Source organism: Cedecea neteri NBRC 105707 = ATCC 33855 (assembly GCF_001571265.1).
Lineage (GTDB): Bacteria > Pseudomonadota > Gammaproteobacteria > Enterobacterales > Enterobacteriaceae > Cedecea > Cedecea neteri.
In genome coordinates, this window is sequence record NZ_BCTL01000041.1 from 1 (window position 1) to 57,671 (window position 57,671).

General features: G+C 54.4%; 44 protein-coding genes and 1 other annotated feature (1 of these 45 running past the window's edge). Of the genes, 26 read left to right on the plus strand and 18 right to left on the minus strand.

Translation table 11 applies throughout. The features are described from left to right. Together CNE01S_RS17335 and CNE01S_RS17340 are read left to right on the plus strand one after the other, a co-directional pair. Positions 1 to 1,169: sensor domain-containing diguanylate cyclase (locus CNE01S_RS17335; protein ID WP_061277513.1), on the plus strand; the 1,169-nt coding region annotated here is incomplete at its 5' end. Positions 1,170 to 1,196: 27 nt separating this feature from the next. Then, complete coding sequence (locus CNE01S_RS17340; RefSeq protein ID WP_061277514.1) at positions 1,197 to 1,961, plus strand: EAL domain-containing protein; 765 nt, start codon at positions 1,197 to 1,199, stop codon at positions 1,959 to 1,961. Between the two features lie 43 nt (positions 1,962 to 2,004). Here CNE01S_RS17340 and CNE01S_RS17345 read toward each other — a convergent pair whose 3' ends face one another. After that, complete coding sequence (locus CNE01S_RS17345) at positions 2,005 to 2,301, minus strand: YciI family protein (RefSeq protein ID WP_061277515.1); 297 nt, start codon at positions 2,299 to 2,301, stop codon at positions 2,005 to 2,007. A gap of 224 nt (positions 2,302 to 2,525) precedes the next feature. On the opposite strand from CNE01S_RS17345, the gene tonB reads away from it, so the two are divergent. The 4 genes from tonB to CNE01S_RS17365 all read left to right on the plus strand — a co-directional run bounded on the left by tonB (position 2,526) and on the right by CNE01S_RS17365 (position 19,305). Beyond that, the gene (gene tonB, locus CNE01S_RS17350; RefSeq protein ID WP_072279171.1) at positions 2,526 to 3,251 is read left to right on the plus strand and encodes a TonB system transport protein TonB; all 726 of its coding nucleotides are present in this window, start codon (positions 2,526 to 2,528) and stop codon (positions 3,249 to 3,251) included. A 284-nt stretch (positions 3,252 to 3,535) separates the two neighbouring features. Next, on the plus strand, positions 3,536 to 5,197 hold the full coding sequence (locus CNE01S_RS17355; RefSeq protein WP_061277517.1) for a ShlB/FhaC/HecB family hemolysin secretion/activation protein: 1,662 nt from the start codon (positions 3,536 to 3,538) through the stop codon (positions 5,195 to 5,197). A gap of 9 nt (positions 5,198 to 5,206) precedes the next feature. Continuing rightward, on the plus strand, positions 5,207 to 19,057 hold the full coding sequence (locus tag CNE01S_RS25045; RefSeq protein ID WP_061277518.1) for a hemagglutinin repeat-containing protein: 13,851 nt from the start codon (positions 5,207 to 5,209) through the stop codon (positions 19,055 to 19,057). Then, a complete protein-coding gene (locus tag CNE01S_RS17365; RefSeq protein WP_061277519.1) occupies positions 19,054 to 19,305 on the plus strand; it encodes a hypothetical protein in 252 nt (83 codons plus the stop codon). Before CNE01S_RS25045 ends, CNE01S_RS17365 begins: the two co-directional genes overlap by 4 nt. 49 nt (positions 19,306 to 19,354) lie before the next feature. On the opposite strand, the gene CNE01S_RS24610 is transcribed toward CNE01S_RS17365, so the two are convergent. The 4 genes from CNE01S_RS24610 to CNE01S_RS17385 form a co-directional block, all read right to left on the minus strand. Further along, entirely contained in the window at positions 19,355 to 19,795 is a 441-nt protein-coding gene (locus tag CNE01S_RS24610) for a SymE family type I addiction module toxin (RefSeq protein ID WP_072279170.1), read from the minus strand. Positions 19,796 to 20,128: 333 nt separating this feature from the next. Then, positions 20,129 to 20,524 (minus strand): acyl-CoA thioester hydrolase YciA, encoded by a 396-nt coding sequence (gene yciA, locus CNE01S_RS17375; protein ID WP_039294112.1) that lies wholly within the window; start codon positions 20,522 to 20,524, stop codon positions 20,129 to 20,131. Further along, positions 20,524 to 21,060 (minus strand): septation protein A, encoded by a 537-nt coding sequence (locus CNE01S_RS17380; RefSeq protein WP_039294111.1) that lies wholly within the window; start codon positions 21,058 to 21,060, stop codon positions 20,524 to 20,526. The genes yciA and CNE01S_RS17380 overlap by 1 nt, the downstream gene beginning before the upstream one ends. Before the next feature lie 59 nt (positions 21,061 to 21,119). Further along, positions 21,120 to 21,863 (minus strand): YciC family protein, encoded by a 744-nt coding sequence (locus CNE01S_RS17385; protein ID WP_039303684.1) that lies wholly within the window; start codon positions 21,861 to 21,863, stop codon positions 21,120 to 21,122. 366 nt (positions 21,864 to 22,229) lie between these two features. Between CNE01S_RS17385 and ompW the strand changes: the two genes are divergently transcribed. Continuing rightward, positions 22,230 to 22,823 carry an outer membrane protein OmpW gene (gene ompW, locus CNE01S_RS17390; protein WP_439645712.1) on the plus strand — a complete coding sequence of 198 codons (594 nt, stop codon included), beginning with the start codon at positions 22,230 to 22,232 and terminating at the stop codon, positions 22,821 to 22,823. Positions 22,824 to 22,857: 34 nt separating this feature from the next. Here the strand turns inward: ompW and trpA are convergent, their stop codons facing one another. Genes trpA through CNE01S_RS17415 form a run of 5 tightly spaced genes read right to left on the minus strand, consistent with a single transcriptional unit; the run spans position 22,858 to position 29,390 of the window. Beyond that, entirely contained in the window at positions 22,858 to 23,664 is an 807-nt protein-coding gene (gene trpA / locus CNE01S_RS17395) for a tryptophan synthase subunit alpha (RefSeq protein ID WP_061277520.1), read from the minus strand. Next, positions 23,664 to 24,854, minus strand: coding sequence for a tryptophan synthase subunit beta (gene trpB, locus CNE01S_RS17400; RefSeq protein ID WP_061277521.1), 1,191 nt, complete (start codon positions 24,852 to 24,854; stop codon positions 23,664 to 23,666). Before trpB ends, trpA begins: the two co-directional genes overlap by 1 nt. A gap of 12 nt (positions 24,855 to 24,866) precedes the next feature. Further along, the gene (trpCF, locus tag CNE01S_RS17405) at positions 24,867 to 26,228 is read right to left on the minus strand and encodes a bifunctional indole-3-glycerol-phosphate synthase TrpC/phosphoribosylanthranilate isomerase TrpF (RefSeq protein ID WP_061277522.1); all 1,362 of its coding nucleotides are present in this window, start codon (positions 26,226 to 26,228) and stop codon (positions 24,867 to 24,869) included. Positions 26,229 to 26,232: 4 nt separating this feature from the next. Beyond that, entirely contained in the window at positions 26,233 to 27,828 is a 1,596-nt protein-coding gene (trpD, locus tag CNE01S_RS17410; protein ID WP_061277523.1) for a bifunctional anthranilate synthase glutamate amidotransferase component TrpG/anthranilate phosphoribosyltransferase TrpD, read from the minus strand. Beyond that, complete coding sequence (locus tag CNE01S_RS17415) at positions 27,828 to 29,390, minus strand: anthranilate synthase component 1 (RefSeq protein ID WP_061277524.1); 1,563 nt, start codon at positions 29,388 to 29,390, stop codon at positions 27,828 to 27,830. The genes trpD and CNE01S_RS17415 overlap by 1 nt, the downstream gene beginning before the upstream one ends. Positions 29,391 to 29,411: 21 nt before the next feature. Next, positions 29,412 to 29,509: a sequence feature (Trp leader region), on the minus strand. A 156-nt stretch (positions 29,510 to 29,665) separates the two neighbouring features. Here CNE01S_RS17415 and rnm point away from each other — a divergent pair. The 7 genes from rnm to CNE01S_RS17450 all read left to right on the plus strand — a co-directional run bounded on the left by rnm (position 29,666) and on the right by CNE01S_RS17450 (position 37,948). Further along, positions 29,666 to 30,547 (plus strand): RNase RNM, encoded by an 882-nt coding sequence (gene rnm / locus CNE01S_RS17420; RefSeq protein WP_061277525.1) that lies wholly within the window; start codon positions 29,666 to 29,668, stop codon positions 30,545 to 30,547. Beyond that, positions 30,544 to 31,164 (plus strand): L-threonylcarbamoyladenylate synthase, encoded by a 621-nt coding sequence (locus CNE01S_RS17425; RefSeq protein WP_061277526.1) that lies wholly within the window; start codon positions 30,544 to 30,546, stop codon positions 31,162 to 31,164. The genes rnm and CNE01S_RS17425 overlap by 4 nt, the downstream gene beginning before the upstream one ends. Positions 31,165 to 31,174: 10 nt before the next feature. Then, positions 31,175 to 31,993, plus strand: a complete 819-nt coding sequence (locus tag CNE01S_RS17430; protein ID WP_061277527.1) for a MerR family transcriptional regulator — start codon at positions 31,175 to 31,177, stop codon at positions 31,991 to 31,993. 197 nt (positions 31,994 to 32,190) lie between these two features. Further along, positions 32,191 to 33,066 (plus strand): 23S rRNA pseudouridine(2605) synthase RluB, encoded by an 876-nt coding sequence (rluB, locus tag CNE01S_RS17435; protein WP_061277528.1) that lies wholly within the window; start codon positions 32,191 to 32,193, stop codon positions 33,064 to 33,066. A 178-nt stretch (positions 33,067 to 33,244) separates the two neighbouring features. Beyond that, on the plus strand, positions 33,245 to 34,603 hold the full coding sequence (locus CNE01S_RS17440; protein ID WP_061277529.1) for an MFS transporter: 1,359 nt from the start codon (positions 33,245 to 33,247) through the stop codon (positions 34,601 to 34,603). An 18-nt stretch (positions 34,604 to 34,621) separates the two neighbouring features. Further along, positions 34,622 to 36,970: a beta-glucosidase gene (locus CNE01S_RS17445; protein ID WP_061277530.1), complete on the plus strand. Its 2,349-nt coding sequence runs from the start codon at positions 34,622 to 34,624 to the stop codon at positions 36,968 to 36,970. A 24-nt stretch (positions 36,971 to 36,994) separates the two neighbouring features. Continuing rightward, positions 36,995 to 37,948, plus strand: coding sequence for a helix-turn-helix transcriptional regulator (locus tag CNE01S_RS17450; RefSeq protein ID WP_061277531.1), 954 nt, complete (start codon positions 36,995 to 36,997; stop codon positions 37,946 to 37,948). On the opposite strand, the gene cobO is transcribed toward CNE01S_RS17450, so the two are convergent. Both cobO and CNE01S_RS17460 read right to left on the minus strand, forming a co-directional pair. Then, the gene (gene cobO / locus CNE01S_RS17455; protein ID WP_061277532.1) at positions 37,942 to 38,532 is read right to left on the minus strand and encodes a cob(I)yrinic acid a,c-diamide adenosyltransferase; all 591 of its coding nucleotides are present in this window, start codon (positions 38,530 to 38,532) and stop codon (positions 37,942 to 37,944) included. The two genes, CNE01S_RS17450 and cobO, sit on opposite strands and share 7 nt — an antisense overlap. Further along, positions 38,529 to 39,290 (minus strand): YciK family oxidoreductase, encoded by a 762-nt coding sequence (locus tag CNE01S_RS17460; RefSeq protein ID WP_061277533.1) that lies wholly within the window; start codon positions 39,288 to 39,290, stop codon positions 38,529 to 38,531. Before CNE01S_RS17460 ends, cobO begins: the two co-directional genes overlap by 4 nt. 257 nt (positions 39,291 to 39,547) lie before the next feature. On the opposite strand from CNE01S_RS17460, the gene sohB reads away from it, so the two are divergent. Beyond that, the gene (gene sohB / locus CNE01S_RS17465) at positions 39,548 to 40,597 is read left to right on the plus strand and encodes a protease SohB (protein WP_061277534.1); all 1,050 of its coding nucleotides are present in this window, start codon (positions 39,548 to 39,550) and stop codon (positions 40,595 to 40,597) included. A gap of 52 nt (positions 40,598 to 40,649) precedes the next feature. Here the strand turns inward: sohB and CNE01S_RS17470 are convergent, their stop codons facing one another. Further along, a complete protein-coding gene (locus CNE01S_RS17470; RefSeq protein ID WP_039294075.1) occupies positions 40,650 to 40,901 on the minus strand; it encodes a YciN family protein in 252 nt (83 codons plus the stop codon). A 400-nt stretch (positions 40,902 to 41,301) separates the two neighbouring features. On the opposite strand from CNE01S_RS17470, the gene topA reads away from it, so the two are divergent. The 6 genes from topA to acnA all read left to right on the plus strand — a co-directional run bounded on the left by topA (position 41,302) and on the right by acnA (position 48,881). Continuing rightward, positions 41,302 to 43,899: a type I DNA topoisomerase gene (gene topA, locus CNE01S_RS17475; RefSeq protein ID WP_061277535.1), complete on the plus strand. Its 2,598-nt coding sequence runs from the start codon at positions 41,302 to 41,304 to the stop codon at positions 43,897 to 43,899. 198 nt (positions 43,900 to 44,097) lie between these two features. Beyond that, on the plus strand, positions 44,098 to 45,072 hold the full coding sequence (gene cysB, locus CNE01S_RS17480; RefSeq protein ID WP_008461319.1) for an HTH-type transcriptional regulator CysB: 975 nt from the start codon (positions 44,098 to 44,100) through the stop codon (positions 45,070 to 45,072). Between the two features lie 314 nt (positions 45,073 to 45,386). Continuing rightward, complete coding sequence (locus CNE01S_RS24615) at positions 45,387 to 45,545, plus strand: YmiA family putative membrane protein (RefSeq protein WP_500784344.1); 159 nt, start codon at positions 45,387 to 45,389, stop codon at positions 45,543 to 45,545. A gap of 2 nt (positions 45,546 to 45,547) precedes the next feature. After that, positions 45,548 to 45,718, plus strand: a complete 171-nt coding sequence (locus CNE01S_RS25350; RefSeq protein WP_156479837.1) for a YciX family protein — start codon at positions 45,548 to 45,550, stop codon at positions 45,716 to 45,718. 158 nt (positions 45,719 to 45,876) lie between these two features. Further along, positions 45,877 to 45,975: a small membrane protein YmiC gene (gene ymiC / locus CNE01S_RS25805; protein WP_245874430.1), complete on the plus strand. Its 99-nt coding sequence runs from the start codon at positions 45,877 to 45,879 to the stop codon at positions 45,973 to 45,975. A gap of 230 nt (positions 45,976 to 46,205) precedes the next feature. Continuing rightward, positions 46,206 to 48,881, plus strand: a complete 2,676-nt coding sequence (gene acnA, locus CNE01S_RS17485; RefSeq protein WP_061277536.1) for an aconitate hydratase AcnA — start codon at positions 46,206 to 46,208, stop codon at positions 48,879 to 48,881. 46 nt (positions 48,882 to 48,927) lie between these two features. Here the strand turns inward: acnA and ribA are convergent, their stop codons facing one another. After that, on the minus strand, positions 48,928 to 49,518 hold the full coding sequence (gene ribA / locus CNE01S_RS17490) for a GTP cyclohydrolase II (protein ID WP_039294068.1): 591 nt from the start codon (positions 49,516 to 49,518) through the stop codon (positions 48,928 to 48,930). 205 nt (positions 49,519 to 49,723) lie between these two features. Here ribA and pgpB point away from each other — a divergent pair, with 205 nt between their 5' ends. The 5 genes from pgpB (at position 49,724) to yciH (ending at position 53,368) form a co-directional block, all read left to right on the plus strand. Further along, entirely contained in the window at positions 49,724 to 50,488 is a 765-nt protein-coding gene (gene pgpB, locus CNE01S_RS17495) for a phosphatidylglycerophosphatase B (protein WP_061277537.1), read from the plus strand. Positions 50,489 to 50,628: 140 nt separating this feature from the next. Next, positions 50,629 to 50,934 carry a LapA family protein gene (locus CNE01S_RS17500; protein ID WP_061277538.1) on the plus strand — a complete coding sequence of 102 codons (306 nt, stop codon included), beginning with the start codon at positions 50,629 to 50,631 and terminating at the stop codon, positions 50,932 to 50,934. 6 nt (positions 50,935 to 50,940) lie between these two features. Further along, positions 50,941 to 52,110, plus strand: coding sequence for a lipopolysaccharide assembly protein LapB (gene lapB, locus CNE01S_RS17505; RefSeq protein ID WP_061277539.1), 1,170 nt, complete (start codon positions 50,941 to 50,943; stop codon positions 52,108 to 52,110). Positions 52,111 to 52,304: 194 nt separating this feature from the next. Then, positions 52,305 to 53,042 (plus strand): orotidine-5'-phosphate decarboxylase, encoded by a 738-nt coding sequence (pyrF, locus tag CNE01S_RS17510; RefSeq protein ID WP_061277540.1) that lies wholly within the window; start codon positions 52,305 to 52,307, stop codon positions 53,040 to 53,042. Continuing rightward, positions 53,042 to 53,368 carry a stress response translation initiation inhibitor YciH gene (yciH, locus tag CNE01S_RS17515; protein ID WP_061277541.1) on the plus strand — a complete coding sequence of 109 codons (327 nt, stop codon included), beginning with the start codon at positions 53,042 to 53,044 and terminating at the stop codon, positions 53,366 to 53,368. The genes pyrF and yciH overlap by 1 nt, the downstream gene beginning before the upstream one ends. Positions 53,369 to 53,496: 128 nt before the next feature. On the opposite strand, the gene osmB is transcribed toward yciH, so the two are convergent. The 4 genes from osmB to CNE01S_RS17535 form a co-directional block, all read right to left on the minus strand. After that, entirely contained in the window at positions 53,497 to 53,715 is a 219-nt protein-coding gene (osmB, locus tag CNE01S_RS17520) for an osmotically-inducible lipoprotein OsmB (protein WP_008461331.1), read from the minus strand. Positions 53,716 to 53,973: 258 nt separating this feature from the next. After that, entirely contained in the window at positions 53,974 to 54,732 is a 759-nt protein-coding gene (gene yciT, locus CNE01S_RS17525) for a DNA-binding transcriptional regulator YciT (protein ID WP_061277542.1), read from the minus strand. A gap of 44 nt (positions 54,733 to 54,776) precedes the next feature. After that, on the minus strand, positions 54,777 to 57,209 hold the full coding sequence (locus CNE01S_RS17530; protein ID WP_061277543.1) for a formate C-acetyltransferase/glycerol dehydratase family glycyl radical enzyme: 2,433 nt from the start codon (positions 57,207 to 57,209) through the stop codon (positions 54,777 to 54,779). Positions 57,210 to 57,214: 5 nt separating this feature from the next. Next, positions 57,215 to 57,671: the 3' portion of a glycyl-radical enzyme activating protein gene (locus CNE01S_RS17535; RefSeq protein WP_061277544.1), read on the minus strand. Its footprint extends 443 nt past the window's final position; only the last 457 of its 900 coding nucleotides appear in the window; the start codon falls outside the window, past its right edge — the gene reads right to left on this strand; its stop codon occupies positions 57,215 to 57,217.

The window sequence follows — 57,671 nt, forward strand, 5'->3', positions numbered from 1 at the left end:
GATATAACAGCATTCCTAAATCCTATATTGATGGTAATTACATTCTTGCAGGCCGCTCCTGGTACGAACGTCTCAGCGTGAAGAGCGCTTTTGTTAATTACTCTGAAATTTATGCCAATGCGGTTGATGGCTTACCCGTCGTGACGATAGCCAAACTACTGCATGACGACAAAGGTGAGCGCTACGGTGTGTTTGCCATGGATCTGAATCTGAGCAATCTGAGCCATGTGCTGCGCCAGCTGGAAAGCCCGAGTGAAGGGCACTTATCGATTGTCGATCGCAAGGGGCGAGCCATACTGGATGCCGACAGCGACACGATTGGCACTCCGGTTGTCCCTCTGGCGGCAATTCATCGCATGACTAACGGGCTTGGCTCATTTCACGATAAAGTGACCAGCAAACATTACTACTATTATTCTTTCTCTAATCCAGACTGGTTTGTCGTGTTCACTGTTAAGGACAAAGTAATAGATGAATACACATTCTATTATGTCTGGATTATTTTGATAGCCTTCGCTTCCTGCCTGACGATTTATTTGTTGTTGTGGTTGTTTATGCGTCAGTCGATTAAGGCAATGATTGTAGATATTGTTTCGATGATGCGTTTTGGCCGTATTGAACTAAAAGATGGGGTTGATAAGGGAATTTTAAGTGAGATTGGCGAAAGTAGCCGGCAAATAAAGAATGCAAAAAGTGCTTCGCTAACGGATGGCCTGACCGGACTGCTTAATCGCCGAAGCTTTGACAACGATGTTAATTATCTATTAACACGTGAGGCCCCATTCAGTCTGGGTGTTATCGATATTGATAACTTTAAAAAAATAAATGATGGTTATGGACATCTTGTCGGTGATACGGTTTTAAAAGTCATTGCCGATATGGGCATGGGGTTATTGGACGATCATGCTAAGCTCTATCGCTATGGCGGGGAAGAAATTGCATTTATTTATTTCTCCGATAACCAGGTTAAAGCCATGGACATTATGGAAAGCTGGCGTAAGCGGGTTGAAAATAAAACCTGGCGTGAGCAAGGATTGGCCGTCACCTTCAGCGGAGGTCTTTGCCCGTGGCGCGGAGAGAACTACGAAAGGCTGATTGAGAAAGCCGACAAGCTGCTCTACAAAGCAAAATCCAACGGTAAAAATAAAGTGGTTATCTCAACCAGCTAAGAAAAGCCTGCACTAAGGAGTGATTACATGGAGAAAAGCGCAGAATTCATCGTTAACCGCGTGATGAAGAATAACTTTAGCCTGGCTTTTGAATCGTTGCTGCAGCCAATTTTTGACACTTCAAGTTTTAAATGTGTCGGGACCGAAATGTTGATTCGGGGCGTGCATCGTCGGGCACTCGTTGCCCCGGACGTGTTCATTAACCGGCTGGAAGAGAATGGCGGCATTGTTTCGCTGGGCAAACACATTATCGCCACGGCTTTTAGTTACATGGCCGATGTCGTCGTGCCGCACAACAGCAGTTATTTATTGCATTTGAATCTTTCCCCTGTGCAGCTGAATGACGTCGGGTTTGCCGCACGGGTGATTGACCTTGCTGAACGGCGGGCGGTTCCCGAGCAGCGAATCGTGTTTGAGATAACGGATAACAGCATCATGTTGGATGACATCGGGCGTGAAAATGCCGCTCGCCTTCGCGAGGTGGGTTTTTTACTGGCCTGGGATGATATTCATAGCGTGGAGCAACTGCAGGACAGACTGGCGCAGGTAGAGACAAACTTTATTAAGCTTGATCGTAGCTGTTTCAAGGCGACCTGCAGCGAGGAAATGCTGCGTATTGTCCGCTGCGCTCAGGAAAGAGAAGTGGATGTTATTGCCGAAGGGGTGGAAACCTTTTCGCAAATGCAGATGCTGTTCAATAACAATGTCAGGCTGGCGCAGGGCTATCTCTTCTCGCGGCCTCTGAGTCGGGACAGCTTCCGACAAAAGCACTTACAGGCGACGGAAAACTAACTGGCTATTGAGCCTGCTAACCGCAGGCTCGCAGATCGGCAAATCAGAACACTTTCTTAAACGGTTTTACTTCAACCTTAGCGTACACGCCTGCGGCGATATACGGGTCTGCATCAGCCCAGGCCTTCGCCTCTTCCAGAGAAGCAAACTCGGCAATCACCGTTGAGCCGGTAAATCCGGCGCTGCCGGGATCGTTGCTATCAACCGCCGGCATCGGGCCTGCGGTCAGCAGGCGACCTTCGTCGCGCAACATCTGAAGACGAGCCAGGTGGGCAGGGCGAACGGACAGGCGCTTTTCCAGCGAATCAGCAATATCTTCGGCATAAATGACGTACAGCACGGGCACTCTTCCTTCTTGATGTTGGGTTGTAAACCACGTTAAGTGAACCGCGGGCAGACTGCAATTGAAAGATAAACAGGATGTTAAATCCTTGAGAAAATAGCGGGAAACTCGTGCAGACAGCAGGAAAAAGTGCGCCTTTGGACAATGCGTTGTTGAATATGATTGTTATTTGCATTTAAAATTGTCGTCTCTTGAAAGACACTGAAACCATTATGACGTCAATGACCCTGGAATTACCTCGCCGCTTTCCGTGGCCGACTCTTCTCTCCGTCGGGATTCATGGTGCCGTTGTGGCCGGGTTGCTCTACACCTCGGTACATCAGGTTATTGAGTCCCCAGCACCTTCGCAGCCGATCAGCGTCACGATGGTTGCGCCCGCTGACCTTGAGCCTCCTCAGCCCCAGGTTGTTCAGCCTCCGCCACAGCCGGTTGCGGAACCTGAACCGGAGCCAGAACCGATACCCGAGCCGCCGAAAGAGGCGCCCGTTGTGATTCACAAGCCGGAACCTAAGCCAAAACCGAAGCCAAAGCCGGTGAAAAAGGTTGAGCAGCCGAAGCGTGAAGTTAAGCCGGTTGAGCCTCGCCAGGCTTCTCCGTTTGAAAACAATGCGCCCGTGCAGCCTGCGCCAACGCCGGCAGTAAAACCGGCCCCGGCAGCGCCAGCACCGTCGGTGAATACCGGGCCGCGCGTTATCAGCCGCGACAGGCCGCAGTATCCAACGCGAGCTTTTGCATTACGTATGGACGGTAACGTTCGCGTGAAGTTTGATGTCGATGCCGATGGTCGGGTGAATAACGTCGAGATCCTCTCCGCCCAGCCGGCCAACATGTTCGAACGTGAAGTGAAGCAGGCGATGAAAAAGTGGCGCTATGAGAGCGGTAAGCCTGGTCAGGGCATTACGGTTAACATCAAATTCCGCATTAGCGGCGGCGCAAGTATGGATTAACTATCATCCGTTTTTAAAAGGCCACGTATGAGAGTACGCGGCCTTTTTTATTTTATGGCCTGATTCGCTTACCGTCCATGGTCATTATTTATTCAATTATTGTTTGCGCTGACTATTCCTGATAAAACAATATATTAGTTATTTTCCTCGCCTTATCCTAAATTAAATAATCAAACTTAATGCAAATTAACTACCAATAATAATAGGGTGTTTATTTAAGACTTTTCTTATTTATCGGTGTGCTGGCATACTGAAAAGAAATGACATAAATAGACTCTTATTTTATGCGCCATTATTATAAGGCCGCCTTTCTGTGCGCGCTGTTTTACTCTCATCTAAGCTATGCCGCGCCGCTGACGCCTGCTGACCGGGACACTATCCAGCAGCAGCAGCAGGATTTGCTATTGCAGAACCGGCAGCAGCGAGAGGAGATCCAGCGTAGCCTCCAGCCGCGACTGGCAAGCCCTGTGGTCCCATCTGACCAAGGTCCCTGCTTCACCATTCACCATATTGATATTGATAATGCCACGCTGCTTTCCGATCCGGCCCGGAACCGCTTAATTACGCCCTATATTAATCAGTGCCTCGGCATGGCGAAGATCAATACGCTGACCCGGGATATTTCTGACTGGTATATCAGCCGCGGATATATCACCAGTCGGGCATTTTTGACCGAGCAGGATCTTTCTGAGGGAACGCTGCATATTGCGGTGCTGGAAGGCAGGCTACAGGCCATTCGCATTGAAGGTGCGCCTTCACGCCAGCTAAAAATGGCGTTTCCGGGACTGGAAGGGAAAATACTTAACCTGCGCGATATTGAGCAGGGGATGGAGCAAATAAACCGGTTACGCACCACGCCGGTACAAATTGAAATCTTGCCGGGTGAAAAGGCCGGGGAATCCATTGTTAATCTCACGGCAACGCCGGAGTTTCCGCTTTCCGCAGCCGCTGGGTTTGATAACAGCGGGCAAAAAAGCACCGGCACCGGGCAGCTCACCGCCTCGCTGACCGCCAATAACCCGCTGGGGCTGGCCGATAAATGGTTTATTAGCGGTGGGCGCAGCAGCGATTTTGCCAGCGACCATGATGCGCAAAGCTTTCAGGCCGGGGTCAATGTGCCCTGGGGCTATAGCCTCGTCGATTACAGCTACAGCTGGAGCGACTATCTCACCACCCTGGACAACAAAGGCTATCAGTGGCGTTCGACCGGGCGCGCCGAAACACATCGCCTGAACCTCTCCCACGTGCTTTACCGAAACGGGGACTTAAAAACTGCCGCTTCCATCGGGCTGACTCACCGGATTAGCCGCAACTACCTGAACGATGCGCCGCTGCTCAGCAGCAGCCGGAAGCTCACCAGCCTGCAATTCGGCCTTAACCACACGCAGAAAATCGCGGGTGGCGTGGCCACGCTGAACCCGTCATTCAGCCACGGCGTACCGTGGTTTGGAGCCGAAAACGACAACGGCAAGCGGGGCGACGTGCCAAAAGCTGAATTCAAAAAATGGAGCCTGAGCGGCAGTTTCCAGCGCCCGCTGACGCAAAAAATCTGGTGGTTAACCAGCGTCTATGGGCAATGGTCGCCTGACCGGCTTTACGGCAGTGAGCGCTTAACGATTGGCGGTGAAAGCTCGGTGCGTGGTTTTAAAGAGCAATACCTCTCCGGCGACAACGGGGGCTATCTTCGCAACGAATTGAACTACGCCCTGTTCAGCCTCCCTTATCTGGGCGAAGTCAGCCTGAACGCAGCCGTGGATGGCGGCTGGCTGCGTAATGACAGCGACGATCGGCAGGCTTCCGGGACGCTTTGGGGCGCTTCAGCTGGCCTCTCCGTGGCCGGGCGCTACTACTCCAGCCAGTTCACCGTTGGCACGCCAGTTCACTATCCGGGCTATCTGGCGCCGGATCATCTCGTGATTTATTACCGCCTGGGCCTGGCGATTTAAGGTAAAAAAATGGATAAGCACCCCGTTGGATTAGCGAAGCGCCTGTTAAGTTACCTCATCATCTGCCTGATCGCCGGGCAGCCGGTCTTTCCGGCGGTGGCCGCGACCATCAACCCGGTCACGCCGGGCACGCAGATGGATCAGGCCGGAAACGGGGTGCCTGTCGTTAACATTGCAACGCCAAACCAGGCGGGGATCTCCCATAACCAGTTCCAGGACTATAACGTCGGAAAAGAAGGGCTGATTCTTAACAACGCCACCGGGCAGCTGACGCAAACTCAGCTCGGAGGGCTCATCCAGAACAACCCTAACCTCCGGGCGGGCCAGGAAGCGACCGGCATCATCAATGAAGTCGTCGGCGGCAATCGCTCACAGCTGCAGGGCTATACCGAAGTATCGGGCAAGGCGGCCAACGTGATGGTCGCTAACCCTTATGGCATTACCTGTAACGGCTGCGGATTCATCAATACCCCTAATGCCACGCTGACCACGGGCAAACCCCAGTTTGATGCGGCAGGTAATCTGCTGGCCCTGGACGTCAGCAAAGGCACCATTACGGTTGAAGGCCAGGGCCTGGACGCCAGCCAAAGCGACGCGCTATCGATTATTGCCCGGGCAACAGAAGTTAACGCCGGTATTCACGCCAAAGATCTTAAGGTGACCGTGGGCGCCAACCGCGTTTCATCCACCGGCGCAGTCACGCCGATAGCCGGAGACGGATCCGCGCCGGTGGTTGCCGTCGATACCGGTGCGCTGGGCGGCATGTATGCTAACCGTATTCACCTTATTTCCAGTGACAAAGGCGTCGGCGTCAACCTGGGGAACCTGAACGCGCGTCAGGGCGACATCACGCTGAATGCCAACGGCAAGCTGGTGGTGAATAACAGCCTGGCGAACGGCAGTCTCACGGCTCAGGCGGATAGCGTAGTACTGAGCGGCGAGCATAAAAGTGGTGGTGCGACACAGGTTAATAGCCGCTCTGACATCACCGTCGCCAACGGTAAGTTAGCCAGCGATCGGGACATAACTCTGAACGGCAGCGGGAAACTGGCGCTGAATAACAGTCAGCTCTCCGCCGGCAATGACATTGCTCTGGATGCCGGGGCTGTAAGCACGGATGTCGCCAGCGAAGCCAACGCAGGCGGCGCGATTCGGGCCAGCGCGGCGGCACGTATGGATAATGCCGGGAAGCTGACGGCTGGGCGTGACATTGCACTCTCCGCAGACCAGCTAACCAACGGCGGCCAGGTTACGGCCAACGGGAGCCTGAACGCTAAAGCTGGCAGCTTTAACAACAGCGGCAATATGCAGGCGCAGCACAATATCCAGCTCGATCTCGGCTCGTTCACGCACAGCGGCCAGATGCTGGCCGGGGCAGGATTGACGGCCGCTACCGGAGATGCGTGGGTAGACGGCATGCTTAGCAGCGGTACTGACCAGGCATGGACCAGCCGCAACGCCTTTACTATTGGCCCAAATGGCCAGCTATTGAGTACCGGTAAACTTGCGCTTCAGGCTGACAGCTTTAGCAATGCGGGGACGATTAACGGCAAGCAGGATGTAACGTTAAGCAGCAAGCAGTTTTACGGCCAGCAGGGAAGCTCGCTGGCAAGCGGGGGCAACCTTGAGTTACTGAATCAGCAGCTACAAAGCGCCGGGCAAATAACCTCGCAAAAAGATCTGATGTTCAAAGGCGAGCGATTTGAAACCCTGGCCGGCGGGCAATTGCAATCTGAAGGCAATATGCTGCTGCAGGCCAATAATAGCGTCACGCTGAGCGGTACGCAGGCCGCAAAAGGGGCGTTTACGGTTAACACCGATTCGCTGACGCACCGCGGAAATACCAAAGGCATTGCCGTTACCATTGGGGCCAAACAGCTAGACACCAGCGGAAATATTCAGGCTGACGGCGGAATGTCGCTCACCGCAGATAATATTGTGCAACAGGCCGGTGGTGCCCTGCTGGCGCAGAAAAATTTACTGCTCAATGCACGGAATTTTACCAACCGGGGCTCGCTGGACAGCGATGCCTTGACGCTGGCGATTGCAGGGAACATCGACAACCAGACCAGCGGGAAAATCACCACACGCAATGGCCTGAACAGTACCTCTGATAGCTTCAACAATGACGGTCAGATCGCGGCCTCCGCGATGGACGTAGCCGCGCAGACCGCCCTGACCAACACCGGCAGCCTGCTGGCTGAGAAAAGCCTGAATGCGACGGTGGCCCAGTTGAAAAACACCGGGCAACTTGAGGCGGCGTCCCTCGCGCTACACGGCACCACGTTAGACAATGCCGGTCTGATTCAGGGCGGGCAAAATCTCACGTTAACGGCCGCAGACCTGGGTAACCGCAGCGGCGGCAAAATCATCAGCGGCAGCGGCCTGGCGCTCAGCATCCCGCAGCTCACCAATGCCGGACTGATTTCCGTCAAGCAGGGGCTGGCCATTGAGAGCCTGATGCTGGCTAACAGCGGCAATATTGAATCTCAGGCCATGACGCTGAAAGCCGGCCAGCAGTTGAACAACCAGGCAGGTGGGGTACTGCTGGCGAAAGATGCGCTCGCGCTTTCTGCTGGCAACCTTAACAATGCCGGGAGCCTGCAGGGGAAAAACCTCGCGATCGGCGCAGATCAATGGAATAACGCCGGCCTGACCAGCGGAAGCGAGAGCTTAACGGCCAGCGTCAGTGGAGAACTGAAGAACGGCCCACAGGGGAAAATCATCGTCGGTCAGCCTGACATTCAGGAAGCGACCGCCGGCGGGCAGCTTGAACTCAACGCCGGGAGCGTGACCAACGAGGGCTGGCTGCAAAGCGGTGGCGAAATGACGGTGACCGTTCAGGCACTGGTCAACTCGGGCGTGATATCCGCAAACCAGGCCGCGGCCATTGAGGGGATGTCGCTCGGCAACCAGGGCCGCGTTGAAGCGCAGGATCTGCAGCTAAAACTGCGTGAAAAAGTAAACAACTTTGCCGGTGCCGTGCTGGTGGCAAAACGCACCCTGCACCTATCTTCACCTGAGTTAGATAATGCGGGGCAGTTGATCGCCGACAGTGCCATTCTGGATGCACAACACGTCTCTAACACGGGCTTGCTGCAAGGGGATTCCTCGCTCAACGTCACAAGCGATACGTTCAATAACGCTGAAAACGGCACCGTATTGGCCGAAAAAGTACTGACGCTTGCCGCTCGCCACATGACCAATGCAGGAGAGATTCAGGCCGACAGCGCAACGCTAAAAGCCAGCCAGATGACCAACAGCGGCAAGCTGCTTGGCTTGTCCATCCTCAATCTGACCGCGATAGATAACCTCGTTAACACCGGTAAAATCCTCGGTAAGGACAAACTCGCCCTGACCAGTGGCAGCCTCGAAAACCAGGGCACGCTGGCGGCGGCCGATCTCAGCGTCGAAACCCAGCGTAACGCCAATAGCGGCCTGTTACAGGGCGAAAAATCGCTGCGTCTTGGCGCCACGGTGCTGAATAACCTCGCTCAGGGGAAAATCATCAGCGGCAGCGGGTTGTCGCTGTCTATTCCTGACCTGAACAACGCCGGGCTGATTTCGGTCGAACAAGGGCTGGCAATTGACGGGGTTAACCTCACCAATAGCGGGAATATTGAGGCCGGCGACCTGAACCTGGGGCTGACGCAAGGGCTGGATAACCAAGCCGGCGGGGTGCTCCTCGCCGACAACACGCTCTCGGTGACAACGCCCAAAGGCCGTAACGCCGGAAAACTGATTGCCAATAATACCACCCTGACGGTTGACGACCTGACCAATAACGGATTGCTGCAGGGTAATCAGACGATTAGCGCTCGGGGCAATAAACTGGCTAACGGTGGCACCGGCCAGCTATTAAGTGACGGAAATATTGACGTTAATGCTGCGCGTCTGGATAACGCCGGACGCATGCAGGGCAGAAATATCACGCTCAGCGGCGGGCAAAACGGCGGTGAAAATACAGGGCAGATCCTTGGCCGCGACGCGCTGAATATTTTATTCGGCGGGGCGTTCAACAACGGCGGCCGGCTGATCGGCCAGAATTATCTCGGCCTGACGACCGGTCCGCTCAGCAATACCGGCATTATCGCGGCCTCTACCCTAAGCATTGATGCCGGGTCAGCCCAGGCAAACAACAGTGGCCTGATTCAGGCCGACGGCAAACTCAAGTTAACCGCTGCTGCGTTGCGAAACGATAAAGGTGCCACGGTGGCCGGTGGGGATGACGTCACCCTGACGCTGCCTGAGCTAAACAATGCGGGCAGTATTTCTGCCGGAAAACACCTTCAGCTCGACGGGGGAAGTTTAGATAACCTCGGTGCCATCGACGCACAAAGCGTGGACCTGACTCTGACCGGGCAGCTAAACAATCTGGCCGGGGCCTCTCTGGTGGCGGGCAACCAGCTGGCAATGACCGCCAGCGGCTGGACTAACGCCGGACAGATTATCGGTGACAACGTCACGCTTTCTGCTCAGCAAGGGCAAAACGATGGACTGCTGCAGGGCGACAGCGGCCTGAAGCTCAACGTCGCACAGTTTGGCAACGGCGCGGCAGGCAAAGTGCTGACCGGAGGCTGGCTTGATCTTCGCGGCGGCCAGGTGAATAACAAAGGGTTGCTTCAGGGGCAAACCCTGACGCTGCAAGGCGGCGATCTGAGCAACGCCGGAGCGCTGACCGGCAAAGACAGGCTGTCGATTAGCACCGATAAATCGGTCACTAACGACGGGCAGGTTCTGAGTCAGGGGGACCTGCAGCTTGCAACCGGCCAGCTTGATAATAATGGCGTGCTGGCCGCAACAAAAGTCGGTGTTCAGGCCGACACGCTTAACAACACGGGAACGCTGCAGAGCAACAGCGGCCTGGATCTCCAGAGCGCCACCGTGACAAACAGCGGCACGCTGCTGGCGAAGCAGGGGCTGAATATTATCGGCACCAGCCTCGACAATAGCGGCATTGTTCAGGGGGACGCTCTCTCTATTGCTTTGCAAAACGGCGTCACCAACCAGGCTCCAGGGAAACTGCTGGCGACCGGCACGTTTGATTTTAAAGGTGATTCACTCACCAACAGCGGCACGGTGGCTGCGGATAACGCGCGTCTGGCGGTAAACATTTTCAATAACGGCGGGCTGGTGCAGGGCAATAATGGCCTGTCGCTCTCCGGTGCAGGGGCAAGCCGCCCTCAACTGATGCTGCTGAGAAGTTTTGCCGCTGCTCAGCCTCCGGTCGTTCGCGTCCTGAATAACCTGAGCGGCGGGAAGCTGTTAAGCGGCGGCCAACTGGACATTGCAGCTAATGATGTGAGCAACGCTGGCACCGTTCAGGCTCGCGAAAATCTGACCTTCACCGCGGGAAGCCTGAACAATCAGGGCACGCTTTCGGCGGGCAATTTAGCGCTGGATATCGCCGGGCAGTTGAATAACCAAAGCGGCGGCAAATTACTGGCGGCCGATACGCTGCAAGCCCAGAGCGAAACCCTGGCGAACAGCGGCGTGATTGCCGCCGATAAGCTCGACCTCAGCAGCAACCGCATTGATAACCAGGGCGTGCTCCAGGGAGACAATGCGCTGGCGCTGAATACTCCGCAGTTCAACAATCTTGCCGACGGACAGATTGTTAGCGGCAGCTCGTTTAGCCTGACCATCCCACAGATGGTCAATCTGGGCCTGATCTCCGTGAAGGAGGCACTCACGCTTTCAGGCGCGAGCCTGGATAACCAGGGCATGCTGCAGGGCGGCAGCCTGGCGCTGAACTTTACCGACAGCATCCTCAACCGTAACGCGGCCAAACTTCTTGCAGAGAAAGGTGTGTCTCTGCAAACGGCCAACCTTAACAACCAGGGCACGCTGGCGGGTGACACCGTTGAGATGACGACCAATACCCTGAATAACGCTGGCTTGCTGCAGGGCAATAAGGCGCTGAAGCTGGCCTCGGATACGCCATCCACGCTGACGGTCACGAACCAGAAAGACGGGAGAATGCTGACCGGCGGGGCGCTGGCGCTTAACTTGTCGAAGCTCGCCAATCAGGGAACCCTGCTGGCGCAGCAGGTAATGACTGTCCGTGCTGATACTGTAGACAACCAGGGCACGCTGCAGGGACAAGATCTGGCGGTTAACGCTTCCGCGCTGAATAACCTCGCCGGCGGAAAAATGCTCACGGGCGGGCAACTGGCGCTGGAGGGGGAACAGATTAGCAATGCCGGCGTTATTCAGGGGCAGAACCTGGGCGTGAAGGCGACTAACTGGAACAATAGCGGCAGCGCGCTCGGCATCAACGGGCTGACGGCCCAGATTGATAACCAACTGACCAACGGCGGGCGTTTACTCAGCCAGGGGCTGAGCCAGATAACCGCCGGGACGTTGAACAACACCGGCGCGTTGTTGAGCGAGGGGGATTTAACGCTCAGCGGCGGCGCACTGCTGAACAGCGGCAATATTCAGGGCAACAACCTCACGGCCAGCAATGGGGCGATAGACAACGCCGGATCGGTGATTGGCCTGAAATCGCTGACATTGCAGCCTCAGCAGGACATTAACAACCGGCTGGGCGGCGCCATGCAAACTCAAGGCGCTATGCTGGTGGCCGGGCAAAACGTGACCAATGGCGGCCTGTGGCAGGCGCAGTACCTGAAGCTGAACGCTCAGCAATTGCAAAATAGTGGCACGCTGCAAAGTACCGGCAACCTCGATCTGGCGCTGGCGTCCGGCCTGACGAATACCGGTGCCATAACGGCCAATAACGCGGCCACCGTCGCGGCTCCGGGGATAACAAACCAGGGGCAGATACAGGCCAAAAACCTTACTCTCAGCGGCAGCTCGCTCAATAACAGCGGCAATATCAGCGGCGTTGAAGGCCTGGGTATCTCGCTGGGCGGCAATCTGGATGTGCAAAGTGGCGCCAAACTGCTGACCAATGGCTTACTGACCGTCGGGGCCAATATCATCACCAACCTGGGCCACGTTCAGGGCAACGCGGTCACGCTCAACGCCGCCGCACTGAACAACCAGGGGCACGTAGAAGCGAATTCTGCCCTCACCGGTACGCTGAGCGGCAGTCTGGATAATGGACCAAACGCGGTCCTGCTGAGCCAGGGCAGCCTGGATCTTGGGGCGCAGCAGCTAACCAACACCGGCACCGTTCAGGGGAACGGCAATACCCGGATTGATCTGCGTGAGCGCGGCAACAACCAGGGCCAGCTTCTGAGCGGCGGCATGCTGACGCTCAATGCACCAGGGTTTACCAACGGCGGCTGGGTCCAGGGCTTTGCGCTGGCGCTTAATGCGGGCTCCCTCAGCAACGGCGGGACGGTGCTGGCCCAGCAGCAGGGGACGATCGGCGGCAGTTATATCCTGAATAACGGCATGTTACAGGGGGGCAATTTAACCGTTAACCCAGGGCAACTGGATAACAACGGCACCGTGTATGCGACGCAGAACCTGGGCATCACGGCCAGCCAGGTTAACAGCGCTGCCGGGGCGCGGCTGCTTAGCCAGGGCAACATGGGGATCAACGCCGGGAACACCAGCCTGCAGGGGCAGGTGGCGGCGCTAGGCAACCTGTCGCTTAACAGCCAGGGCAGCTACAACCAGCTGACCACGCTAGCGGCTGGCAATACGCTGGCGGTCAGCAGCCAGGGCGATATTAACGTCAATGGCCTGCTGCAGGGCCAGGGCGTGCAGCTCTCTGCCGCAGGCACGTTGAACAATAACGGGCAGGTGCGTGCCGGCTACGGCGAAAGCCACCTCAATGCCGGGCAGCTTAATCTGAACGGCGCGGGCAGCGTGCAGGCGGGTGGGACGCTGCGCCTGACCAGTCAGAACGGCATAAACAATGCGGGCTTCGTCGGCACCGCCGGTGATTTGATTGCCAGCGCAGGCGGGGCCCTGCTCAATAGCGCCCTGCTGTATGCGGGCAATAATATGAGCCTGTTTGCCAACAGTATTCGCAACTATCGCGGCGATATTCTGGCGGGCAACAGCCTATGGATGCAGCGCGATGCGGCGGGCAACGCCAACGCGGAAGTGGTGAATACCTCGGGAAGTATTGAGACGCAGAATGGCGATATTTCTATTCGCACCGGACATTTATTGAATGAGCGGGATGGGTTTACCTATTCCGAAAGCGTGCAGAATTATCCGGGGAGCGGTGAGTCTTATATTTACATTCGTGCTGGGGATATCGATCCTCGAAAATTAGCTTATTACTATGGTGAAAAATGTACCGGAGGTAGTGAGAAAAACTCCGGTAAAACCTGCGTAGATACATTTTCTTTAAAATTAATGTCTCCAGATCAAATTAAAAAATTGATAAGTGAGAAAACGGTAACGGCCACAGCGCAAGGGAATGCCGCACGAATGTCATCCGGCAATAATTTTTATTTGTCGGCCAATCAATTAGAAAATAATGCAAGTAATATTCTGGCCAGAAATAATATCCAACTCACTGGAGAAACGCTGAGTAATAAGTCTGCTATATCAGGTAAAACGTCAGTTTATCAGGTTTACAGCACGCCAGTTGATCCGCTCTGTCAACAATTTCCTGACAGGTGTAATAATGGATGGAATAGCATTCCTGCCGATGGAAGTATAGAGAGTGTAAAACGTGGTCTCCGAGGGGATTCTGCAGACACAATTTTCAAATACGCACTTCAGCCAGGCGTGATCACTGAAACGTCCGGCGGGGATGTCACCTATCGCGCCGTCATCCAGGCCGGTGGTGCAGTCGTCGCCAACTTTAGCAACAACATCAGTAATACGTCTGTCTCAGCTAATACGCCGGGGTATACTCCAGGTCGCAGTGCACCGGGGCTTAATATAGCCGGTGGTCCTGGTGTAAGTGGCGGCGCGCAGGCCACCGATCTAAAGACGGGCACCAATAATAGTGTGACCGCGCCGCAGGCAACGATCAATTTGCCGGGAAGCGGAATCGGCAGCATCGAAAACCCAATCGGAAGCGGCGGACTAGCCGCCGTGGATAGCCGACCGCAGATTGGTGCGGACTATGGTCAGGCCGGCGGTAAGATCGCGGATATAAATCTAAGTCAGCAGGGCGGGCCTGATATTGATTTAGCGGGCAACGCGACAGGCCTGACAGATTCGAAGGTGAATGGCGGCAATCTCACTCCTGTTAACGGTGAGGCCGTAGAGCTGACCAAACAGCCCTCGGGCGAGCCATCTAGCCATAAAAATGATGATATTGCCGCCGCTGCCGCTCAGGTGATAGCGCAATCCAGCGGAGGTAAAACGCCGCCACCGCCGGGATATGATTATCGTCCTATTGCGCTGACGGATATTTCGGCGATTACCGCAAAACTGACGGCCAGCGGGTCGCCAGTTAAGCTCAGTGATTATCCGCTGCCTGCCAGCGATAACGGCTATTTTGTCGCGAATAAAGATCCGAAAAGTCCTTATCTGATCGTCACCAACCCCAAACTGGACGGTCTTGGTAAGCTGGATAACAGCCTGTTCAACGATATCTACAAGCTTGCCGGGATGGCCGGGCCAAACGCGCCACAGGAAACGCGCACCACTTATACCGATTCAAATAAATTTCTGGGCTCGGATTATTTCCTCGCTCGCCTGAACCTGCGCCCGGACTATGACCATCGCTTCCTCGGGGATGCGGCTTTTGATACCCGCTATGTCAGCAATCAGATCCTGAATCAGACCGGGAACCGCTACGTGAACGGCGTCGGCTCCGATCTGGAGCAGATGCAGTACCTGATCGACCATGCTGCTCAGGCTCGTGACAAACTGGGTCTGCAACTGGGTGTCAGCCTGTCCGCTGACCAGGTCGCGGCGCTGGATTCCAGCATCCTGTGGTGGGAAAACGCTGTAATCGACGGGCAGAATGTCCTCGTGCCTAAACTGTATATCTCACCGAAGGACGTTGCGGTGAATAACGGCAGCGTGATCGCCGGGAATCAGACGATCCTCAACGCCGGAAATATCACCAACGACGGCAGCACGCTACAGGGCAAAACGCTGTTGAGTGCCAGCAGCCAGAACGCCATCAGCAATATTAACGGTGGCGAGATTAACTCGGGCGGTAGCCTGCAGCTCAGCGCGCTGGGTGATATCAACAATATTGGTTCCACCATCGCCGGGCAGAAGGTCAGCCTTGAGAGCGTGGATGGCAACATCATTAACCAGACGCTGACCCACCAATGGGATACGGGAGGTAAGTCAAGCGGGCGCAATAACCCGGTTCTGGCTTTCTCGAATACGGAAGTGGGTCCACTTGCATCCATTACGGCCACTGATGGCCTGAGCCTAAGCGCGGGCAAAGACATCCTCAATACCGGCGCGAACCTCGGCGCAGGTGGCGATATGTTGCTGAAGGCGCTGGATAACATTTCTCTTACGGGCAACCAGCTTGATGAACGCAAGCAGGTCGGTAGTTATTTTGAACAAAACAGCGCGTACAAAGGAAGTTCAATCACCAGCGGGGGAACGCTTAGTCTGCAGGCTGGCCGAGATATTGCTGTTAAAGCTAGCAGTCTGTACGCAGAAGACAATGTGGGGCTGCAGGCCGGGCGGGACGTTAACTTAGAGGCGGTGGAATCTACCCACAGCGATAAGTACACCGCGAAGAAAAAGGTCGAGATCAACGAGTCCGTGCGCCAGCAAGGCACTGAGATCGCCAGCGGCGGGAACACCACCATCATTGCCGGGCGTGATGTTAACACCCAGGCCGCGCAGGTGACGGCTCACGGGGATATCGGGGTAGGTGCAGGACGGGACATCAACCTCGCCACGGCCACCGACAGCGACTATCACTACGACGAAGAAACCAAAACCAAAAAAGGGTTCCTGAGCAGCAAAACGACTCACACCATCAACGAAACCAGCTCGACTCGCGAAGCCGGCACGCTGCTGAGCGGCGACAACGTGACGCTGAAAGCCGGTAACGATCTGCTGGTGAAAGGCTCGTCCGTGGTAGGCGACGGCAATGTGGCGCTGAACGCGGGTAATAACGTCGATATCGTGGCCGCGACGGACACGGACACCGCCTGGCACTTTAAGGAGACCAAAAAGAGCGGCCTGATGGGCACCGGCGGCATCGGCTTTACCATCGGCAGTAGCAAAAGCACCCACGATCTGCGTGAGCAAGGCACCACCCAAAGCCAGAGCATCAGTACCGTGGGGTCAACCGGCGGCAACGTCAGCGTGAACGCCGGGGGAGTGGCGCACATCGGCGGTGCCGATCTGGTCGCAGGCAAGGATCTGTCGGTCGCTGGCGATAGCGTTCTCATTGAGCCGGGGCACGATAAGCGTACCCGGGATGAGAAATTTGAGCAGAAGAGCACCGGGCTGACCGTGGCGCTTTCCGGGGCGGTAGGCGACGCGATCAACAGCGCGGTGACCATTGCGCAAACGACGAAAAATGAAAGCGACGGCAGGCTGGCCGCACTGCAGGCAACGAAAACGGCGCTGGCCGGTGGGCAGGCGTATCTGAACTCTCAGCAGGCTACTGCTTCAGCTGATCCAAACAATGGCGTAGGCGTCAGCATCTCGCTCACGACACAGAAATCCAAATCCGAACAGCATATGGAGTCGGATAAGGTTAACGGCTCGAGCCTGACGGCAGGTAATAACCTGAATATTTCGGCGACTGGAAAAGGAAACAGCGCTGAAAGCGGTAATATCCTGATTGGCGGCAGCCAGCTCAAAGCGGGGGGAGACACTTCTCTGGCGGCGAGCAACGACATTGTGCTGAGTGGGGCGGCCAATACGCAGCTAACGACGGGGAAAAACAGCAGCAGTGGCGGTGGTGTAGGCGTCAGCTTCGGTGTGGGCAATGGTTCGGCGGGGTTCAGCGTCTTTGCCAACGTCAACGCCGCCAACGGTAAGGACAAAGGAAACGGCACCAGCTGGACGGAAACCACGCTCGACAGCGGCGGCACGGTGTCCCTCACCAGCGGCCGCGATGCCATCCTGAACGGGGCCCAGGTTAACGGCGATAAAGTTATCGCCGACATTGGCCGGGACCTGCTGATCAGCAGCCAACAGGACTCGAATAACTACGACAGCAAGCAAACCAGTGTGGCTGCGGGTGGAAGCTACACCTTCGGAGGCGGTGGTGGTTCCGGCTATATCAGCCTCAGCCAGGACAAGATGAAAAGCACCTACGATTCGGTGCAGGAACAAAGCGGTATTTTTGCCGGAAACGGTGGCTTTGACATTACCGTGGGCAACCATACTCAGTTGAACGGGGCAGTGATCGCCAGCCGGGCCGGGGCGGATAAAAACAGCCTCGATACCGGGACGCTGGGCTTCTCTGACATCGGCAACAAAGCCGACTATAAAGTCAGCCACAGCGGCATCAGCCTGTCCGGTGGCACGAAACCATCCGCCGGATCAATGCTGGCCGCTAACGGCCTGGCGAACGTCGGCACGCTGCTGGCCGGGATGAACGGGAAAGGCCACGCCGAAGGCACCACGCAATCCGCCGTGGCGGAGGGTAATATCACAATTCGTGACAGGGCGAATCAGCAGCAGGACGTTGCTGCGCTGAGTCGCGACACCGAACATGCCAACGGCAGTATCGGGCAGATCTTTAACAAAGAGGAAGAGCAAAAACGCCTGCAGACGGCGCAGCTGGTGGGTGAGATCGGCGGCCAGATGACCAATATGGTGTCAACCTATGGCGACACAAAGGCGCTGGAGGCAGCGCGTGCGGAAGGCGGTAAATACGCCAATATGAGCGCTGAAGCGCTGCGCAATACGGAGGCCTACCAGAAAGCGTTTGGTGATTACGGCGTCGGCGGTAAATACCAGATGGTGGCGCAGTCGGTGAGCGGCATTCTGGCAGGCGCCGCCGGGGGTGATTTCAATAAAGCTCTGGCGGGCGGCCTGAACCCGGTGATGGCGCAGGTTATTAAGGGCGCCACTACCAAGGGTGACGAAGTCAATGAACCTGCCAACCTGATGGCGCACGCGGTCTGGGGCGCTCTGGCGGCGCAGCTCTCAGGCGGCAATGCGGCAGCGGGCGCGGCGGGGGCATTCAGCGGTGAGCTGGCGGCGAGACAAATCGCAGCAGAGATGTTCCCGGATACAAAACTTGGGGATTTGAATCAGGACCAAAAACAGCTCGTTAGTCTGCTCGGCACCATGGCGGCAGGGATCGCCGGTGGCGTGGTGGGGAATAGCATCGCATCAGCGACCACGGGCGCTCAGGCTGGGAAGAATGCGGTTGAGAATAATGGGCTGAGTGGTGGCTGGAACAATATACTGCCATCAGGGGCAATAGATTACGGCCAGTCGGTAGAGTCTTACGCGCAATATGCACAGGATAAAAATCTGCCGCCAGAACAGGTACAGGCCGACCTGGCGCGGATGGTGAAAGGCGATTTGCCAGAAAGCGCCAATATCACCAAAGTTATCGTCAATGGATATAAAGATGGTGTGCTGATCGCGGGAGCCGCTTATTTAGGGCCAGCGGCATCGGTGGGTAAAGCTGTTGGGGGGGCCGTCATCGCAGAAATTGCTAACGGTACTTATCAGTGGTTCGATCTCACCAGGCCGGGTAATGAAAGTAAGAGCTGGGATTATAAAGGAAGTGTTTCAGCAGGTATTACGGGGATGCTGGCACCGGGACGCGGACTTTGGCAGAACGTTGGTATGGCCGCAGCTGGTAGTGTGTTTAGCGATGGGGCTGATATTGCAGCTATTGGTAGTAGCGCTTTTGGCGCATGGGCTGGCGGGAAGTTCGGGCAATATGCGCCAGGGATTGTAAATTCTGTGATAGGAAAAGAATTGCCCGGATTTATTTATGATGTTGGCGGCGCTTTTGCCTCAGAAGCAGCATCAGATGGTGGAAAAACTATTACCCAAAAACTGGAGGTGGCAAAATGATAAAGACTGCCCTCAAATATATAGTGCTTTGGAGCTATTTTACTGCCGGTTTTTTCTTGTTAGGTGTTGTTATAAAAGTTGTTCTTGGTGTTTTTTATATGAACGCTTTTTATTTACCATGCGATGAGGTAGTGAGGAATTTTTTTAAAAGTATGATTGCTGCTTCAGCCATAACATTAGCAGCAATAATCTTTAATCTGATTGATAAATTGAAAGGCCGAAAACCCTCTTCATCAGATTCTAATTAAACCTAACAGAAATCCCAACCTCATGCGGTTGGGATATTCACGTTAAAGCTCAGTCCTTACCCCGCTTCAGGCAGTCATAGCGGGGCGATTCCCGCCTGATAACCGGGATATCGCCGGTATCGTTCAACGCCCCAGGGAAGCTTTTTATCCACTGCTGCATCTTCTTCTTGTTGAAATGTGTGACGCTTAACCCCTCAGCACAGCCCCAAAGTTCGCGGCTGTTCTGCGCGGTGATTACAATGCAGTCTGGCATTACCCGAATTTTTATCGGCATCCCCGGTGTAAACCCGGCCTGTGAAATCCATGCGCCCTGAAGCGGCAGATAGTCGTACCGTACCCGGTCGTAAAACTCAGTGCGGGAAGGTGGGGCTGCTGGCAAGCACTTATCTGATTTATTGCGTACCGAATCGCAGTATTCAGCGTTATTTTCTGATGCGTTTGATTTTGTTTTGGAAATAGTGACTTCTGGCTTAAAATTCTTCGCAGCCATGTTCAACTCCTTTTCAGTTGTATGTGGTCAGCGACATAGAGGTGGTGGTACACCTTTATGTCGCGCTACTTAATCATTAATTTCTTATGTCGTGCTTCTCTTCTGTAAGCCATTCGCTTCAACACCTGGGTATTATATCATGCTGTACAAAAACACAGAGCCTGATTCACAGGCTATATCCAATCTTGCGAGGTATCTTCTAAAAATAATACGGTGGGATGTAACGTTGCATTGTTGATAACGATTACGCTTATTTCATCTCTCAGGAATATTATTGCTGCGTATTAAAATGTGGCAAGAAAAAACCCGGCATTGCCGGGCTTCTCTTAATCACTAATCAATCTGAGGTATCGCGCGAGGCTTGCCTTCTTTATCCACGGCGACATAGATAAATATCGCCTCGGTGGCCTTGTAGCGCTGGCCGATAGGCTCGGAAGAAACCTTTTTCACCCAGACTTCCACATTGATAGTGATGGAGGTTGTCCCGCGCTTAACGCAGCGGGCGTAGCAGCACACCACATCGCCTACTGCCACCGGCTTCAGGAAGGTCATGCCGTCCACGCGCACGGTCACCACGCGGCCATGCGCGATTTCTTTGGCCTGAATGGCGCCGCCCATGTCCATCTGCGACATCAGCCAGCCGCCAAAAATATCGCCGTTGGCGTTGGTGTCCGCTGGCATAGCCAGGGTGCGCAGCACTAATTCACCTTGCGGTAATTCGTTCGGCATTACTGCTCTTCCTTTGGCATATGACGGTAGATGTAGACGCCGCTCAGCAGGGTAAAGACCAGGGTGATGGCGGTCAGCCCGAAGACTTTAAAGTTAATCCAGATGCTTTCCGGGAGCCAGAACGCCACATAAATATTCAATAAACCACAGGCGATAAAGAACAGCGCCCAGGCGATATTCAGGCGCGTCCACACTTCGGTTGGCAACGTGATCTCTTTACCCAGCATGCTTTGAATCAGCAGCTTGTTCATGCCGAACTGCATCACCAGCAGGGCGGCGGCAAACAGGCCGTAAATCAGCGTGACTTTCCACTTAATGAATTCGGCATTGTGGAAGTAAATCGTCAGGCCGCCAAACACGGCAACCATCACAAAGGTCACCAATGTGGTTTTTTCCAGCTTACGGTACTTAACCCAGCTGTAAACCAGCGCGAGGGCGGTGGCGATGATCAGCGCCCAGGTGCCGACAAAAATGTCGTACATCTTGTAGAAGGCAAAAAAGACAATCAGGGGCAGGAAGTCGAGAAACTGCTTCATAATCTGTTCCGTAAAGAGGTGACTCCTGACTATAACGTGCGGTCAGGAGTCGGGGAAGGTTATTGACGTATCAACATGTACAGGCGGAATAAGTAGATAAGCAGCACGGCAGAAATCAGGTTGCTTATGGTATTCGCTATCACGGCTCCGGCTTCCGGCGACAGCGCGGCAAAGCTGGATGCCAGCAGCAGTAACGCCGTTTTAGCCGCCAGCCAGGCGACAACCGCAGGGGCGACAAGGCGCATGTTCGCCCACACCAGGCGCAGGCTGCTGCGCATAGAGCGGAAGATCCCGGTTTTATCCTGCACCAGCATCACCGGCGCAAGCGACAGCAGAATAGCCAGCAGCACGCCGGGAACAACCACAAGCATAATGCCGATTTGCACCAGCAGCGTGGTCAGGAAGATAAGAATGAACATTTTTGGCAGCACGGGGGCAGAGGCACCTATCGCGCGCAGGGCGCTAACGCGCTGGCCTGCAGAAACGATTTGCATCAGCACCATCATGCTGGCCGCCAGAATAGCGTTGCCAATCAGGCCCGAAAACGTCGAGGCCGCAGACGCTTTCAGTAACACTTGCTGCTGTTCCAGCGACATATTCTGCACTAAATCAAACAGCCCAACGCTGCCCGCCAGGTTATCTCCCTCACTTAAAATCGCCATTTGTTCTTCGCTGGGCGAGAATGCGCGGCCAATAATCACCGAAATTAAGGCGCAAAGTAACGCAATCAGCAATATGGTAACAAACTGATTACGAAGAAAATTCCCCGTGTCACGGTATACGGAACCTGCCGTGATAGACATGCACTCTCCTTGGTGTTGCTAACGGTTATCAATCTGCGGGCAATTGTACCCTGGATGTAGGCACCGTGGCACCACAAAGACTTTCACTAAGCGGTTGAATAGCGTCGATTAGCCTGCAGGTTGTACAGATATGACAGAAATTTACGAAAACTGATAATTCAATAAAATTGATCTGGTTTCGCTTTGTTGTTTTTCACTGCGCTACCAAAAATTAATCCAGATCATTGAATGTTAAATTAGAGGATAAAGTGTGATCGATGTTAGATCACTTTGTACTTCTTTCTGAGTATATTCAGCCCGCTGTTAAAAACCATAACAAGGGAAGGGCTATGAAAAAACTCACACTGGCATTACTGGCGATGGGGTGTGTCCGGTGCGGCGTCGGCGCATCAGGCGGGGGAATTCTTTATGCGCGCGGGTACCGCGACGGTTCGGCCAACAGGTGGTTCGGACGACGTGCTTAAAATGGGCGGCTTTAAAGTTGATAACAATACGCAGTTGGGGCTGACCTTCGACTATATGGTCACCGATAACATCGGGATTGAGCTGCTGGCGGCGACGCCGTTCCGTCACAAAGTCGGGCTTGGGCCAACCGGTGATCTGGCCACCGTGCACCAACTGCCGCCTACGCTGATGGCGCAGTGGTACTTTGGCGATGCGGGCAGCAAAGTGCGGCCTTATGTTGGCGTAGGGGTGAACTACACGACTTTCTTTGACGCAAGTTTCAACGACACCGGCAAAAGCGCGGGGCTGAGCGATCTGAAGGTCAAAGATTCCTGGGGCGTAGCGGGTCAGGTTGGGCTGGATTATCTGATTAACGAAAACTGGCTGCTGAACATGTCCGTCTGGTATATGGACATCGACACTACGGTGAAATTTAAAGCCGGCGACGATCAGCAAAGCATCAAGACGCGCATTGACCCGTGGGCATTTATGTTCTCTGCGGGGTACCGTTTTTAAGAAAAAAGGCCGGGTCTCCCCGGCCTTTTGCCTGTCATCCGCGCGTGGCGGCTTTCATGTTCTGTACGAACTGTTTCAGTTCGCTGAGCATCACTTCAGGCTGCGCCAGGTTCTTTTCGATGATTTTCACCACCGCAGAGCCTGAAATCGCGCCTGCTGCACCGGCGGCAATAGCATCGCGTACCTGAGAAGGTTCGGAGATGCCGAAGCCTTGCAGAGGCGGCGCGGCCTGATATTCACCCAGTTTCTCAATTAAATGGTGCAGCGGAAGCTGAGCGCGCGTTTCGGTGCCGGTAACGCCTGCACGAGAAAGCAGGTAGGTGTAACCCCGGCCATGAGCCGAAATTTCGCGCAGCAGCGTTTCGTCGGCGTTTGGCGGGCAGATGAAAATAGGCGCGACGTTGTGGCGCATTGCGGCGTGGCGGAACTCAGCGGACTCTTCCACCGGCACGTCTGCAACCAGCACGGAGTCCACGCCCACTTTGGCACACAGCGCGTAAAACTCGTCGATGCCGCGGTTAAAGACCAGGTTGGCATACATCAGCAGGCCAATCGGGATCTCCGGGTACTTTTGGCGGATCGTCGCCAGCATTTCAAAGCACTGGGTTGGCGTCACGTCAGAGGCGAAAGCCCGCAGCGCCGCGCCCTGGATGGTTGGGCCGTCCGCCAGCGGATCGGAGAACGGAATGCCCAGCTCGAGCGCGTCTGCGCCGTCTTCAATCAGTGCATCAATAATTTTCAGCGAAAGCTCAGGGTTTGGGTCGCCCAGCGTCACAAAGGGAACGAATGCGCCTTCCTTGCGGGCCTGCAGCTGTTCAAACAGATGATGATAACGTTCCATTACATTTCCCCTCGTGATTTCAGAATATCGTGGACGGTGAAGATATCTTTGTCGCCGCGGCCAGAGAGGTTCACTACCAACAGCTGTTCTTTTTCAGGGTTCTCGCGGATCATTTTTAAGGCATGGGCGAGGGCGTGGGAGGACTCCAGCGCAGGAATAATCCCCTCGCTGCGGCACAGCGCCTTAAAGGCATCCAGCGCTTCGTCATCGGTAATGGAGACGTAATCGGCGCGGCCGGTGCTGTTCAGATACGCGTGCTGTGGCCCCACGGACGGGAAATCCAGCCCGGCAGAAATAGAGTAAGACTCTTCAATTTGCCCTTCGTCGGTTTGCATCATCGGCGACTTCATGCCGAAGTAGATCCCCACGCGGCCATGTTTTAGCGGTGCGCCGTGTTCACCGGTTTCGATCCCGTGCCCGGCTGGCTCAACGCCAATCAGGCCCACGCTGGTTTCGTCGATAAAGTCGGCAAACATGCCGATGGCGTTAGAGCCCCCGCCCACGCAGGCGATGACCGCGTCAGGCAGACGACCTTCTTTTTCCAGAATCTGCGCTTTGGTTTCTTCACCGATCATGCGCTGGAATTCACGCACGATGGTCGGGAACGGGTGCGGACCTGCGGCGGTGCCGAGCATGTAGTGCGCGGTTTCATAGCTTGCAGACCAGTCGCGCAGCGCCTCGTTACAGGCATCTTTCAGGGTGGATGAGCCGCTGTGCACCGGAATGACTTCGGCCCCCATCAGGCGCATACGGAAGACGTTTGGCGACTGGCGCTCGACGTCTTTGGCTCCCATATAAATGCGGCATTTCAGGCCGAGCAGGGCGCTGGCGAGGGCAGACGCTACGCCGTGCTGACCCGCGCCGGTTTCGGCGATGATTTCGGTTTTGCCCATGCGCTTGGCAAGCAGCGCCTGGCCCAGCACCTGGTTAGTTTTGTGCGCGCCGCCGTGAAGCAGATCTTCACGCTTGAGATACAGCGTGGTGTTGGTGCCTGCAGTGAGGTTTTTGCATTTGGTCAGCGCCGTTGGGCGGCCTGCATAGTTCTTCAGCAGATCGGTAAACTCCGCCTGGAACTCAGCATCGCTTTGCGCCGCCACAAAGGCTTCTTCGAGCTGGCGCAAAGCAGGCATCAGGATCTGCGGTACGTACATACCGCCAAATTCACCAAAATAAGGGTTCAGTAAAGTCATGGTATTTCTTCCTTAGTAAGCCCGCAGAGTCTGAAAGACCGCAGCCAGCTTGTTAGCATCTTTTATTCCCGGCGCGCTTTCCACGCCAGAGTTGAAATCCAGTCCTGCGCAGCCGGCTTTGGCCGCTTCCACGCAGTTATCCGCTCCGAGGCCGCCCGCCAGAATCACGTTTTCCAGCTTTTGTCCGGCTAACAGTCGCCAGTCAAAGCTTTGCCCGGTGCCGCCCTGACCGTTATCGAACACGTATTTATCGACGTGCTGCAGATTACGCTCCGGCAGCGAGTCAGCTACGCTCAACGCTTTCCAGATTTGTGTGTTCGCCGGCAGCAGGGCTCGTAGCTCATTAATGTAAGCCTGGGTCTCAGCGCCGTGAAGCTGAACTGCGCTCAGCGAGAACTTACCCACTTTTTCCACCACTTCTGTTACCGGCGTATTTCTGAACACGCCCACGTAGCGAAGCGGCGCGGAGGCAATAACTGCGGCAGCTTTCTCATCGCTGACGAAACGTGGTGAAGTCGGCACGAAGATCAGGCCACCGTAAATAGCTCCGGCTTCCTGAGCCGCACGAGCATCTTCGCCCCTCGTCAGGCCGCAAACTTTGTTTTCACCTAGCAGCACGCGGCGCACCGCTGCGTTCAGGTCATCCTCGCTCATCAGCGCAGAGCCAATCAGGAAGCCGTTGGCGAAGTGGCTGAGCTCGCGAACCTGAGCGTAATTATTGATGCCAGATTCGCTGATAACCGTTACGCCGTGGGTCAGGCGCGGGGCCAGCTGGCGAGTGCGATCCAGGTCAATGGACAGATCGCGCAGGTCGCGGTTGTTGATGCCGACCACTTTGGCGCCGAGCGCGATGGCACGCTCCAGCTCTTCTTCGTTACTGACTTCGGTCAGCACGCCCATATTCAGGCTGTGGGCCACGGCGGCCAGCTGGCGATACTGTTCATCGTCCAGTACCGAGAGCATCAGCAGGCAGGCATCCGCCTGGTAAAAACGCGCCAGATGAATCTGGTAAGCATCGATAATAAAGTCTTTGCACAGCACCGGCTGGCTGACAATCCCGCTGACGATAGGCAGAAAATCAAAGCTGCCCTGGAAGTATTTCTCGTCGGTTAGAACCGATACCGCAGAAGCATAATGCTTATAAACTCCGGCAATTCGAGCCGGATCGAAATCGTCGCGGATAACCCCTTTAGACGGGGACGCTTTTTTGCATTCCAGAATGAAGACGGTGCGGGCCCCCTGCAGCGCGTGATAGAAGTTGCGCGTGGCTGGCACTATCTCATTCTGGAAGCTCGCCAGCGGCTGCTGCTGTTTGCGGGCTTCGACCCACAATGCTTTGTCAGCCACGATGCGGTTTAATACGGTCTCCTGCATTGCCTTATCCTCTCCCCGCGAGCGCGGTCACGCGGTCGTATGCTGCCCCGCTACGTAATACATCCAGCACTTTCTGTGCGTTAGCTTTCAGGTCTTCATGGCCATGCAGTCGCATCAGCATGGCTACGTTTGCCGCGACGGCAGACTCGTGCGCTGTCTCACCTTTACCTTGTAGCAGGCGGGTCAGAATGTCACGGTTTTCTTCCGGCGTACCGCCCGCCAGCGCTTCCTGGTGGTAGGCAGGCAGGTCGAAATCGGCGGCGGTCAGCTGATAGCTTTTGATTTCGCCGTGGTTCAGTTCGGCAACCAGCGTTGGCGCGTGAAGCGATACTTCGTCCATGCCGCCGCTGTGAACCACTGCCGCACGCTTGTAGCCGAGGACGCGCAGTGTTTCAGCAATCGGCAGCACCAGTTCAGGGCTGTAGACGCCGATCAGCGCCAGCGGCGGATGTGCCGGGTTGATCAGCGGCCCCAAAACGTTGAACAGGGTGCGCGTTTTCAACTGCTGGCGAACCGGCATCGCGTGGCGGAACCCGGTGTGGTACTTAGGCGCAAACAGGAAGCAAACGCCCAGCTCGTCCAGCGCTTTGCGGGAAGCATCGGCGTTCATTTCCAGGTTGATGCCAAACGCGGCCAGCAGATCGGAGGAACCCGAACGGCTGGAAACGCTGCGGTTGCCGTGCTTGGCGACCTTAAGCCCGACCGCGGCGGCGACAAAGGCGCTGGCGGTCGAGATGTTAATGCTGTTGCTGCCGTCGCCGCCGGTGCCGACGATATCGGCAAACTCGTAGCTCGGGCTTGGGAACGGCGCGGCGTGTTCGAGCAGGGCGGATGCGGCCCCGGCGATTTCGTTCGGATGTTCACCGCGGACCTTCATGCTGACCAGCGCGGCGGCCAGCTGCTCAGGCTTCAGCTCACCGCGAACGATGGCGGAAAACAGCTGGTGGCTCTCTTCGCGACTCAGGGTTTGCGCCTGATAAAGCTTGTCGAGGATCGGCTGCAGCGTATTGGCCAGCTTCAGCTTCTGCAGCGCCCAGTCCAGGGTCTGCTCGAGCAGGCGAGCACCGTGGCTGGTGAGGATGGATTCCGGGTGGAACTGGAAGCCAACAACCCGGTCAGCTTCATGACGAACCGCCATCACCATGCCGTCGAAATGTGCGTTGATGGTCAGCCCGGCAGGAATATTGCTGCCAACCAGCGAGTGGTAACGCGCCACCGGCAGCGGGTTAGGCAGTCCGGCAAACATCGCTTCGCCGTCGTGGGAAATAGAAGACGCTTTCCCGTGCAGGATTTCGCCCGCCTGGCCTACGTAGCCGCCGTAAGCTTCCACAATGGCCTGGTGGCCGAGACAAATGCCGATAATTGGCAGTTTACCGCGCATGCGCGTCAGTAATTCCGGCATACAGCCCGCTTCGCTTGGCGCCCCAGGTCCTGGGGAGAGCATCAGCACCGGGTTATCCATGGTCGCCAGGCGCTCAATCAGCGTTTGCGCCGGAACATGGTTACGGTAAATCACCACGTTATGGCCGTTCGCGCGGAGCTGGTCTGCCAGGTTATAGGTGAATGAGTCGATATTATCGAGCAGCAGAATGTCAGCCATTAGAAAATCTCCTTCGCGTGATGCGCGGTAGCAATGGCGCGCAAAACGGCGCGGGCTTTGTTGCGGGTTTCGTCGGCTTCGGACTGCGGGTCTGAATCAAGAACAACGCCGGCGCCAGCCTGCACGGTGGCGATCCCGTCTTCAACGTAGGCCGAGCGAATGACGATGCAGGTATCGAGGTCGCCGTGGGCGGTGAAGTAACCCACCGCGCCGCCGTAACTACCGCGACGCACGCCTTCGGCCCCGGCAATCAGCTGCATCGCACGTACTTTCGGTGCGCCGCTCAGGGTGCCCATATTCATGCAGGCGCGATAGGCGTGCAGTACGTCCAGGTCATGACGCAGCTCGCCAACAACGCGGGAAACCAGGTGCATCACAAAGGAGTAGCGGTCGACTTTGGTTAAATCAGCCACGTAGCGGCTGCCCGGCGTACAGATGCGGGCCAGGTCATTACGCGCCAGGTCAACCAGCATTAAGTGCTCAGAAAGCTCTTTGTGATCGGTGCGCATTTCCAGCTCGATGCGGCTGTCCAGATCGCGGTCCAGCGAACCGTCGGCGCGGCGGCCGCGAGGGCGGGTTCCGGCAATCGGGTAGATCTCAATCTGGCGGTTAGTGGCGTCGTATTTCAGTGAGCTTTCCGGAGAAGCCCCGAACAGCGTGAAATCGTTGTCCTGCATAAAGAACATGTACGGGCTTGGGTTGCTCTTTTTCAGCGTTTGGTAAGCCGCCAGCGGTGACGGGCAAGGCAGTGAGAAGCGGCGGGAAGGCACCACCTGGAAGATTTCGCCGATGCGAATGGCTTTTTGCATCTGACGCACAACCGCCCCGAACTCTTCGTCGCTCTGGTTTACATCGCAGCTCATGTGCTCAACTTTCTGCACCGGCAGCGCCGCGGGCTCTTCGCTGATTTGCTGGCGCAGCTGTTCGGTGCGTTTCAGCAGACGCTGTTTTTCGCTATCTGACGGCGTAAAGAGGCTGGCCTGAATGCGGGTTTGCTTTTTCTGGTGATCGATAGTCAATAAGGTTTCGGCCAGATAGAAGCAGTAATCCGGGCAGCGGTTGTCCTGTTTCAGCTGCGGCAGGTCTTCGAACCCGGCCACCAGATCGTAGGCAAACAGACCGCCGAAGAACATCGCATGACGTTCTTCCTCTGGCACGCTGACCAGTTCTTGCATAAGGCGGAAAGCGTCAAAGACCGACAGCGAGCACAGGCGGGCGTCTTCATCTAATAACGTGCTGACCGTCGGGAAACGCAGGGTGCGGCCATCCGGGAAGTGCTCGTTTTCGACGCCTGTAGGCAACGCGGCATCCAGCAGCGGCAGCAGGGAAGCGCCGTTAGCAGACAATGCCTGTAAGGTGACAGTGTCACCTAATGCCGTAATACGCATGGCGCTATCTACCAGCAGCAGGCTTTTTAAGTCGTCTTTGCTGTCGATGTCCGCAGACTCCAGCAGCAGGGTCGCAGGGCGCGCGCCGCAAAGCTGGTGGAAAAGGGCCGTTGGGTTTTCACGGTAGGCAGCTTCGCTGCTCAGGAGTTCAAGTGCCGGTTTTTGTATTTGCATTTTAGTTCTCAAATTTTGTTCAAAAAAAAGCCCGCATCGTTGGCGGGCCTGGTATCTGCGCTGTTAAACAGCGTACGCGATCGCACCGCCCGAGTTCAGGGAGTACGCCACCAACCGTCCAGGGAATTCATCGCTTTCATTTCAGATACCTCGTCATGTGAACTTGCGTACTAGTAAACTGGTTCGCGGCTGTATTGTCAATACTGATTTTTTAAAATAGCCGATTATCGTTATCATGGGCCGCTAAATTTCTGTTTATCCATTCTGGAGCCATTTTGAGCGAGCCCACCCTGGCCACGATCCACGACCTGCACAGCCACACTACCGCCTCGGACGGCCTGTTGTCTCCTGAAGCCCTTGTTAGCCGCGCAGTAGATATGCGCGTAACGGTTCTGGCGATTACCGATCACGATACCGTTGCCGGTTTGCCCGCCGCTCGTGCAGAAATCCAGCGCCTGAATTTACCGCTACAGTTAATTAGCGGCGTTGAAATCTCCACCGTATGGGAAAACCACGAGATTCATATTGTGGGGCTGGGCGTTGATGAGCAGCATCCGACGCTGAAGCTTTTTCTTGAACAACAGAGTGAACGCCGCAGCCAGCGTGCGGTAATGATTGCTGAACGCCTGGACAAAGCGCGTATTCCTGGTGCGTTAGAAGGGGCAATGCGCCATGCCAGCGGCGGGGCGATCACCCGCGGGCATTTTGCCCGTTTTCTGGTCGAGCAGGGCAAAGCCAGCAATATGGGTGACGTCTTCAAGAAGTACTTGGCGAAAGGGAAAACCGGTTACGTTCCGCCTCAGTGGTGTACAATAGAACAAGCTATTGATGTGATTCATCATTCTGGCGGGCAGGCGGTGCTGGCGCATCCAGGACGCTACGGCCTGACCGCAAAATGGCTAAAACGACTGCTGGCGCAGTTTGCCGAACACGGTGGCGATGCCATGGAAGTTGCGCAGTGCCAGCAGGCTCCTAACGAACGTACCCAGCTTGCGAGCTACGCGAAGCAGTTTAATCTGCTGGCGTCGCAGGGATCCGATTTTCATTTGCCCTGTGCGTGGATAGAACTGGGTCGTAAGCTGTGGCTACCGGCGGGCGTTGAACCCGTCTGGCAGCACTGGGAGCAAGGCCACATCGCTAAAGAGAGGGCAGTATGAGTCAGTTTTTTTATATCCACCCGGATAACCCGCAGCCGCGCCTGATTAATCAGGCTGTCGATATTATTCGTAAAGGCGGGGTGATTGTTTACCCTACCGACTCCGGCTATGCGCTGGGCTGCAAGATTGAAGATAAGGGCGCCATGGAGCGCATTTGCCGTATTCGCCAACTTCCCGATGGCCATAACTTTACCCTGATGTGTCGGGATCTGTCGGAGCTGTCGACCTATGCGTTTGTCGATAACGTCGCGTTTCGCCTGATTAAAAACAACACGCCGGGGAACTATACTTTTATCCTCAAGGGCACCAAAGAGGTGCCGCGCCGCCTGCTGCAGGAAAAACGTAAAACCATCGGGCTGCGCGTGCCGTCAAACCCGATTGCGCTGGCGCTGCTTGAAGTGCTGAACGAGCCGATGCTGTCGACCTCGCTAATGCTACCAGGCAACGAGTTTACCGAGTCCGATCCTGAAGAGATCAAAGACCGCCTCGAGAAAGTGGTGGATCTGGTTATCCACGGCGGTTATCTGGGGCAGCAGCCCACCACGGTTATCGATCTGACGGAAGACGCTCCGGTTGTAATGCGTGAGGGTGTCGGGGACGTTAAACCCTTCCAGTAAGGAAATCGCTATGGCCCGATTTAACATTGATGTTCTGGCTTCTCAATGCGGCGTGACGCCCGCCAACATTCGCAGCTGGCAGCGTTACGGCTTAATCAAACCGCAGGTGGATGAGAACGGGCACCGTTTCTTCAATTTTACTCACTGTTCCCGCGTGGCCGCGATTGTCGGCTGGCTGGAAAAGGGCGCCGCGTTGCCGGATATGCTGGCGCTGCTGAACGGTGAGGAAACCGGCAGTCCTCCCGGCTGGCTTGAGGTTCAGGAAGCCCTGCTGGCGCAGTGCGAAGCGATGCAACCCACGAAGCTGCGGGGGCTTATCTGGCGTTATGGCCGCGAAGTGCCTCCGGCTATTTTTATTGATGAAGTTATTCGCCCACTCAGGCTGTGGATCAATGCCGATGTGCAGCAGGATATGGCCATGAGCAGTGCCATGCTGGATACGGCGTTGATTGAATATGCCACGTTCGTGCTGGCCAGCGGGCGTAAGCGCCCCGGCGGCAGCCTGTTTATTCTGGCGCTCTCGCTGAAAGATCCCGTTGAGCTGTGGCTGGAGGGCATACGTTTCGCCAGTGACGGCTTCTGTGTGGAGGTGTTGGATCGTGAGATTCCGTTACCGGATCTCAGCGGCATTAACGCCGATCACATCATGATTTGGACAGATAAAGTCCTGGATGCGGGTCAGCAGGCTCTGTATCAGCGCTGGCTGAGCAGCGGACTCCCCGTTTTTCTGGCAGGCTGTGAGGCAGCACGGGCACAAAAAGATGTGGCAATAAAGGGTCAATGTTCATCCACCGGCAGTGCCTCGCTGCTTGATAGCCTGAGTCATTAATAGCAGCAAAACCCGGCAGATGGGTTTTAACTCCATTTGGACTAAAATTCGTGTACTATGTGCGGCCACGAAACTGCTGGCGTTGTTTGACAACGGCTGTGCAGCGGTTCGAATCCGTATTTATACTTCATCAGGCCCCTGCCTTTTGATTTCAAAGTATCTGAGACGCCTGTGAAGGCGACACCCGAGGAAGCTCAATGAGCGAAAAGTTACAAAAAGTGCTGGCTCGCGCTGGCCATGGTTCCCGTCGTGAGATTGAAACTATTATCTCTGCTGGTCGCGTAAGCGTTGATGGCAAAATCGCCACGCTGGGCGACCGAGTTGAAATTACCCAGTCGCTTAAAATCCGTATCGATGGTCATTTGATTTCGATTCGTGAGTCTGCGGAACAAATCTGCCGCGTGCTGGCCTATTACAAACCTGAAGGCGAGCTGTGTACCCGCAGCGATCCGGAAGGGCGCCCAACTGTGTTTGATCGTCTGCCGAAGCTGCGCGGTGCACGCTGGATTGCCGTAGGGCGTCTGGACGTTAACACCTGTGGCTTACTTCTGTTCACCACCGACGGCGAGCTGACTAACCGCCTGATGCACCCGAGCCGTGAAGTGGAGCGTGAGTACTCCGTTCGCGTGTTCGGCCAGATAGATGACGATAAAGTAAAGCAGCTTTCTCGCGGCGTGCAGCTTGAAGATGGCCCGGCGGCGTTCAAAACCATCAAGTTCACCGGTGGCGAAGGCATTAACCAGTGGTACAACGTGACCCTGACCGAAGGCCGTAACCGTGAGGTTCGTCGCCTGTGGGAAGCAGTTGGCGTGCAGGTTAGCCGCCTTATTCGCGTGCGCTACGGCGATATCAAACTGCCGAAAGGCTTACCGCGTGGCGGTTACACTGAGCTCGATCTGGCGCAGACCAACTATCTGCGTACGCTTGTCGAGCTGCCGGAAGAAACCAGCAGCAAGGTGGCGGTAGAAAAAGATCGCCGCCGCATGAAGGCGAACCAGATTCGCCGCGCCGTTAAGCGTCACACTCAGACCACCGGCGGCAACCGTCGTTCCGGCGGCCGCAGCAACGGTTAATCCCGTCATTCCCGGCGATTCCTCGCCGGGAATGTCTCTCCTGATATTCCTGTTTGAGACAACTCTCACACTTCCGCACAAAGACAAAAAACAGGAAATAGCTCGACAAATAACGCAAAGTAATGGTTTTTAACCCTCCTTATACTGACTGAACTTTGTGTAAGTGCGGGGGGTTAACATGAGTTCTGTGCAGAAGCTATCGGCAAGCTATGTGGCGATCGGCTTAAAAGAAAAAGTAGGTTATGGGTTAGGGGATTTTGCTTCTAATTTATCATTTGGTTTTGTATCGTTATTCTTGCTTTTCTTTTACACCAATATATATGGCATCAGCGCCGCTCAGGCCAGCGTGATATTTGTTGTGGCTCGCATCATTGATGCCATTTTTAATGTGGTCATTGGGTTTGCTATTGATAAGACGCAGAGCCGCTACGGGAAGTTAAGACCCTGGATCTGCTACGGCGCGATTCCCTTAGGTTTCCTGACCGTACTGTGTTTTTTCCCCTTCGGCGGCGAAGCAAAGTTTTATTATGCTTTTCTCTCTTACACGCTTTACTGCCTCGCGTATACGGCAGTAAATACCCCATATTCTGCGTTAACGAACCGCATCACGCAGCATGAAGCCTCGCGTGCCTCGCTTTCGGTCTATCGATTTGTGTTGGCGATCTTGGGTTACCTGATTGTTTCAACCACGGCCGACTGGATTATCGCGCCTTTTACCGATAAACAGTCCGGCTATGTCTTTGCCGTGTCATGCTTCGCGCTGCTGGCTACCTTCATGTTTATGCTGTGTTTTGGCATGACGAAAGAAAGGGTCACAGAAGAGAGTACACATTCACCGGGGCTGCGTGAAATGCTCAGGGCCGTCACCGGGAATAAACCACTCATTCACCTGTCACTGTTCACCGTTTTTTTCTACATCGCCTATACGGTGTGGATGGCGATTGCTATCTATTTTATAAAATACATCATCGGTAACGAAGGATTTACCGCGACTTTTTTCATTATTCAGTCGGCTGCTTATATTACGGGGACGGTTTTGTGCGAAAAGCTAATTACCTTGATGGGTAAAAATAAAATGACCCTGGCAGCATTGTTACTCGGTATATTGGGTGTGCTAATGCAATACTTCATGGCCGGCGACAATATCTGGTTAATTATGGCTGGCGTCTGCCTCTACAGTATTACGCTGGGTATTGGATTTGTTGCCATGTGGTCGATGATAGCCGATACGGTTGAATATGCCGAATGGCATCATGGCGTTCGTACTGAAGGGGCTATATACGGTTTTTATAATTTTATCACCAAAATTGCGATGGCCATCGGCGGCGGCTGTGCAGGGTGGATGCTTGATTATTATCACTATGATGCCGGTAATATTAGTGCCAGTGCTATCAACGGGATCAATATTATGATGACATTATTTCCAGGGACGATGTTTGCACTCAGCGCGATATTTGTCGCCTGTTATTCCCTCGATGAAAATAAATACCGCGATATCGTTCACAAACTTAGTCTGCGCAAGCAGGAAACGCTTTAACTTCTGGGGATTAGCACAATGAAGGCTGACTTTCACGCAATGCTTGCGGCAATGACAACCAATGAAAAAGTGACCTTACTGAGCGGTAGCGGCCTGTGGCGTACAGCCTCTTTGCCGCAGCACGCTATCCCCGGCATCGTGATGACTGATGGCACCTATGGCGTACGTTACAGCAGCGCTCAAATCGACGGTCAGGAGAAGTGGAGCATGGATGATTTTATCTCCGTGATCACGCAAACGGCCGACCGGGCAGGTGCGTCAGAGGGGGAACAGAAAGGGGGAAGTGAGGCCTTATTCAGCGCTTCTTTGCCCGCAACCTGCTTCCCGAACGGCTCAAGCCTGGCCTGCAGCTGGGATATTGAACTGGTGCAAAAAATGGGGCACGCGTTAGGACTGGAGTGCCAGAAAATGGGCGTGGGGATTTTGTTAGGGCCGGGAATTAATATTCGACGTACTCCGCTTGCGGGTCGGGGATATGAATATTACTCCGAGGATCCGGTGGTCAGCGGCGATATCGCCGCGGCCCTGATTAATGGCCTGCAGGCCGAGGGCGTAGGGGCCAGCCTCAAGCATTTCGCCGCCAATAATTCCGAGTTTCGCCGTACCGAAATGGACTCAATAGTAGACGAGCGCGCGCTACGAGAAATTTATCTGGCAGGGTTTCAACGTGCGATTGCCAAATCAAATCCGTGGACCGTGATGTCCTCCTATAATCGGCTAAATGGTGTTCAAACTTCTCAGGATCCTTTCTTACTCACTAAAGTCCTGCGTGATGAATGGGGCTATAGCGGCCTGGTGATGTCGGACTGGTACGGAATTAAGGACCGTCCAGCCTCGCTGGTGGCAGGCAATGATTTAGCCATGCCGGAAACGGCCCGGGATAAGAAAACATTGCTGGCGGCTATCGATGCCGGCGAGGTGCCGCTTAGCGTGGTGGATAGCGCCTGCCTGAGAATGCTCGAACTCATTGATAAAGTAGAGCGCCATCGCCGCAGAGATGCCGTTGCTGATTTCCCAGCGCACCACGTCCTTTCGCAAAGGCTGGCGGCAGAGTCGATTGTATTATTGAAAAACGAAGACGACCTGCTGCCGCTGCGGCCCGATAAAACGCCTCGTATAGCGGTGCTGGGTAAGCCCGCGCAGCAGCCTGTAATTCAAGGCTCCGGCTGCGCCACTACGGTGCCTTATTTCCTCGATCGTCCACTCGATGAGATCTTCGCGTTGGCGGGAGAGGCATTTACGGTTTCCTGGGCTGAAGGTACGCCGGACGATATACATGCAGATGCACAGGCGCTTCAGGAAGCGGTAGCTGTTGCACGAGACGCCGACGTCGCGGTCATTTTTGTCAGTACCGCCGTCGGCGAAGACGGTGAAAACGGCGACCGTCAGGATCTGAATATTCTTGCCGTTCACGAGCAGCTTATTCGTGAGGTTGCTGCTGTGCAGCGCAATGTCGTGGTCGTGCTGGCCAACAGCGATGCGGTGGTGATGCCGTGGCTGAGTGAATGCAAAGCCTTGTTGGAGACCTTTTTTGCCGGACAGGGAATGGGGGGCGCCGTGGCGGAAATTTTGTTTGGCAAGCGTAATCCCTGCGGCAAGCTCACTGTCACCGTTCCGAATACGCTGGAAGAGACGCCGGCCTGGCTGCATTATCCGGGGGAAAATCTGCAGCACCATTACAGTGAGGGATTATTTGTCGGTTATCGCTATTATGACAAACGTCGCCTGACGCCGCTGTTCCCTTTCGGCTTCGGCCTGAGCTACACGCGTTTTGCGTATGACAGGATTGAACTTTCTGCTGAGCGATTGGGTGATAATGAGACCTTAACGGTTAACGTGGATGTGACGAACTGCGGCAAATACGCCGGTAAAGAAATCGTGCAGCTTTACGTCCGTGCGCCAAAAGGGGAACTGATTCGTGAGGAAAGGGCGCTGAAAGCCTTTAGTAAAATCCTCCTTGAGCCAGGAGAAACGCGGCGTGTGAGCCTCCAGGTGCCCGTTGCCGAGCTGAGTTGCTATCATCCGGGTCTGGCAAAATGGCTAATAACCCCCGGCCACTGGCAGGTGTATGTTGGCGGGTCGTCACGCGATTTACCGCTAAGTGCCGGGTTTGATGTTGACAGCGAGGAGCAATACATGACGCTCCGCGATGATAACTCGCTACAGCAGTTGATTCAGCAGCCGAAAGTCTTCGCTCGCGTAGTGGCGTTGGTTGCCGGGAAAAGCCATGTGCCGCCAGATGTTGTGCGGCAGAAGCTGATCGGGGTTGCTCCGGATCTCTTTTGTGGCTTATTCATCGCGCTTACCGAGTTTCTTGGGCTGGATATTGAGCGAGATGAGTTAAACGCCGTGCTCGCTGGGGAATAATAATGAACAGCCACAGGGGGCGCCGTGTTTTCTTTTTCAGCTATTCATGCCGGGTCGGCAATAACAGAAGGGCGGCAGCTGAACGCGAGCGGCTATGAGCTGATAGCTTTCGACGCCGAAAAGCTCAATGTCTTTGCCGCTGAAGTGCGTTACTGCGAGCCTCACTGGCACCCGGCGCCCGAACTTATCACTGTCCTTGCGGGGCGTTTTACCCTGGCCGTAGGCATGCAGTCTATTGAGCTGACGAAGGGCGGAATGCTCTATATTAATGCCCAGGAGGTCCACTCGCTGTGTGCGGAGGAAGAGGGCAGCACGCTGGTCACGGTGCAGTTTTCCTCGGGGCTGTTCGACGAATTACACCCGGCACCGGACATTGACTGGTGTCGTCCGAATGGCGTTACGGACAGCTCTGACAGGATCGTTCATCAGCGACTAAAAGCGCTAATTGAACACCTGATAGATGACCGCGCGCCCTTCCAGCGTATTGCTGCAATTTATTTGCTGCTGGATGCGCTGGTCACTGCAGGGAAGCCGGTGGGTCGGGTCGACAGTGCGCAGCGTGACGTGGCGATGATCAAGAAAGGGATTGAGTTTATTAACCAGCGATTTGATCAGCCCCTCAGCCTCGCCGAGGTCGCCGGCTATATCGGGGTCAGCTATTCATGGTTTTCGCGGCAGTTTAAGAAAGTGAGCCGCCACAACTTTAAAGAATACCTGACCCTGGTAAGGTTAAATAAAGCGCGCACGCTGCTCAAAGACACGCGTTCGCCCATCACCACCATTAGCTACGCCTGCGGTTTTCAGGAGCATAAGTACCTGATTGCCGCGTTTAATAAGTATTGCGGTTTAACGCCAACGGAATACCGAAAACGCTTCGTTTCCCGGCAAAACGCCATCGACAGCAGGCTGGCTCTGGGGGAGGATTGTCTCTGCCTGCCACTGAATGCGGAGCTGCTTAAGCGCCTGGAATTTCAGTAATCAATGCCAATCTGTGCCTTCACCCCGGCGTCAAACGCATGCTTCAGCGGGCGAAGTTCGCTGACCGTGTCGGCAATGTCCAGAATCTCGCGGTGACAGCCGCGGCCGGTGATAATTACGGTTTGGTTCACCGGCCGGTGAGCCAGCGCGCTTAAGACTTCTTCCAGCGGCAGATAGTTATAGGCCACCATGTAGGTTAGTTCGTCGAGGATAACCATATCCAGCGTGGCATCTGCCAGCATCCGTTTGCCGTGCTCCCATACCGCAAGGCAGGCGGCGGTGTCCGTTTCCCGGTTCTGTGTTTCCCAGGTAAAGCCTGTCGCCATCACCTGAAATTCAACCCCGTGTGGCTCAAGCAGATTGCGCTCACCGTTCGGCCACTGACCTTTGATGAATTGAATCACGCCGACTTTTTTGCCGTGGCCTACTGCGCGGGTGGCGGTGCCAAATGCAGCGGTGGTTTTGCCTTTGCCGTTGCCGGTGAAGACGATCAAGATCCCGCGTTCCTGCTGGGCTTCAGCAATGCGTGCATCAACCTTCTCTTTTTGCCGCTGCTGTCGCTGCTGGTAACGATCCTCACTCATTCTGAAATCCCCGGTTTGCGGTTAGGCTGAGCGTCAAAACTCATGCCGGTCTTACGGCGGCTGTCGTCGCCCATCAGCCAGAGATACAGCGGCATTAAATCCCGGGGCGTTTTCAGTTTGGCCGGATCTTCCGTAGGGAAGGCGCTGGCGCGCATCGCTGTGCGGGTGCCGCCTGGGTTGATGCAGTTCACGCGCAGGTTGTGCTGCTTATATTCCTCAGCCAGCACCTGCATCATGCCTTCGGTGGCAAACTTCGATGCGGCATAAGCTCCCCAGCCGGCGCGACCCTGGCGGCCAACGCTGGAAGTGGTGAAGACCAGAGAGCCTGATTCGGATTTGAGTAATAAAGGAAGCAAAGCCTGAGTCAGGAAAAAGGTGGCGTTAACGTTCACCTGCATGACGGCCTGCCAGGTGTCTGGATCCTGTTCATCCATAGGCCTGACATCACCAAGGATCCCGGCATTGTGCAGAACGCCATCCAGGCGAGGAACCAGCGTGGCGAGCTTGTTTGCCAGCGCATGGCACTCTGCCGATGTGGCGGTCGCCAGATCCAGCGTGAACCAGTGTGCAGGTAGCAAACCGTGAGACTGGATTTCACCGGCGACGGCGCGAAGCTTTTGTTCATTGCGCCCCAGTAAAATCACCGAAGCACCAAACCTGGCATAGGTGAGTGCGGCGACCCGGCCGATGCCATCGCTGGCACCGGTCACTAAAATAATACGATTTTTCAGTAAATTATCTTGCGGCTGATAGTGCACGGTTTTACTCCTCGCGTGATGCAATATGCTCACGTCTTATTTCTCATTAGGTTAGCTGGCTTTATGCCTTAAAGACGGGCGTATTTCAATCAGTCAGCCGGAGACAATGCGAAGGATTAACATTTTGCAAAAATTTCCCCGAACCAAACTCTTTAAAGAAGCACTGTTGCAGCCTTTATAGTTACTTACAGACGAACGTGTACCCGCTCGGGTACACTGGCAAACATTAACAATGCTGAGTGATAAAGGCGGTAAATGTGGATCTGATTGCTGACTATGGACTTTTTTTGGCTAAAGCGGTGACCATTGTGGTGGCAATTGGTGCCATTGCCCTCATCCTGGTGAACGTTGCGCAACGCAAGAAACAGGGCCGGGGTGAACTCAGGCTGACAAATCTGAGCGAGCAGTATCAGGATGTGCAGCAGGAGATGCAGGTCGCTATGCTTGACCCGCATCAGCAGAAGCTGTGGCTTAAAGAAGAAAAGAAAAAACTTAAGCTGGAGGCTAAGCAGGCCAAAGCTCGGGCCAAACGCGGCGAGAAAGCCAGTTCGGGCAAGCCGACGCTTTATGTCCTCGATTTTAAAGGCAGCATGGATGCCCACGAAGTCAGCTCGCTCCGTGAAGAAATCACCGCCGTATTATCGGTGGTTAAACCAAAGGATGAAGTTTTGCTGCGTCTGGAAAGCCCTGGCGGCGTGGTTCATGGCTACGGGCTGGCGGCATCACAGCTCCAGCGCTTCCGGGAAAAGGCAGTGCCTTTAACCATTGCGGTAGATAAAGTGGCGGCCAGCGGCGGCTATATGATGGCGTGTGTGGCTCAGCGTATTGTGGCCGCGCCATTTTCCATCATCGGTTCAATTGGCGTTGTCGCGCAAATCCCTAACTTCCATCGCCTGCTGAAGCGTAATGACATTGACGTTGAGCTGCACACCGCAGGGCAGTACAAGCGAACGCTAACCCTGCTGGGTGAAAACACCGAACAGGGGCGTGAGAAGTTCAGGGAAGACCTCAACGAAACGCATCATCTGTTCAAGCAGTTTGTCAGCAGTATGCGTCCGGGCCTTGATATTGAAGCGGTGGCGACGGGCGAACACTGGTACGGCACACAGGCGAAGGAAAAGGGGCTGGTGGACGAGGTGTCGACCAGCGACGATCTGCTGCTGGGCATGATGAAGGATTTTGACGCTATTAATGTACGTTATCTGCAGCGTAAAAAAGTAATGGATCGCTTCACCGGTAGCGCGGCGAACAGCCTCGATCGCCTGCTGCTGCGCTGGTGGCAGCGAGGTGAAAAGCCGCTGCTCTAAAGCAATTCTTTACTAAAACAAAAAAGCGAGGCGTTCAAGCCTCGCTTTTCATTTAGCCCTGCAGCGAATATTTTTCTGACAAGACGTGGGCCAGGTGTTTAAACATATTAAACACTGCCGTGCTCTTCGGGGTCGGCAAACCCTGCTCGTCCAGGAAGTATTCCCCACTAAAGACCAGCACGCCGTTTTTCTGTTCCACGCCTGTGGCTTCCATCCCGTGCAGGAAATCCTCATGTTCACGAATGATTTTGTTCGCCTCGACGAGGAGGGATTCGCGGTCAATAGGCTGAGTTGTCTCTTGCATGATGTTCTCCTTAAAAAACTGGCGCTAGTTTACGTCCGCTTGAGGGAAAAGGGCAAATTTTCCCTGTAAACCCTGTGGCCTTAAAAAAGTTAACCGTGCTGGCGGGATCGGGTATTGCATGCTAATAAAGTTGCGTAACATATTTTATCAGGTAGAGTGTGACGCTTTCGCAAATCTGGCAACAGAATTGCTTGACATTCGACCAAACTTCCGTCGTGCTATGCCACTTGCTCGAGACTTTTGGCCGGTAATACCCGATGAGTGAGCCGAGGGTATTGCAGGTTATTGAAAAAAAGAGTTGATCTCCTTCTACGCTGCCGCAATATAAAAAAGCGCGTCGCCAGTGGAAGGTGAAAATTTGCGACGTATTCCTGGAAGAATTAAATAGGTAAAGGTGAAAATGGGTAAAGCTCTCGTTATCGTTGAGTCCCCGGCAAAAGCCAAAACGATCAACAAATATCTCGGAAATGACTACGTGGTGAAGTCCAGCGTCGGTCACATCCGTGATTTGCCGACCAGTGGATCAACCACCAAGAAGAGCGCTGACTCTGCCGCCGCCAAAGGGACCAAAAAGGTCAAAAAGGATGAACGCGGAGCGCTCGTCAACCGTATGGGTGTCGATCCCTGGCATAACTGGGATGCTCATTACGAAGTGCTGCCGGGCAAGGAGAAAGTGGTCTCCGAGCTGAAATCACTGGCAGAAAAAGCAGACCACATCTATCTCGCAACCGACCTTGACCGCGAAGGGGAAGCCATTGCCTGGCACCTGCGGGAAGTTATCGGTGGCGACGACACCCGCTATAGCCGCGTGGTGTTTAACGAAATCACTAAGAATGCGATTCGTCAGGCTTTTGAAAAGCCGGGTGAACTGAATATTGACCGTGTGAACGCCCAGCAGGCGCGTCGCTTTATGGACCGCGTTGTGGGTTACATGGTGTCTCCACTGCTGTGGAAAAAGATTGCGCGTGGCCTGTCAGCAGGGCGTGTGCAGTCAGTAGCGGTTCGCCTGGTTGTCGAGCGTGAGCGCGAAATCAAAGCGTTCGTGCCGGAAGAGTACTGGGAAATCGACGCTAACCTGTCGACGCCGAAGGGCGATGCACTGCCGGTGCAGGTGAGCCATCATAAAGACAAGCCTTTCCGACCGGTTAACCGCGAGCAAACTATGGCGGCGGTTAGCCTGCTAGAAAAAGCTCGCTACACCGTTCTGGATCGTGAAGACAAGCCAACCAGCAGTAAGCCTGGTGCGCCGTTCATCACCTCCACGCTACAGCAGGCCGCCAGTACGCGTCTTGGCTTCGGCGTGAAGAAAACCATGATGATGGCACAGCGTCTTTACGAAGCGGGCCACATTACTTACATGCGTACTGACTCCACTAACCTGAGTCAGGATGCGGTGAGCATGGTGCGCGGCTATATCGAAGAGAACTTCGGTAAGAAATATCTGCCTGCTGATGCCAATCAATACGCCAGTAAGGACAACTCTCAGGAGGCGCACGAAGCGATTCGTCCTTCTGATGTATCCGTGCAGGCCGAGTCGTTGAAAGACATGGAAGCGGATGCCCAGAAGCTTTATCAGCTGATCTGGCGCCAGTTCGTGGCCTGCCAGATGACGCCTGCGAAATACGACTCCACCACGCTGACGGTGGAAGCCGGCGAGTACCGCCTGAAGGCGCGTGGACGCACATTGCGCTTTGACGGCTGGACGAAGGTGATGCCTGCCCTGCGTAAGGGCGATGAAGATCGTACCTTGCCGGCGGTGAATCCAGGTGAGGAGCTGACGCTGGTTGAGCTGCTTCCGGCCCAGCACTTTACCAAGCCGCCTGCGCGTTTCAGCGAAGCATCGTTGGTGAAAGAGCTGGAAAAACGCGGCATTGGTCGTCCATCTACCTACGCTTCCATCATCTCTACCATTCAGGACCGTGGTTACGTGCGCGTCGAGAACCGCCGTTTCTACGCTGAAAAAATGGGTGAGATTGTTACCGATCGTCTGGAAGAGAACTTCCGCGAGCTGATGAACTACGACTTCACGGCGCAGATGGAAAACAGCCTTGATCAGGTGGCCAATAACCAGGCCGAGTGGAAAGGCGTGCTTGACAACTTCTTCACTGATTTTAGCGGCCAGCTTGAGAAAGCGGAGCAGGATCCGGAAGAAGGCGGTATGCGCCCGAACCAGATGGTCCTGACCAGCATCGACTGCCCAACCTGCGGCCGTAAAATGGGGATTCGTACTGCGAGTACCGGCGTGTTCCTCGGCTGTTCTGGCTATGCGTTACCGCCGAAAGAGCGCTGCAAAACCACCATCAACCTGGTGCCGGAGAACGAAGTTCTTAACGTGCTGGAAGGTGATGATGCGGAAACCAATGCTCTGCGCGCCAAGCGCCGCTGCCAGAAGTGCGGCACGGCAATGGACAGCTACCTTATCGATCCGAAGCGTAAGCTGCACGTTTGTGGTAACAACCCGACGTGTGACGGCTACGAAATCGAAGAGGGTGAGTTCCGTATCAAAGGTTATGACGGCCCGATCGTTGAGTGCGAGAAGTGTGGCTCTGAAATGCACCTGAGAATGGGGCGTTTTGGCAAGTACATGGCCTGTACCAACGAAGAGTGTAAAAATACCCGTAAGATCCTGCGTAACGGCGAAGTCGCTCCGCCGAAGGAAGATCCGGTGCCGTTGCCTGAGCTGCCTTGCGAGAAATCGGACGCCTATTTCGTGCTGCGTGATGGTGCGGCTGGGGTCTTCCTGGCGGCTAACACCTTCCCGAAATCTCGTGAAACGCGTGCCCCGCTGGTTGAGGAGCTGCATCGCTTCCGCGATCGTTTGCCGGAAAAACTGCGTTACCTGGCCGACGCTCCTCAGGAAGATCCTGAAGGGAATAAAGCTTTCGTACGCTTTAGCCGTAAAACGAAGCAGCAGTATGTCGCTTCTGAGAAAGAAGGCAAAGCGACCGGTTGGTCCGCTTTCTTCGTCGACGGTAAGTGGGTCGTTGGCAAGAAATAATTCTGCCTGAACCTGAGAAAACCGGAGCCTGCCTCCGGTTTTTTTATGGCGCTTTATATAACTTGTTTATTATCTTTTTATCCCATCTATACAAAGTAGCTATAACTGATATAGTGAGTAAAGCAATGTCAATTTTCGTTTTTTCTGCGTCTTAACCCCGCCCATTGCGCCGGGGCCTTTGACCCTGGACGGTAAGCCATGAAATTACAGCAGCTGCGTTATATCGTTGAAGTCGTAAACCACAATCTTAATGTCTCCTCTACGGCGGAAGGGCTTTATACCTCCCAGCCTGGGATCAGTAAGCAAGTTCGTATGCTGGAAGACGAACTGGGGATACAAATATTTGCCCGTAGCGGAAAACATCTGACCCAGGTCACCCCGGCGGGACAGGAAATAATCCGCATCGCCCGTGAAGTGCTGTCGAAAGTCGATGCGATCAAATCCGTCGCCGGAGAACACACCTGGCCCGACAAGGGCTCGCTCTATGTGGCAACCACGCATACTCAGGCCCGTTATGCGCTACCAGGCGTGATTAAAGGCTTTATCGAACGTTATCCGCGAGTTTCTCTGCATATGCATCAGGGCTCGCCGACGCAGATAGCAGAGGCCGTTTCCAAAGGTAATGCAGACTTTGCGATCGCCACCGAAGCGCTACACCTTTATGACGATCTGGTGATGCTGCCTTGCTACCACTGGAATCGCTCCATTGTGGTCACGCCGGACCATCCATTGGCTTCTAAAGAGTCGGTTAGCATCGAAGAGCTGGCGCAGTATCCGCTGGTCACCTACACCTTTGGCTTTACCGGCCGTTCCGAGTTGGACACTGCCTTCAACCGTGCGGGGTTAACGCCGCGGATCGTCTTTACCGCAACAGACGCCGATGTGATTAAAACCTACGTTCGTTTAGGGCTCGGGGTAGGGGTCATTGCCAGCATGGCGGTAGATCCGATTTCAGACCCGGATTTAGTCCGTATCGAAGCCCAGGGCGTATTTAGCCACAGCACCACGAAAATAGGTTTCCGCCGCAGCACTTTCCTGCGCAGTTATATGTATGATTTTATTCAGCGTTTTGCGCCACATTTAACCCGTGACGTGGTGGATACCGCCGTAGCATTGCGCTCGAACGAAGATATTGAAGCGATGTTTAAAGATATAAAATTACCGGCCAAATAATTCCCCAGGGTATCTTCGGCGCATCCGGAGATACCCACTCCATTATTAAACAAGAATTAAACGCATTTCTTCATCTATTCCCATTCCTGCCTAATAAGCCACATCATGACAATGGTTATTCTGTCGCAATTAAGAGACACAGCTAGTAAATAATTGATGGTTGCGCAAATCTGGCGTTTCGATTATTTATTTCAGGTCAAAAGATTAAATCTTTTCTCCCGGTTATTGCGCAATTTTTCTGGCTTTTGAGCTAGAGTTTCTTTAGGATTAATCCCAACTGGCGATTAGTTATACCGATTGTTTGGAATGTTACGATAAGTGGTGTCGATTGTATGAGGCTAGCAATGTCATCAGGAAGTGAGGAACCGCAACAGGATCCGGCCCTGAAACGCAAGGCATGGATTGCGGTGTTTTTGGTGTCAGCCTTGTTCTGGCTGGTTGTGGCGCTGGTTGCCTGGCATTTTTGGGGGTAGCTATGTCTACTCGGGATAGGGTTCCTGCACCCAAGGTCGTGGCCCGCACGAGCGGTAAACCGCGAAAAGAAGTTAAAAAAGAGGAAAACACATCATCTGAAGGTTGGGCGCTGACGAAACAGCAGCAGGCCTTTATTGATTTATTTTCCGAAGACGACAGTAAAAAACAATAAAACCGTTATTGAATCGTTTATTTTTCTCTGCGGATGACAAATGCTTTTTATTTACCGCAGAGCAACACTCTATTCACTAATAATTACACACAGCAATACTTTCTGGTGACTGCTTAATTACGCAGTCTGATTGCATACTGTAACATTGAGCTAACCTTATGAATAATCATAGCGCCGTGAAATACTGGTCCTGGCTGGGTGCCTTTACGCTGTCAGCCCTGTTCTGGGTAGAAATGTTCCGCACCCTCGTTAATTAATCATGGTAGCGAGCGACCAGCTGCCGCCGTTGTGTCGCATGCAAGACTCCTCTCTTCTTTAGAACTCGCCCCGGCCGATCCCGGGGCGTTTGTTTATTCAGGATTTATTCCCTTCACCTCATTTATCAATTCGGGTTGTTATCAAATCGTTACGGCAGGTTTGTGTTATCTTTAATGGTGACCCTGCGAATAATCAGGGCACTCGCTATCCCTGTCATAAAGGAGGAGCTATGTCGTTAACCCTACGCGAAGCCAGTAAGGACACTCTACGGGCGCTAAATAAAACCTGGCACTACTACAGCCTGCCGCTGGCCTCAAAAGAGCTGGGGGATATCAGCCGGTTACCTAAGTCGCTAAAAGTTTTACTGGAGAACCTGCTGCGCTGGCAGGATGAAGACTCCGTCACCCGCGAAGATATCCATGCCCTGGCCGGTTGGCTGAAACAGGCTCATGCCGACCGCGAAATTGCCTATCGCCCTGCCAGGGTACTGATGCAGGACTTCACCGGCGTACCGGCAGTGGTGGATCTTGCCGCGATGCGTGAGGCGGTCAAGCGTCTCGGCGGTGATGTGGCCAAAGTTAACCCGCTTTCCCCGGTCGATCTGGTGATTGACCACTCCGTGACCGTAGACCATTTCGGTGACAATGATGCCTTCGAGGAAAACGTCCGGCTTGAGATGGAGCGTAACCACGAGCGCTATGTCTTTTTACGCTGGGGACAGCAGGCATTTAGCCGCTTCAGCGTTGTTCCGCCGGGCACCGGCATTTGCCACCAGGTCAACCTTGAGTACCTGGGCAAAGCCGTCTGGAGCGAAGAACAGAACGGCGAGCTGGTCGCTTACCCTGACACGCTGGTGGGCACCGACTCGCATACCACGATGATTAACGGTCTGGGGGTACTTGGCTGGGGGGTAGGCGGTATCGAAGCCGAAGCCGCAATGCTTGGCCAGCCGGTATCCATGCTGATCCCCGATGTTGTCGGCTTTAAGCTTGACGGCAAACTGCGCGAAGGGATCACCGCCACTGACCTTGTGCTGACCGTCACCCAGATGCTGCGTAAACACGGCGTGGTGGGCAAGTTTGTTGAGTTCTACGGCGACGGGCTCGATTCGCTACCGCTCGCCGACCGGGCAACAATCGCCAACATGTCTCCTGAATACGGTGCAACCTGCGGCTTCTTCCCGATTGACGGCGTAACGCTGGAGTATATGCGCCTCAGCGGGCGCAGCGAAGAGCAGGTGGCTCTGGTTGAGGCCTACGCTAAGGCGCAGGGCATGTGGCGTAATACCGGGGATGAACCGGTGTTCACCAGCACGCTCTCTTTGAACATGAACGATGTAGAGGCAAGCCTGGCCGGGCCAAAACGTCCGCAGGATCGTGTCCCGCTTGGCGGTGTACCGAAAGCATTTGCCGCCAGCAACGAGCTTGAAGTCAACGCTTCCCACAAAGACCGAAATCCGGTGAGCTATACGCTTGCAGACCGTGAGCATCAACTGCCGGATGGCGCAGTCGTGATTGCGGCAATTACCTCCTGTACCAACACTTCAAACCCTAGCGTGCTGATGGCGGCAGGGTTGCTGGCTAAGAAGGCCGCAAGCCTGGGGCTGAAGCCAAAGCCCTGGGTGAAAGCGTCGCTTGCGCCGGGATCTAAGGTGGTCTCGGATTATCTGGCGAAAGCCAAATTAACCCCATACCTTGATGAGCTGGGCTTCAACCTGGTGGGCTACGGCTGTACTACCTGTATCGGTAACTCGGGCCCGTTGCCCGATCCTATCGAACAGGCGATTAAAAAAGGCGATCTCACGGTGGGCGCTGTGCTTTCCGGGAACCGTAACTTTGAAGGTCGTATTCACCCGCTGGTGAAAACTAACTGGCTGGCATCTCCGCCGCTTGTCGTGGCCTATGCGCTGGCCGGGAACATGAACATCGACCTGACTAAAGAGCCCTTGGGGCAGGATAAAAATGGCGCTGACGTCTACCTGAAAGACATCTGGCCGGGCAGCCAGGAAATTGCTGCCGCCGTGGCGCAGGTGACCACCGATATGTTCCGCAAAGAGTACGCGGAGGTATTTGAAGGCACAGAAGAGTGGCGCAACATTGAAGTGGAGCGGTCGGCCACCTACGGCTGGCAGGATGATTCAACCTATATCCGGCTGTCGCCGTTCTTTGACGAGATGGGCGCTGAGCCAAAGCCCGTGGAAGATATTCACGGGGCTAACGTGCTGGCGATGCTGGGGGATTCTGTCACCACCGACCATATTTCCCCAGCGGGGAGCATTAAACCTGACAGCCCGGCAGGGCGTTACTTGCAAGGGCATGGCGTAGAGCGCAGGGATTTTAACTCCTACGGTTCGCGCCGTGGTAACCACGAAGTGATGATGCGCGGGACGTTTGCCAACATTCGTATTCGTAACGAGATGGTGCCGGGCGTCGAAGGTGGCATGACTCGACTTCTGCCTGGAGAAGAAGTCTTGTCTATCTATGACGCCGCAATGCGTTACAAGGAGCGGGGCATACCCTTGGCGGTGATCGCCGGGAAAGAGTATGGCTCCGGCTCAAGCCGTGACTGGGCGGCGAAAGGTCCTCGTTTGCTGGGCGTGCGGGTGGTCATCGCCGAATCGTTTGAGCGAATCCACCGCTCGAACCTTATCGGCATGGGCATTTTGCCGCTGGAGTTCCCGCAGGGCGTCACGCGAAAAACGCTGGGCTTAACGGGGGAGGAAAAGCTGGATATCAGCGGGCTTAATCAGCTCAAACCGGGCGCTGTGGTGCCGGTAACGCTGACATTCACCGACGGGCGTAAGCAGGTGGTTGACTGCCGCTGCCGTATTGATACCGGCAATGAACTGACCTATTTCCGTAATGACGGCATCCTGCATTATGTGATCAGGAATATGCTGAAGTAAGAAACGAAAAAGCCCCGAAAGGGGCTTTTTTATGGCAGGAACTCGATTACTCTGACAGCAGATGGCCCATTTTGGCCGCTTTGGTGTCGAGGTAGTGCGCGTTCTTAGGGTTACGGCCAACGATGAGCGGCACGCGTTCAACGATGTTGATCCCGGCTTCGGTCAGAATCTCGACTTTTTTCGGGTTGTTGGTGAGCAAACGTACGGCATCCACGCCCAGCAGTTTGAACATGTCGGCACACAGCGTAAAGTCACGCTCATCGGCGGCAAAGCCAAGCTGATGGTTAGCTTCCACCGTATCGTAGCCTTTGTCCTGCAGCGCATAGGCGCGGATTTTATTCAGTAGCCCGATATTACGGCCTTCCTGACGATGATAAAGCAGCACGCCACGGCCTTTTTCAGCAATGTGGGTCAACGCCGCTTCAAGCTGGAAACCGCAGTCGCAGCGCAGGCTAAACAGCGCGTCACCGGTCAAGCATTCGGAGTGAACGCGCGCCAGAACAGGTTCTTCACCGCTAATATCACCGAAAACCAGGGCAACATGATCCTGCCCCGTTGCCACTTCTTCAAAACCCACCATCAGGAAATCGCCCCATGGGGTTGGCAGTTTGGCTTCTGCCACACGTTTAAGCTGCATGTGATTCTCCAGGTACTTATTTTGACACCTTGGTGTCTGCCAGAAGTCTGGCCTGTACGTTAATGTCGTATATTTTGCCATAACGCGTGGTCGTTCGCTTCATTGACAGATTAAAAAGCCATTTTTGCCAATGACCGCCGCGCGGTTTAACCTTCTCAGGCATTTTCGGTTATTCTTTAAAAGCTTTCAGTATCATGAGGTGTTCATGCAGGCAATAGCAATACGTATCACAGCAGGCACAATGCTTCTGTTAATCATGCCCTTAATCGTCTGGCTCAGCGGCTGGCAATGGGCCCCTGGGGGTAATGAAAGCGTGTTGAAAATGCTTTATTGGGTCACTGAGACCGTGACGCAACCCTGGGGAGTCATTACGCATGTTATTCTCTGCGCATGGTTTCTGTGGTGCCTGCGCTATCGCCTTAAGCCTGCGCTGATGTTATTTGCTATCCTCGCTGCCGCTATCCTTATAGGTCAGGGCATTAAGTCCGTTATCAAGAATAAAGTGCAGGAACCCCGACCTTTCGTTGTATGGCTTGAAAAAACTCACCATATCCCCACCGACGAGTTCTACAATTTAAAGCGTACTCAGCGTGCGGAACGGGTTAAAGCACAGCTGGAAGGGCAGGATAATATTCCCGACTGGTTACGCAAACACTGGCAGTTCGAAACCGGTTTTGCCTTTCCTTCAGGCCACACGATGTTTGCTGCCAGTTGGGCGTTGTTGGGCGTAGGATTGCTTTGGCCGCGCAGACGGACGTTGACGCTGGCGATATTGTTGTTATGGGCAACCGGCGTGATGGGAAGTCGATTGTTGCTGGGTATGCATTGGCCCCGCGATCTGGTTGTCGCTACGATTATCTCTGGCGCGTTAGTCATTCTGGCGACCTGGCTTGCGCAGCGCTGGTGTGGCCCGCTCACGCCACCCGCCGAAGAAGAGCAGGAAATAACCGAACGTAACGAAAAAAGTTGATAATAGTGTTTTAACCCCCATTTCTTATGAATTGATGGGGGTTAATGGATTCCCCGGTTTGGCCTGAAATGGTAGTTTATACCTCCGGGATTCATTTTTGGCATGGCTGAGCCAGCTGTGACCACATAACGGGATGTCATGTGAAATATTTATTCATTTTCTTGCTGGTACTCGCCATCTTTGTGATTTCTATTACGTTAGGGGCACAAAACGATCAGGTAGTGAACTTTAACTATCTGCTGGCGCAGGGGGAATATCGGGTCTCCACGTTGCTGGCGACGCTGTTTGCCGCAGGGTTTATTATTGGATGGCTGATTTGCGGTCTGTTCTGGCTGCGCGTCCGTGTTTCCCTGGCCCGTGCTGAGCGAAAAATTAAACGCCTTGAGCAACAAGTTACCCCCACCGCTGATGTTCCGGCACCCGTTGTGCCGGCTGTGAAGGAATAATCTTCTATGTTGGAACTGCTGTTTCTGCTATTACCCGTTGCGGCCGCTTATGGCTGGTATATGGGGCGCAGAAGTGCGCTGCAAGACAAACAGCAGGAGGCCAGCCGCCTTTCCCGTGACTACGTGGCCGGGGTTAACTTCCTGCTGGCCAACCAGCAGGACAAAGCGGTCGATTTGTTCCTCGATATGCTAAAAGAGGACACCGGTACCGTTGAAGCCCATCTTACGTTAGGCAACCTCTTCCGCCAGCGTGGTGAAGTTGATCGGGCTATCCGTATCCACCAGTCGCTTATGGAAAGTGCGTCACTGAACTATGATCAGCGCCTGCTTGCCGTACAGCAGCTTGGCAAAGACTATATGGCCGCAGGGCTTTATGACCGCGCCGAAGATATGTTCAGCCAGCTTATCGATGAGACCGATTTCCGTATCAGCGCGTTGCAGCAGCTGCTGCAAATTCACCAGGCAACAAGTGACTGGCAAAAAGCCATCGACGTGGCTGAAAGGCTGGTGAAACTCGGCAAAGACAAACAGCGTGTGGAAATCGCACACTTCTACTGCGAGCTTGCGCTGCAAAATATCGGCAACGACGATTCTGACAAAGCGATGTCGTTACTGAAGAAAGGGGCCGCAGCAGACAAAAATTGCGCCCGGGTCTCCATCATGATGGGGCGTATTTTTATGGAAAAAGGCGAGTATGCCAAAGCGGTAGACTCGTTAAAGCGTGTGATTGAGCAAGATAGCGAATTAGTCAGCGAAACGCTGGAGATGCTGCAGGTTTGCTACCAGCAGCTTGGCAAGCCCGATGAGTGGGAAGCCTTCCTCAAGCGCTGCGTGGAAGAAAACAGTGGGGCGGTGGCAGAGCTCATGTTGGCGAGCATCCTCGAACAACAAGAGGGTGCGGAAACGGCTCAGGTGTATATCAACCGCCAACTCCAGCGTCACCCGACAATGCGCGTATTCCACCGTCTGATGGACTACCACCTGCATGAAGCGGAAGAAGGGCGTGCAAAAGAAAGTCTGATGGTGCTGAGGGACATGGTTGGCGAACAAATTCGCACCAAACCACGCTATCGCTGTCAAAAATGCGGCTTTACCGCCTATACCATGTACTGGCATTGCCCGTCCTGCCGCGCATGGTCAACGGTGAAACCTATCCGTGGGCTGGATGGACAGTAAGTCCACGATTTTTAAAACCACGCACTTTAGTTACAACATACTATTAAGTACATCATGGCTCCTGACTTCGGCATCGTGCAACTTTCGCTTAGCAGAGGGCAATCGCGGCTGTAAATTTACCGGGCTGACGAGTAGAATGCTGCCGTTTAACTTTTTTGCGCCGCGCTGGTGCCCAACAGTCAGAAGGTTTTGCCATGAATTCAACTGCGTCATCCTCCTCCCGTGTTGCCACTGAATCGCCTGTAGTCGTTGCACTTGATTATGATAATCGCGATAGCGCGCTGGCCTTTGTTGACCGTATCGACCCGCGCGACTGCCGTCTGAAAGTAGGGAAGGAGATGTTTACCCTGTTTGGTCCACAGCTGGTGAGGGACTTACACCAGCGCGGTTTTGATGTCTTCCTGGATCTGAAATTCCACGATATCCCTAACACCACCGCGCGTGCCGTGGCGGCTGCTGCGGAAATGGGCGTGTGGATGGTAAACGTTCATGCTACGGGTGGGGCCCGTATGATGCGTGCGGCAAAAGAAGCGCTTGTTCCATTTGGGAAAGATGCGCCGCTGCTGATAGCCGTTACCGTTCTCACCAGCATGGAAGCCAGCGATCTGGCCGATTTAGGCATTACTGCCAGCCCAGCCGACTATGCCGAGCGCCTGGCGACGCTGACAAAAGAGTGTGGTCTGGACGGCGTGGTTTGCTCTGCACAGGAAGCAGTTCGCTTTAAGGCGGCGCTAGGCCGTGAATTCAAGCTTATTACCCCTGGCATTCGTCCCCTGGGCAGCGAAGCAGGCGATCAGCGCCGCATCATGACGCCGCAGCAGGCTCAACAGGCCGGGGTAGACTTTATGGTCATTGGGCGTCCGATCACCCAATCTGCTGACCCGGCGCAGACGCTTCGCGATATCCGCGCTTCACTGGCCCAGGAGGCGTGATGAAAGATAATAACAGCCGGCTGGTCTACTCCACGGAAACCGGGCGCATAGACGAACCGAAAGTTGAGATTCAGCGTCCTAAAGGCGACGGTATTGTGCGCATTCAAAAGCAGACCAGCGGGCGTAAAGGGAAGGGAGTATGCCTGATTTCTGGTATTGATGAAGATGACGCGACGCTGGCGATCATTGCTGCTGAGCTGAAAAAAAAATGTGGCTGTGGCGGGTCGGTGAAAGACGGCGTGATTGAAATCCAGGGCGATAAGCGTGATTTGATAAAATCATTGCTCGAAGCGAAAGGAATGAAGGTAAAACTCGCGGGCGGATAACTCGGGAATATATTATTTTTGGCCACGGCAAATGCCGTGGCCTTTTATTTTAACTGCTGTTAGTCAGACCTGAAAATTAATACGTAATGAATTCGTCAAAGCGGGTTAGCTTTTGCCGGCGTCTTGCCTTATTTGCCCACCTGGTGACCGATAATACCGCCTACTGCCGCACCGCCAAGCGTACCCAGCGTGCTGCCGTCGGTCAGTACTGCGCCGCCCAGCGCACCGGCACCTGCGCCGATTGCCGTGTTGCGGTCACGCTTAGACCAGTTAGAACATGCACTCAGGGACATTGCGAGGGTAATAGCCAGCATTGCAGCGGCCACTTTTTTGTTATTTAAGGTCATCATACTTTCTCCAGAATAATTGATTCACGGAAGCCAGTCTCAGTTAAGTATAGTAAGAATTCACCACTTTACCGGGCGGTTCGTGAAACGATGTCACGATATAAGCTTAGAAAAGGGCAGGTGCGTTTATTACTCCCTGTTATATCGCTAAATTCTATTCTAATTTTTCCGCATGATTAACACAGGTAAAAACTCTTAATTACAACGTGGGAATATTCTGAGAGAGGAAAAGCCCGCATCAGACACGGGCAAAAAGCTTTAAACGGCGGCGTAAGGATCGACGATATCGACCTGCAGATGGGCCGCTTTCAACTGCTCCAGCGTCTCCTGGCTAAGTGCTGCGTCGGTGATAACGCGGTTGAAGCGTGAAATCGGGCCAAGCGTATACGGATGCACATTGCCAAACTTGCTGCTGTCCGTTAGCACGATTGCCTCACTGCCTTTCTCCAGCACAGAATTCACCACGTCGGTACGCAGCATATCGCGTCCGGTAAAACCTGTTTCCGGCAAGAAACCGTCGATGCCGATAAAAGCCTTACTGAAATGTAGCTGCTGGATAAACTGACGGGTAAGCGGGCCGACCATGCTTTCACTTTTCTTCTGATAGATCCCGCCGACCAGAATGACTTCACAATCGGTGTCTTTCAGCAAATGGGCGATGTAGCTGCTGACGGTGATCAGCGTGACTTTTTTCTGCTCTGCCAGAGTCCGGGCGAGAAGAGCGTTGCTGCTGCCGTTTTCGATAAACACGGTTTCACCATCGTTCACCAGCGAGGCGGCATATTGCGCAAGCTGTAGCTTGAGGGTGTAGTTGTTCATCATCCGGGTTTCAACGTCATCACTGTCCAGCGGGACGGCAAAACCATGCGTACGACGCAGATAGTTGTTTTTTTCCAGCAGGTTTAAATCCTGACGAATAGTCACTTCTGAAACGCCGGTTGTTTTCGCCAGAGAGGCGACGCTCACCCGGCCCTGATCGATAACCATCTGCAGAATAATTTGTTGTCTTGAGTTCATGTCAGCCAGTAGTCAGGCGGTGGGGTTTAACCACCGCCTTCTCGTCAAAGAGTATGTTCCGTGCGGGCTATAATATCATCCTGCGCGTCAGGAGATAAGGCCGTAAAGAAGGCCGAGTATCCTGCAACCCTTACCACCAAATCGCGATATTTATCAGGATATTGTTTGGCTTCCAGCAGTGTTTCGCGGGAGACAATGTTGTATTGAATGTGCCAGCCTTTGTGTGATTCGAAGAAGGTACGCAGCATAAACATTAATTTTTCCCGATCGCGTGGGTTATCCAGCGTTGAAGGGTTCAGTTTTTGGTTTAACAAAACGCCGCCGAGGATTTTATTGGTCGGCAGTTTGCCCACGGAACTGATGACCGCCGTTGGGCCAAGATGGTCGGTCCCGGATGCGGGGCTGGCTCCCTCAGCCAAAGGTGTATGTGCTTTGCGGCCATCAGGCGTTGCCATCGTGGCTGCACCAAACGGAACGTTTGCAGAAATAGAAGAGGTTCCCGCATAGTATGTCCCGCCTACAGGACCACGGCCAAAGCGAGTGTTGTGGTAGCGCTTAAGTTCATCAATGTAGGTTTGGTAGGCGCGAGCGAGCAACATATCTACTTCGTCATCGTCGTTGCCATATTTTGGCGCACCGTTGATTAACCGCTGGCGAAGCTGCTCGCCGCTCAGCCCGACAAAGTCGTTGGCCAGGGCATCTGCTAACTGCTGCTGTCCGATGATACCTTGTTCAAAGACCAGTTTTTTCACGGCTGAAAGACTATTCCCAAGGTTGGCAATCCCAACCTGAAGCCCTGAAACCCAGTCGTATTTCGCACCACCTTGCTTAATACTTTTCCCTCGTTCAATGCAATCATCCACCAGCGCCGAACAAAGAATATCGTGTGCGTTTTCCTCCAGCACGGTGTCCACGACACACTCGATCTCGATCGATTTTTGCGTGTAATAACGAATTTGTCTGTCCCACGCCTCCAGGACTTGATCAAACGAAGTGAAATTGCCTTCGGACAGTGCCTTTTGCTGAGGAAGAAAAACCTTACCGCTGGTGGCATCGCGGCCATGTTCAAGACTTGCCAGCATCACACGGGCAAAGTTGATGAAGCTCATGCCGGTACAGCGATAGCCCCATTTTCCGCCGACGGCGGTTTCAATACAGCCGATAGCCGCATAGTCGTAGGCATCTTCCCGGCTTACGCCCAGCTTAATGAACTCTTCGATAACAATTTCATCATTGTTAAACGCCGGCATGCCGAATCCGCAGCGGATCACCTGGACACAGGCGTCGAGGAAGTCATTGCTCATCCCGGCGTGATAACGAACGCTGAGGTTAGGCTGAGTGGAACGCAGACGGCCGCAGGACTCAAGAATGGCGTAGGAGAGCGGGTTGACGGCATCCACCGCCACGCCGTGGATCAGCGTTTGCCCCCCAATGGTGACGTTTTGGTAAAGCGGGCTGCCGGCGGAGGCTTTTGAATGCGAACCGGAGCGAATTTTATTCACCTCGAGCAGCTTCAACCAGCAGCTTTGCAGCAGCTCAATGGCCTGTTCCCGGCTGGTGGTTTGCTGCAGTTCTACGTCCCGACGGTACCACGGATACAGGTACTGATCGAGTCGACCAAATGAAACGGAGTGCCCATTGGATTCAATTTGCAGCACAAGCTGAACGAAATAGCTGAGCTGTAAAGCCTGCCAGAAAGTGACCGGCGGATGACTGGCGATATGTTCGCAGTTATCGGCCATTGCCAGCAGTTCATCCCGGCGTGTCTCTCGTGTTTCTTCGGAGGCCATTTTCTTCGCCAGTTCTGCGTAGCGCAGGATGTGGTTGCCCAGGGCGGCGAAAGTCATGTCGATAGCCTTAAGGAACTGCTCTTTATGCAGATCGTCCCAGTCGGTCAACTGCAGACGCCCGCGTCGCTCGGCGACTTTCTCGCGCAGGCCGCTGATACCGAGTTCCAGCAGCAGTGGGAAGTTAACCGCCAGGTGAGCGTCGCCGGAAGTCATATTGCCTTCCGCTTTGATGATGCCTGTTGCCAGAAGTGCCTTTTGCTCGTCGGTAAACATGCCATAGCAGCGATCCTGTACCGTCTGCCCGCGCCACCACGGGCAAATTTCATGCATGACCGCTTTGTCCGCGTCAGAAATTGAGAAACCCGCACCCGGACGGTCACCAAGCTCGTCGATTTCACTCTCAATCCAGCCAACGGTATATTCGGGGAAGAAGGGCGCGCCTCGCACGTGGCTTGCCTGGTTCCCGACGATAAGCTCGTCATGCTTGATCCAGATGGTTCGCTCCGCCAGATGGTGGGCCAGCGCCATCGCGCGGCGAACCGGCAGCGGTTTATCCTGATTTTGCTGATAAACGGCCGTGTAGTGGCGAGCTCGTTCGGTGCAGACCGGCGGCTTAACGATATGTATCAGCGCCTCTTTGTGTGCTTCTATACGTGGGCTGAGAAAGTTCAGGTTCAGTTCGGTCATGATGATTATCCTCTAATCCAGGCTGTCATGCCTTTTTGGCTGGCGTACTGTTCGGCGAAGTGCAGAAGTTCTGGCGCATCAAGCGGCCTGCTTGCGGCCAGATAGGGCTGATCCAACAGGTGATATTTATTAATCCCTAAAGTGTGATACGGCAGAAAATGGATGGATTTCGCACCAATTTCGTCAGCGGCAAAATCACTGATGGCGCGAATGGAACGTTTATCGGCGTTAAAATCAGGAATTAACGGCACGCGGATAGTCATCTCTACGCCACGAGTGGCTAGCTTGCGAAAGTTATCCATCACGCGCTCGGCGTTGCCGTCGGTCCACTGCTGAAAGCGCGCTTTGTCTACGTGCTTAAGATCCGCCAGCAGCAAATCCAAAAAAGGTAATGAAGGTTCGATGTATTTCCACGGTACGTGCAGGCAGGATTCCACGGCGGTGTGCAGGTCGGCCTCTTTA

Bases quoted from the DNA above. Each gene is read 5' to 3' on its own strand.
- CNE01S_RS17340 (WP_061277514.1), top strand. From the start codon at position 1,197: ATGGAGAAAAGCGCAGAATTCATCGTTAACCGCGTGATGAAGAATAAC.
- tonB (WP_072279171.1), top strand. From the start codon at position 2,526: ATGACCCTGGAATTACCTCGCCGCTTTCCGTGGCCGACTCTTCTCTCC.
- CNE01S_RS17355 (WP_061277517.1), top strand. From the start codon at position 3,536: ATGCGCCATTATTATAAGGCCGCCTTTCTGTGCGCGCTGTTTTACTCT.
- CNE01S_RS25045 (WP_061277518.1), top strand. From the start codon at position 5,207: ATGGATAAGCACCCCGTTGGATTAGCGAAGCGCCTGTTAAGTTACCTC.
- CNE01S_RS17365 (WP_061277519.1), top strand. From the start codon at position 19,054: ATGATAAAGACTGCCCTCAAATATATAGTGCTTTGGAGCTATTTTACT.
- CNE01S_RS24610 (WP_072279170.1), bottom strand. From the start codon at position 19,795: ATGGCTGCGAAGAATTTTAAGCCAGAAGTCACTATTTCCAAAACAAAA.
- yciA (WP_039294112.1), bottom strand. From the start codon at position 20,524: ATGCCGAACGAATTACCGCAAGGTGAATTAGTGCTGCGCACCCTGGCT.
- CNE01S_RS17380 (WP_039294111.1), bottom strand. From the start codon at position 21,060: ATGAAGCAGTTTCTCGACTTCCTGCCCCTGATTGTCTTTTTTGCCTTC.
- CNE01S_RS17385 (WP_039303684.1), bottom strand. From the start codon at position 21,863: ATGTCTATCACGGCAGGTTCCGTATACCGTGACACGGGGAATTTTCTT.
- trpA (WP_061277520.1), bottom strand. From the start codon at position 23,664: ATGGAACGTTATCATCATCTGTTTGAACAGCTGCAGGCCCGCAAGGAA.
- trpB (WP_061277521.1), bottom strand. From the start codon at position 24,854: ATGACTTTACTGAACCCTTATTTTGGTGAATTTGGCGGTATGTACGTA.
- trpCF (WP_061277522.1), bottom strand. From the start codon at position 26,228: ATGCAGGAGACCGTATTAAACCGCATCGTGGCTGACAAAGCATTGTGG.
- trpD (WP_061277523.1), bottom strand. From the start codon at position 27,828: ATGGCTGACATTCTGCTGCTCGATAATATCGACTCATTCACCTATAAC.
- CNE01S_RS17415 (WP_061277524.1), bottom strand. From the start codon at position 29,390: ATGCAAATACAAAAACCGGCACTTGAACTCCTGAGCAGCGAAGCTGCC.
- CNE01S_RS17425 (WP_061277526.1), top strand. From the start codon at position 30,544: ATGAGTCAGTTTTTTTATATCCACCCGGATAACCCGCAGCCGCGCCTG.
- CNE01S_RS17430 (WP_061277527.1), top strand. From the start codon at position 31,175: ATGGCCCGATTTAACATTGATGTTCTGGCTTCTCAATGCGGCGTGACG.
- rluB (WP_061277528.1), top strand. From the start codon at position 32,191: ATGAGCGAAAAGTTACAAAAAGTGCTGGCTCGCGCTGGCCATGGTTCC.
- CNE01S_RS17440 (WP_061277529.1), top strand. From the start codon at position 33,245: ATGAGTTCTGTGCAGAAGCTATCGGCAAGCTATGTGGCGATCGGCTTA.
- CNE01S_RS17445 (WP_061277530.1), top strand. From the start codon at position 34,622: ATGAAGGCTGACTTTCACGCAATGCTTGCGGCAATGACAACCAATGAA.
- cobO (WP_061277532.1), bottom strand. From the start codon at position 38,532: ATGAGTGAGGATCGTTACCAGCAGCGACAGCAGCGGCAAAAAGAGAAG.
- CNE01S_RS17470 (WP_039294075.1), bottom strand. From the start codon at position 40,901: ATGCAAGAGACAACTCAGCCTATTGACCGCGAATCCCTCCTCGTCGAG.
- topA (WP_061277535.1), top strand. From the start codon at position 41,302: ATGGGTAAAGCTCTCGTTATCGTTGAGTCCCCGGCAAAAGCCAAAACG.
- cysB (WP_008461319.1), top strand. From the start codon at position 44,098: ATGAAATTACAGCAGCTGCGTTATATCGTTGAAGTCGTAAACCACAAT.
- CNE01S_RS25350 (WP_156479837.1), top strand. From the start codon at position 45,548: ATGTCTACTCGGGATAGGGTTCCTGCACCCAAGGTCGTGGCCCGCACG.
- ymiC (WP_245874430.1), top strand. From the start codon at position 45,877: ATGAATAATCATAGCGCCGTGAAATACTGGTCCTGGCTGGGTGCCTTT.
- acnA (WP_061277536.1), top strand. From the start codon at position 46,206: ATGTCGTTAACCCTACGCGAAGCCAGTAAGGACACTCTACGGGCGCTA.
- ribA (WP_039294068.1), bottom strand. From the start codon at position 49,518: ATGCAGCTTAAACGTGTGGCAGAAGCCAAACTGCCAACCCCATGGGGC.
- pgpB (WP_061277537.1), top strand. From the start codon at position 49,724: ATGCAGGCAATAGCAATACGTATCACAGCAGGCACAATGCTTCTGTTA.
- lapB (WP_061277539.1), top strand. From the start codon at position 50,941: ATGTTGGAACTGCTGTTTCTGCTATTACCCGTTGCGGCCGCTTATGGC.
- pyrF (WP_061277540.1), top strand. From the start codon at position 52,305: ATGAATTCAACTGCGTCATCCTCCTCCCGTGTTGCCACTGAATCGCCT.
- yciH (WP_061277541.1), top strand. From the start codon at position 53,042: ATGAAAGATAATAACAGCCGGCTGGTCTACTCCACGGAAACCGGGCGC.
- osmB (WP_008461331.1), bottom strand. From the start codon at position 53,715: ATGACCTTAAATAACAAAAAAGTGGCCGCTGCAATGCTGGCTATTACC.
- yciT (WP_061277542.1), bottom strand. From the start codon at position 54,732: ATGAACTCAAGACAACAAATTATTCTGCAGATGGTTATCGATCAGGGC.
- CNE01S_RS17530 (WP_061277543.1), bottom strand. From the start codon at position 57,209: ATGACCGAACTGAACCTGAACTTTCTCAGCCCACGTATAGAAGCACAC.